The sequence below is a fragment of the Bacillus sp. UNC69MF genome (assembly GCF_000746035.1).
GTDB classification, from domain to species: domain Bacteria; phylum Bacillota; class Bacilli; order Bacillales; family Bacillaceae; genus Bacillus; species Bacillus velezensis.
Genome location: NZ_JQKM01000018.1, coordinates 1 through 45,631, shown reverse-complemented (window position 1 = coordinate 45,631; position 45,631 = coordinate 1). Strand labels below are relative to the sequence as shown.

Annotated in this window: 55 protein-coding genes, 2 rRNA genes and 2 other annotated features; all 57 genes read right to left on the bottom strand. The window is 44.6% G+C overall.

Annotated features, from left to right (window positions below; translation table 11 throughout):
• Positions 1 to 45: 45 nt before the first annotated feature.
• Positions 46 to 699 (bottom strand): adenylate kinase, encoded by a 654-nt coding sequence (locus tag BR62_RS0111760; RefSeq protein ID WP_007410407.1) that lies wholly within the window; start codon positions 697 to 699, stop codon positions 46 to 48.
• A 51-nt stretch (positions 700 to 750) separates the two neighbouring features.
• Entirely contained in the window at positions 751 to 2,046 is a 1,296-nt protein-coding gene (secY, locus tag BR62_RS0111755) for a preprotein translocase subunit SecY (protein ID WP_007615246.1), read from the bottom strand.
• Between the two features lies 1 nt (position 2,047).
• Positions 2,048 to 2,488: a 50S ribosomal protein L15 gene (gene rplO, locus BR62_RS0111750; RefSeq protein ID WP_007410405.1), complete on the bottom strand. Its 441-nt coding sequence runs from the start codon at positions 2,486 to 2,488 to the stop codon at positions 2,048 to 2,050.
• A gap of 30 nt (positions 2,489 to 2,518) precedes the next feature.
• Positions 2,519 to 2,698, bottom strand: coding sequence for a 50S ribosomal protein L30 (gene rpmD / locus BR62_RS0111745; RefSeq protein WP_003156497.1), 180 nt, complete (start codon positions 2,696 to 2,698; stop codon positions 2,519 to 2,521).
• Between the two features lie 13 nt (positions 2,699 to 2,711).
• On the bottom strand, positions 2,712 to 3,212 hold the full coding sequence (gene rpsE, locus BR62_RS0111740; protein ID WP_003156493.1) for a 30S ribosomal protein S5: 501 nt from the start codon (positions 3,210 to 3,212) through the stop codon (positions 2,712 to 2,714).
• A 24-nt stretch (positions 3,213 to 3,236) separates the two neighbouring features.
• Entirely contained in the window at positions 3,237 to 3,599 is a 363-nt protein-coding gene (rplR, locus tag BR62_RS0111735) for a 50S ribosomal protein L18 (RefSeq protein WP_003156492.1), read from the bottom strand.
• Positions 3,600 to 3,633: 34 nt separating this feature from the next.
• Positions 3,634 to 4,173: a 50S ribosomal protein L6 gene (gene rplF / locus BR62_RS0111730; protein ID WP_003156490.1), complete on the bottom strand. Its 540-nt coding sequence runs from the start codon at positions 4,171 to 4,173 to the stop codon at positions 3,634 to 3,636.
• Between the two features lie 30 nt (positions 4,174 to 4,203).
• Entirely contained in the window at positions 4,204 to 4,602 is a 399-nt protein-coding gene (gene rpsH / locus BR62_RS0111725; RefSeq protein ID WP_003156489.1) for a 30S ribosomal protein S8, read from the bottom strand.
• A 31-nt stretch (positions 4,603 to 4,633) separates the two neighbouring features.
• Positions 4,634 to 4,819 (bottom strand): 30S ribosomal protein S14, encoded by a 186-nt coding sequence (gene rpsN / locus BR62_RS19225; RefSeq protein ID WP_003156488.1) that lies wholly within the window; start codon positions 4,817 to 4,819, stop codon positions 4,634 to 4,636.
• 22 nt (positions 4,820 to 4,841) lie between these two features.
• The gene (gene rplE, locus BR62_RS0111720; RefSeq protein WP_003156487.1) at positions 4,842 to 5,381 is read right to left on the bottom strand and encodes a 50S ribosomal protein L5; all 540 of its coding nucleotides are present in this window, start codon (positions 5,379 to 5,381) and stop codon (positions 4,842 to 4,844) included.
• A gap of 26 nt (positions 5,382 to 5,407) precedes the next feature.
• Positions 5,408 to 5,719 (bottom strand): 50S ribosomal protein L24, encoded by a 312-nt coding sequence (rplX, locus tag BR62_RS0111715; protein WP_003156486.1) that lies wholly within the window; start codon positions 5,717 to 5,719, stop codon positions 5,408 to 5,410.
• Between the two features lie 36 nt (positions 5,720 to 5,755).
• Positions 5,756 to 6,124: a 50S ribosomal protein L14 gene (gene rplN, locus BR62_RS0111710; protein WP_007410404.1), complete on the bottom strand. Its 369-nt coding sequence runs from the start codon at positions 6,122 to 6,124 to the stop codon at positions 5,756 to 5,758.
• Between the two features lie 40 nt (positions 6,125 to 6,164).
• Positions 6,165 to 6,428 carry a 30S ribosomal protein S17 gene (gene rpsQ / locus BR62_RS0111705; RefSeq protein ID WP_003156484.1) on the bottom strand — a complete coding sequence of 88 codons (264 nt, stop codon included), beginning with the start codon at positions 6,426 to 6,428 and terminating at the stop codon, positions 6,165 to 6,167.
• Between the two features lie 22 nt (positions 6,429 to 6,450).
• Complete coding sequence (rpmC, locus tag BR62_RS0111700) at positions 6,451 to 6,651, bottom strand: 50S ribosomal protein L29 (protein ID WP_003156482.1); 201 nt, start codon at positions 6,649 to 6,651, stop codon at positions 6,451 to 6,453.
• Entirely contained in the window at positions 6,641 to 7,075 is a 435-nt protein-coding gene (gene rplP / locus BR62_RS0111695) for a 50S ribosomal protein L16 (RefSeq protein ID WP_003156478.1), read from the bottom strand. The genes rpmC and rplP overlap by 11 nt, the downstream gene beginning before the upstream one ends.
• 1 nt (position 7,076) lies before the next feature.
• Positions 7,077 to 7,733 carry a 30S ribosomal protein S3 gene (gene rpsC, locus BR62_RS0111690; protein WP_003156476.1) on the bottom strand — a complete coding sequence of 219 codons (657 nt, stop codon included), beginning with the start codon at positions 7,731 to 7,733 and terminating at the stop codon, positions 7,077 to 7,079.
• A 3-nt stretch (positions 7,734 to 7,736) separates the two neighbouring features.
• Positions 7,737 to 8,078 carry a 50S ribosomal protein L22 gene (gene rplV, locus BR62_RS0111685; protein ID WP_003156475.1) on the bottom strand — a complete coding sequence of 114 codons (342 nt, stop codon included), beginning with the start codon at positions 8,076 to 8,078 and terminating at the stop codon, positions 7,737 to 7,739.
• Between the two features lie 16 nt (positions 8,079 to 8,094).
• Entirely contained in the window at positions 8,095 to 8,373 is a 279-nt protein-coding gene (gene rpsS, locus BR62_RS0111680) for a 30S ribosomal protein S19 (RefSeq protein ID WP_003156472.1), read from the bottom strand.
• A 57-nt stretch (positions 8,374 to 8,430) separates the two neighbouring features.
• The gene (gene rplB, locus BR62_RS0111675; RefSeq protein ID WP_003156470.1) at positions 8,431 to 9,264 is read right to left on the bottom strand and encodes a 50S ribosomal protein L2; all 834 of its coding nucleotides are present in this window, start codon (positions 9,262 to 9,264) and stop codon (positions 8,431 to 8,433) included.
• 31 nt (positions 9,265 to 9,295) lie between these two features.
• On the bottom strand, positions 9,296 to 9,583 hold the full coding sequence (gene rplW, locus BR62_RS0111670; RefSeq protein WP_003156467.1) for a 50S ribosomal protein L23: 288 nt from the start codon (positions 9,581 to 9,583) through the stop codon (positions 9,296 to 9,298).
• Positions 9,583 to 10,206 carry a 50S ribosomal protein L4 gene (gene rplD, locus BR62_RS0111665; protein WP_007615239.1) on the bottom strand — a complete coding sequence of 208 codons (624 nt, stop codon included), beginning with the start codon at positions 10,204 to 10,206 and terminating at the stop codon, positions 9,583 to 9,585. The genes rplW and rplD overlap by 1 nt, the downstream gene beginning before the upstream one ends.
• Positions 10,207 to 10,233: 27 nt before the next feature.
• The gene (gene rplC / locus BR62_RS0111660; protein WP_007410402.1) at positions 10,234 to 10,863 is read right to left on the bottom strand and encodes a 50S ribosomal protein L3; all 630 of its coding nucleotides are present in this window, start codon (positions 10,861 to 10,863) and stop codon (positions 10,234 to 10,236) included.
• 39 nt (positions 10,864 to 10,902) lie between these two features.
• On the bottom strand, positions 10,903 to 11,211 hold the full coding sequence (gene rpsJ, locus BR62_RS0111655; RefSeq protein ID WP_003156464.1) for a 30S ribosomal protein S10: 309 nt from the start codon (positions 11,209 to 11,211) through the stop codon (positions 10,903 to 10,905).
• 248 nt (positions 11,212 to 11,459) lie between these two features.
• Positions 11,460 to 12,425: an alpha/beta fold hydrolase gene (locus BR62_RS0111650; RefSeq protein ID WP_032870905.1), complete on the bottom strand. Its 966-nt coding sequence runs from the start codon at positions 12,423 to 12,425 to the stop codon at positions 11,460 to 11,462.
• Between the two features lie 103 nt (positions 12,426 to 12,528).
• On the bottom strand, positions 12,529 to 13,719 hold the full coding sequence (tuf, locus tag BR62_RS0111645) for an elongation factor Tu (protein WP_007410400.1): 1,191 nt from the start codon (positions 13,717 to 13,719) through the stop codon (positions 12,529 to 12,531).
• Between the two features lie 119 nt (positions 13,720 to 13,838).
• Positions 13,839 to 15,917, bottom strand: a complete 2,079-nt coding sequence (gene fusA / locus BR62_RS0111640; protein ID WP_007410399.1) for an elongation factor G — start codon at positions 15,915 to 15,917, stop codon at positions 13,839 to 13,841.
• Positions 15,918 to 15,969: 52 nt separating this feature from the next.
• Entirely contained in the window at positions 15,970 to 16,440 is a 471-nt protein-coding gene (gene rpsG, locus BR62_RS0111635) for a 30S ribosomal protein S7 (protein WP_003156447.1), read from the bottom strand.
• Between the two features lie 39 nt (positions 16,441 to 16,479).
• Positions 16,480 to 16,896 (bottom strand): 30S ribosomal protein S12, encoded by a 417-nt coding sequence (gene rpsL / locus BR62_RS0111630; RefSeq protein WP_003156445.1) that lies wholly within the window; start codon positions 16,894 to 16,896, stop codon positions 16,480 to 16,482.
• A gap of 115 nt (positions 16,897 to 17,011) precedes the next feature.
• On the bottom strand, positions 17,012 to 17,260 hold the full coding sequence (locus BR62_RS0111625; protein WP_003156443.1) for a 50S ribosomal protein L7ae-like protein: 249 nt from the start codon (positions 17,258 to 17,260) through the stop codon (positions 17,012 to 17,014).
• A 168-nt stretch (positions 17,261 to 17,428) separates the two neighbouring features.
• Positions 17,429 to 21,028 carry a DNA-directed RNA polymerase subunit beta' gene (gene rpoC, locus BR62_RS0111620; RefSeq protein ID WP_007410398.1) on the bottom strand — a complete coding sequence of 1,200 codons (3,600 nt, stop codon included), beginning with the start codon at positions 21,026 to 21,028 and terminating at the stop codon, positions 17,429 to 17,431.
• A 62-nt stretch (positions 21,029 to 21,090) separates the two neighbouring features.
• Positions 21,091 to 24,672, bottom strand: a complete 3,582-nt coding sequence (gene rpoB / locus BR62_RS0111615; RefSeq protein WP_003156440.1) for a DNA-directed RNA polymerase subunit beta — start codon at positions 24,670 to 24,672, stop codon at positions 21,091 to 21,093.
• Positions 24,673 to 24,916: 244 nt separating this feature from the next.
• On the bottom strand, positions 24,917 to 25,522 hold the full coding sequence (locus BR62_RS0111610) for a class I SAM-dependent methyltransferase (RefSeq protein ID WP_007410397.1): 606 nt from the start codon (positions 25,520 to 25,522) through the stop codon (positions 24,917 to 24,919).
• Positions 25,523 to 25,613: 91 nt separating this feature from the next.
• Positions 25,614 to 25,985 (bottom strand): 50S ribosomal protein L7/L12, encoded by a 372-nt coding sequence (rplL, locus tag BR62_RS0111605; protein ID WP_003156436.1) that lies wholly within the window; start codon positions 25,983 to 25,985, stop codon positions 25,614 to 25,616.
• A gap of 41 nt (positions 25,986 to 26,026) precedes the next feature.
• Positions 26,027 to 26,527: a 50S ribosomal protein L10 gene (gene rplJ, locus BR62_RS0111600; RefSeq protein WP_007410396.1), complete on the bottom strand. Its 501-nt coding sequence runs from the start codon at positions 26,525 to 26,527 to the stop codon at positions 26,027 to 26,029.
• A 63-nt stretch (positions 26,528 to 26,590) separates the two neighbouring features.
• Positions 26,591 to 26,733 (bottom strand) — a sequence feature (ribosomal protein L10 leader region).
• Between the two features lie 48 nt (positions 26,734 to 26,781).
• Entirely contained in the window at positions 26,782 to 27,480 is a 699-nt protein-coding gene (rplA, locus tag BR62_RS0111595) for a 50S ribosomal protein L1 (RefSeq protein ID WP_003156431.1), read from the bottom strand.
• A 94-nt stretch (positions 27,481 to 27,574) separates the two neighbouring features.
• Complete coding sequence (gene rplK / locus BR62_RS0111590) at positions 27,575 to 28,000, bottom strand: 50S ribosomal protein L11 (RefSeq protein ID WP_003156430.1); 426 nt, start codon at positions 27,998 to 28,000, stop codon at positions 27,575 to 27,577.
• Positions 28,001 to 28,167: 167 nt separating this feature from the next.
• Positions 28,168 to 28,701 (bottom strand): transcription termination/antitermination protein NusG, encoded by a 534-nt coding sequence (gene nusG, locus BR62_RS0111585; RefSeq protein WP_003156423.1) that lies wholly within the window; start codon positions 28,699 to 28,701, stop codon positions 28,168 to 28,170.
• A gap of 167 nt (positions 28,702 to 28,868) precedes the next feature.
• Positions 28,869 to 29,048, bottom strand: coding sequence for a preprotein translocase subunit SecE (gene secE, locus BR62_RS0111580; protein ID WP_003156422.1), 180 nt, complete (start codon positions 29,046 to 29,048; stop codon positions 28,869 to 28,871).
• A gap of 32 nt (positions 29,049 to 29,080) precedes the next feature.
• Positions 29,081 to 29,230: a 50S ribosomal protein L33 gene (gene rpmG / locus BR62_RS19220; protein WP_003156421.1), complete on the bottom strand. Its 150-nt coding sequence runs from the start codon at positions 29,228 to 29,230 to the stop codon at positions 29,081 to 29,083.
• 85 nt (positions 29,231 to 29,315) lie between these two features.
• Positions 29,316 to 29,972 (bottom strand): RNA polymerase sporulation sigma factor SigH, encoded by a 657-nt coding sequence (gene sigH / locus BR62_RS0111575; RefSeq protein WP_003156415.1) that lies wholly within the window; start codon positions 29,970 to 29,972, stop codon positions 29,316 to 29,318.
• A gap of 62 nt (positions 29,973 to 30,034) precedes the next feature.
• Positions 30,035 to 30,547, bottom strand: a complete 513-nt coding sequence (rae1, locus tag BR62_RS0111570; protein ID WP_003156414.1) for a ribosome-dependent mRNA decay endonuclease Rae1/YacP — start codon at positions 30,545 to 30,547, stop codon at positions 30,035 to 30,037.
• A 6-nt stretch (positions 30,548 to 30,553) separates the two neighbouring features.
• Positions 30,554 to 31,303 (bottom strand): 23S rRNA (guanosine(2251)-2'-O)-methyltransferase RlmB, encoded by a 750-nt coding sequence (gene rlmB, locus BR62_RS0111565; RefSeq protein ID WP_003156413.1) that lies wholly within the window; start codon positions 31,301 to 31,303, stop codon positions 30,554 to 30,556.
• Entirely contained in the window at positions 31,287 to 31,718 is a 432-nt protein-coding gene (locus BR62_RS0111560) for a Mini-ribonuclease 3 (protein WP_003156412.1), read from the bottom strand. The genes rlmB and BR62_RS0111560 overlap by 17 nt, the downstream gene beginning before the upstream one ends.
• A 4-nt stretch (positions 31,719 to 31,722) precedes the next feature.
• Positions 31,723 to 33,123 (bottom strand): cysteine--tRNA ligase, encoded by a 1,401-nt coding sequence (gene cysS / locus BR62_RS0111555; protein ID WP_032870902.1) that lies wholly within the window; start codon positions 33,121 to 33,123, stop codon positions 31,723 to 31,725.
• Positions 33,120 to 33,773, bottom strand: coding sequence for a serine O-acetyltransferase (gene cysE / locus BR62_RS0111550; RefSeq protein WP_007410393.1), 654 nt, complete (start codon positions 33,771 to 33,773; stop codon positions 33,120 to 33,122). The genes cysS and cysE overlap by 4 nt, the downstream gene beginning before the upstream one ends.
• A gap of 74 nt (positions 33,774 to 33,847) precedes the next feature.
• Positions 33,848 to 34,081 (bottom strand) — a binding site (T-box leader).
• 2 nt (positions 34,082 to 34,083) lie between these two features.
• Positions 34,084 to 35,535, bottom strand: a complete 1,452-nt coding sequence (gltX, locus tag BR62_RS0111545; RefSeq protein WP_007410392.1) for a glutamate--tRNA ligase — start codon at positions 35,533 to 35,535, stop codon at positions 34,084 to 34,086.
• Positions 35,536 to 35,626: 91 nt separating this feature from the next.
• Positions 35,627 to 36,103 carry a 2-C-methyl-D-erythritol 2,4-cyclodiphosphate synthase gene (gene ispF, locus BR62_RS0111540; RefSeq protein ID WP_003156407.1) on the bottom strand — a complete coding sequence of 159 codons (477 nt, stop codon included), beginning with the start codon at positions 36,101 to 36,103 and terminating at the stop codon, positions 35,627 to 35,629.
• Positions 36,096 to 36,794: a 2-C-methyl-D-erythritol 4-phosphate cytidylyltransferase gene (gene ispD, locus BR62_RS0111535; RefSeq protein WP_015239038.1), complete on the bottom strand. Its 699-nt coding sequence runs from the start codon at positions 36,792 to 36,794 to the stop codon at positions 36,096 to 36,098. Before ispD ends, ispF begins: the two co-directional genes overlap by 8 nt.
• Positions 36,795 to 36,806: 12 nt before the next feature.
• Positions 36,807 to 37,907: a PIN/TRAM domain-containing protein gene (locus tag BR62_RS0111530; RefSeq protein ID WP_003156403.1), complete on the bottom strand. Its 1,101-nt coding sequence runs from the start codon at positions 37,905 to 37,907 to the stop codon at positions 36,807 to 36,809.
• Positions 37,908 to 38,022: 115 nt separating this feature from the next.
• Positions 38,023 to 39,105 carry a DNA integrity scanning diadenylate cyclase DisA gene (gene disA / locus BR62_RS0111525; protein ID WP_007410390.1) on the bottom strand — a complete coding sequence of 361 codons (1,083 nt, stop codon included), beginning with the start codon at positions 39,103 to 39,105 and terminating at the stop codon, positions 38,023 to 38,025.
• A gap of 3 nt (positions 39,106 to 39,108) precedes the next feature.
• Complete coding sequence (gene radA, locus BR62_RS0111520) at positions 39,109 to 40,488, bottom strand: DNA repair protein RadA (RefSeq protein ID WP_014416742.1); 1,380 nt, start codon at positions 40,486 to 40,488, stop codon at positions 39,109 to 39,111.
• Between the two features lie 94 nt (positions 40,489 to 40,582).
• Entirely contained in the window at positions 40,583 to 43,015 is a 2,433-nt protein-coding gene (gene clpC, locus BR62_RS0111515; RefSeq protein ID WP_007410388.1) for an ATP-dependent protease ATP-binding subunit ClpC, read from the bottom strand.
• On the bottom strand, positions 43,012 to 44,103 hold the full coding sequence (locus tag BR62_RS0111510) for a protein-arginine kinase McsB (protein WP_003156398.1): 1,092 nt from the start codon (positions 44,101 to 44,103) through the stop codon (positions 43,012 to 43,014). Before BR62_RS0111510 ends, clpC begins: the two co-directional genes overlap by 4 nt.
• Positions 44,103 to 44,660, bottom strand: coding sequence for a protein-arginine kinase activator protein McsA (locus tag BR62_RS0111505; RefSeq protein ID WP_007410387.1), 558 nt, complete (start codon positions 44,658 to 44,660; stop codon positions 44,103 to 44,105). Before BR62_RS0111505 ends, BR62_RS0111510 begins: the two co-directional genes overlap by 1 nt.
• Positions 44,661 to 44,673: 13 nt before the next feature.
• The gene (gene ctsR, locus BR62_RS0111500; protein ID WP_003156396.1) at positions 44,674 to 45,138 is read right to left on the bottom strand and encodes a transcriptional regulator CtsR; all 465 of its coding nucleotides are present in this window, start codon (positions 45,136 to 45,138) and stop codon (positions 44,674 to 44,676) included.
• Positions 45,139 to 45,365: 227 nt separating this feature from the next.
• Positions 45,366 to 45,481 (bottom strand): 5S ribosomal RNA (rrf, locus tag BR62_RS0111490).
• A gap of 50 nt (positions 45,482 to 45,531) precedes the next feature.
• Positions 45,532 to 45,631, bottom strand: a 23S ribosomal RNA gene (locus BR62_RS0111485); the annotation flags it as partial.

Below are 45,631 nucleotides of genomic sequence, written 5' to 3'. Positions count from 1 at the left end.
CTGCTTCCCGCATGATGCCAAGCTCACGAGGGGTCTTACAGATAATCATTTGCTCAATCCTCCAAGAAGCTCTTTCACATCTTTGTACACGTCGTTAATGTCCTGCTGGCCATTGACGTTGACAAGATACCCTTTCTCAGAATAAAAATCGAGTAAAGGCTGAGTCTGCTTCATGTTGACCTCAAGCCGTTTTGAGACGGTTTCCTCATTATCATCTGCCCGTTGATAAAGGTCTCCTCCGTCTTTATCACAAACACCCGGCGTTTTCGGCGGATTGAAAACCAAATGATAGGTTGTGCCGCAAACACTGCAAATTCTGCGTCCAGTCAAACGTTCCATTAAAGAGTCTTTGTCTACTTTAATGTTAATGACATAATCAATCGGCTTGCCGTATTCCTCAAGAATGTTTTCAAGAGCTTCAGCCTGAGCGACTGTTCGCGGAAATCCGTCCAGAAGAAAACCTCTTTCACAATCATCTTTGCCGAGTCTTTCTTTGACAATGCCGATTGTGACTTCGTCCGGTACGAGCTCGCCTTTATCAATATAAGACTTTGCTTCGAGTCCGAGTGGTGTTTCTTCTTTCATAGCAGCACGGAACATATCTCCCGTTGAGATATGAGGTATCCCATAATCCTCAACAATTCGTTCTCCCTGTGTGCCTTTACCGGCTCCAGGAAGTCCCATTAAGACTAAGTTCATTCGGATTTCCCCCGTCCTCTCTTATTTAGAGGAATGGTTAAAACCAGTCCTCTAATTTTTCATAAATCCTCGGTAATTACGTTTCACTAACTGGCTCTCCAGCTGCTTCATTGTCTCCAAGGCTACCCCGACGACAATTAACAATGATGTTCCGCCAATCTGTGCACTTTGAGGCAATCCAGCGAATTGAATGAAAAAGATAGGAAGAATGGAAATCACGGCTAAGAATATAGAACCCACAAACGTAAGTCGATACAAAATGCTCGTAATTCTATCTTGAGTCATTTTCCCTGGACGAACCCCCGGGATATAGCCACCCTGTTTTTTTAGGTTATCAGCCATTTGTTCAGGGTTTACCTGCACAAAAGCATAGAAGTACGTAAAGGCGATAATTAATGCGACATAAACCGCCATGCCCACCGGATGTGTATTGTCAAAGTTGGCTTGAATCCACTTTGTCACATTGTTTTCTCCGAAAAATGACGCGATAGTACGCGGCGTAATAAGAAACGCAACCGCAAAGATTACCGGAATAACCCCTGCCGGATTCACTTTAAGCGGAAGGTGAGTTGACTGGCCTCCGCCAACAGGTGAACGACCTTGCCCTTTTGCATATTGAATTGCGATTTTGCGTACGGCCTGCTGAATGAAAATAACACCAACAATAACGGCCAAAATCGCAATCACCAGTAAGGCGATTTTCACAATATGAATAAACAGCTGATCGCTGCTGCCGACAAATTGAGTCTCATAAATCTGCCCAACAGTTTTCGGAATACTAGCCACAATCCCCGCGAAGATGATGATCGAAATTCCGTTACCTACTCCATTGGAAGTAATTTGTTCTCCCAGCCACATTAAAAAAGCAGTTCCTCCAGTGAGTACTAAAGCAATAATCAGATATGTCGATATGCCGGATTTTTCAATCAGCATACCGTTTGCCAGGTTGTTAAACCCGTAAGACATACCTAATGCCTGGATAAAACCAAGCACAATCGTAAAATATCTCGTGAACTGAGCTAATTTACGGCGGCCGACTTCACCTTGCTTAGACCACTCGGTAAACTTCGGCACAACATCCATCTGAAGCAGCTGAATGATGATTGAAGCAGTGATGTAAGGCGTAATTCCCATCGCAAATATGGAGAACTGATAAAGCGCACCGCCGCCAAATGTATTAAGGAGATCAAAAACCCCCATCGAACTTTGTGTCTGCAACGCCTGAGCATTTACATATGGCACAGGGATAAACGCACCTATGCGAAAGACGATAAGCATGAGTAATGTAAAAATGATTTTATTCCGAATATCACTCACACGCATAAAGTTGGAGATTGTCTTAAACAAGTTAGATCACCTCAGCTGTACCGCCAGCAGCTTCAACAGCTTCTTTCGCAGAAGCAGAGAATTTATTGGCTTTTACAGTTAATTTTTTCTCTAATTTACCGTTGCCAAGAATCTTTACTCCTGCATTAAGTTTGCTAATAACACCAGTCTCAAGAAGAAGTTCAGGAGTGACTTCCGTTCCTTCCGCAAAACCGTTCAATTTGTCTACGTTCACAATAGCGTAATCCTTACGGTTGATGTTTGTAAAACCGCGTTTAGGAAGACGTTGGAATAAAGGCATTTGTCCCCCCTCGAATCCAGGACGTACACCGCCGCCAGAACGAGCGTTTTGACCTTTGTGACCTTTACCAGCTGTTTTACCGTTACCAGAACCAATACCACGACCTACGCGATTGCGTACTTTACGTGAACCTTCTGAAGGCTTTAATTCATGAAGTTTCATTAGGACACCTCCTTAGCCTATAATTTATTTTTATTGTTCTTTAACAGAAACTAGATGAGACACTTTATTAATCATACCGCGGATCGCAGCGTTATCTTCATGAACGACAGTTTGGTTTGTTTTCTTTAAACCAAGTGTTCTTACAGTAACGCGCTGATCTTCCGGGCGACCGATTACACTGCGTTTGAGGGTAATTTCTAATTTAGCCATTAATGTTCCCTCCTTATCCTAACAGTTCTTCTACAGATTTTCCACGAAGCTTCGCAACCTCTTCGGCACGTTTAAGCTCACTTAAACCTTGAAGTGTTGCACGGATCATGTTGATCGGTGTGTTAGAACCTAAAGACTTAGAAAGGATATCAGCAACGCCAGCAAGCTCAAGTACCGCACGTACAGGGCCTCCAGCGATAACTCCAGTACCTTCAGAAGCAGGTTTCAACAAGATATTGCCTGCACCGAAACGTCCGATGATTTCGTGTGGAATCGTAGTTCCAACCATTGGTACTTCAATCAAATTCTTTTTCGCATCTTCAACAGCTTTGCGGATTGCTTCAGGTACTTCTTGTGCTTTACCAGTACCGAAACCTACGTGACCGTTTTTGTCACCGACAACGACTAGAGCTGCGAAACGGAAACGACGACCACCTTTAACAACTTTCGCTACGCGGTTAACCGTAACTAAGCGTTCTTCTAACTCTAATTTGCTTGGGTCAATACGACGCATAATCATGTGTCCCTCCTTTTTTTATTAAAATTTCAGTCCGGCTTCACGAGCTGCATCGGCCAGAGCTTTTACACGTCCATGGTATAAGTATCCGCCGCGGTCAAATACTACGTCAGAAACACCTTTCTCAGAAGCGCGTTTCGCAACGAGTTCACCGACTTTAGCAGCAGCAGCGCTGTCACCAGTGCTTTCCACGTTCAAATCTTTATCGAGAGTAGAAGCACTAGCAAGTGTAACGCCATTTACATCATCGATGATTTGAGCATAAATGTGTTTGTTTGAACGGAACACATTCAGACGAGGTCTTTCAGCTGTGCCTGAAAGTTTAGCACGAACACGGGCATGTCTTTTTTGACGAGCAGCATTTTTGCTAGTTTTCGTAATCATCCTTAGGTCACTCCTTTCTTCACTTTAAGCGGTCTTACTTAGCAGATTTACCTTCTTTACGGCGAACAACTTCACCTTCGTAGCGGATTCCTTTACCTTTGTAAGGCTCTGGAGAACGTACAGCGCGAATGTTAGCAGCGATAGCTCCTACACGCTCTTTGTCTGTACCTTTTACAACTACTTTAGTTTGAGAAGGAACTTCGATTTCGATGCCCTCTTCAGGAACGATCTCAACAGGATGAGAGTATCCAACGTTTAAAACAAGTTTGTTTCCGGATTTAGCCGCACGATAACCGACACCGACTAATTCCAAACCTCTTTCAAATCCTTTAGATACGCCTTCAACCATGTTTCCAAGCAGACTGCGAGTCGTACCATGCAGCGCACGGTGCTCTTTGTGATCAGAAGGACGAGTAACTGTAAGCACGTTGTCCTCAATTTTGATTTCCATATCAGGATGGAAAGTACGAGTTAATTCTCCTTTTGGTCCTTTTACAGCTACAGTGTTGCCTTCGTTCAGCGTTACTGTAACTCCAGAAGGGATCTCAAGCAGTTTTTTACCTACACGAGACATACTAAAACACCTCCATTCTTGTTAAACTTCTTACCAAACGTATGCTAGAACTTCTCCACCAGCTTGTTTTGCACGGGCTTCTTTGTCCGTTAAAACACCTTGTGATGTAGAAATAATCGCGATTCCAAGACCGTTAAGTACGCGAGGTACTTCATTTGATTTAGCGTATACACGCAAACCTGGTTTGCTGATTCTTTTAAGACCAGTGATAACGCGCTCGTTGTTTTGTCCGTATTTCAAGAAAACGCGGATGATACCTTGTTTGCTGTCTTCTACGAACTCAACGTCACGAATGAAACCTTCACGCTTTAAAATGTCAGCAATTTCTCTTTTCAATTTAGAAGCAGGAATTTCAAGCTTCTCATGACGTACCATGTTTGCATTGCGAATACGAGTCAGCATATCTGCAATTGGATCTGTCATAACCATTATATAATTACCTCCTTCCCATTCTTGGGGATTACCAGCTGGCTTTTTTCACGCCAGGAATTTGTCCTTTATATGCAAGCTCACGGAAACAAATACGGCAAAGTTTAAATTTACGAATGACTGAGTGCGGACGTCCGCAGCGTTCACAGCGAGTGTACTCTTGCACTTTAAACTTTGGTGTACGTTGTTGTTTCGCAATCATTGACTTTTTAGCCACGATTTCGCCTCCCTTTCATTGATTATTTCTGGAACGGCATACCTACTTGAGTTAATAGCTCACGAGCCTCTTCGTCAGAGTTAGCAGTCGTTACGATAACGATGTCCATTCCGCGAACCTTTGTTACTTTATCGTAGTCAATTTCAGGGAAGATTAACTGTTCTTTGATACCAAGAGTGTAGTTTCCGCGACCGTCGAAAGATTTCTTAGAAATCCCGCGGAAGTCACGTACACGCGGTAAAGATACAGAAATAAGTTTATCAAGGAAATCATACATGCGCTCTCCGCGAAGAGTTACTTTCGCACCGATAGGCATTCCCTCACGAAGACGGAATCCAGCAATTGATTTCTTCGCACGAGTAACGACAGGTTTTTGACCTGCGATAAACGTTAATTCTTCAACAGCACTGTCGATTGCTTTTGCGTTTTGAACAGCATCACCGACACCCATGTTGATTACGATTTTTTCGATTTTTGGCACCTGCATAACAGAGTCGTAGTTGAACTTCGTCATTAAAGCAGGTGAAATTTCTTTATTGTACTTTTCTTTAAGGCGGTTCATGAGATAGACCTCCCTTCCTTTAAATACTATTTATCTAAGACTTGCCCAGATTTTTTTGCAACACGAACTTTTTTGCCATCTTCCACTTTGTATCCTACGCGAGTCACTTCACCTGTTTTAGGATCGAGCGGCATAACGTTTGATACATGAATTGGCGCCTCTTGATTAGAAATACCGCCTTGAGGGTTTGCTTGAGTTGGTTTAGAGTGCTTCTTCACCATGTTTACGCCCTCAACTAGAACGCGGTCCTTTTTAGGGAAAGCAGCAAGGATCGTACCTTGTTTGCCTTTATCTTTACCAGAGATAACCATTACTTTATCGCCTTTTTTCACATGCATCCTGATCGCACCTCCTTGAGTAAGGCATTTATTTCATTAGATAACTTCTGGAGCCAGAGAAACAATTTTCATGAAGTTGTTTTCACGTAATTCACGGGCAACCGGTCCGAAGATACGAGTTCCACGCGGGCTCTTGTCGTCACGGATGATAACACATGCATTCTCATCGAAGCTGATGTATGATCCGTCAGTTCTGCGTGCTCCGCTTTTTGTGCGAACGATAACAGCTCTTACGACTTCACCTTTTTTGACAACGCCTCCTGGTGTTGCTTGTTTAACCGTGCAAACAATTACATCACCAATGTTAGCCGTTTTACGTCCAGAACCGCCAAGAACTTTAATAGTAAGTACCTCACGCGCACCGGAGTTGTCAGCAACTTTTAAACGAGTCTCTTGTTGAATCATTATTTGTTACCTCCCTTCGGAAAAAGAATTCCGAACTTTATTAGATAATAACAGCTTCTTCGACAACTTCTACTAGACGAAAACGCTTAGTTGCAGATAATGGACGAGTTTCCATGATCTTTACGATGTCTCCGATTTTAGCTTGGTTATTTTCATCATGTGCTTTGAATTTCTTTGAGTATTTTACGCGTTTACCGTAAATAGGATCCTTTTTGTATGTTTCAACAACAACAGTGATGGTTTTATCCATTTTGTCAGAAACAACACGGCCTTGGTAAACTTTGCGTTGGTTACGTTCGCTCATGCTCACGACCTCCCCTCAGTGATTATTTGTTGGCAGCAATTTCTCTTTCACGAATCACAGTTTTCATGCGCGCGATAGCTTTGCGCACTTCACGAATGCGAGCAGTATTTTCAAGTTGTCCTGTCGCTAATTGAAAGCGAAGATTGAAAAGTTCTTCTTTAAGAGACTTTACTTTTTGTTCAATTTCAGCAGTGGTAAGGTCACGAATTTCATTAGCTTTCATTTGATTCACCACCAATTTCTTCACGTTTTACGAACTTCGTTTTAATTGGCAATTTGTGAGATGCAAGACGAAGAGCTTCACGAGCTACCTCTTCAGACACACCAGAAATTTCAAATAAAACTTTGCCCGGTTTTACAACAGCTACCCAGCCTTCAGGAGCCCCTTTACCGGAACCCATCCGTACCTCAAGCGGTTTAGCAGTGTAAGGTTTTGAAGGGAAAATTTTAATCCAAACTTTACCGCCACGTTTCATGTAACGAGTCATCGCAATACGTGCAGCTTCGATTTGGCGGTTTGTGATCCAAGAAGCTTCAAGAGCCTGGATACCGTACTCACCAAAATGTACTTCAGTACCGCCTTTAGCGCGACCGCGCATTTTTCCGCGATGCTCTCTGCGATATTTAACGCGTTTTGGTAATAACATATTATTTTCCTCCTTCCTCAGTTTTCTTCTTAGTAGGAAGAACCTCTCCACGATAGATCCAGACTTTTACACCAAGCTTACCGTAAGTTGTGTCAGCTTCAGATGTTGCATAGTCGATGTCAGCACGTAAAGTGTGCAATGGAACAGTTCCTTCACTGTAGTATTCAGAACGAGCAATGTCAGCTCCGCCAAGACGGCCGGAAACCATTGTTTTCACACCTTGTGCTCCAGCACGCATAGTGCGTTGGATTTGTTGTTTCTGCGCACGGCGGAAAGAAATACGGTTTTCTAGTTGACGAGCGATGTTGTCAGCTACAAGCTGAGCATCAAGATCTGCTCTTTTGATTTCAAGAATGTTAATGTGTACACGCTTGCCAGTAAGGCTGTTAAGGGCTTTACGAAGTGCTTCAACTTCAGATCCGCCTTTACCGATTACCATACCAGGCTTAGCAGTGTGGATCGTAATGTTAACGCGGTTTGCTGCGCGCTCGATTTCTACTTTAGAAACAGAAGCGTCAGAAAGGCGTTTGCTAATGAATTCACGAATTTTTAAATCTTCGTGCAGGAAGTCAGCGTAATCTTTACCAGCGTACCACTTAGATTCCCAATCACGAATGACTCCGATACGAAGACCGACTGGATTTACCTTTTGACCCACTACTTATCCCTCCTTCTTTTCTGATACAACGATTGTAATGTGGCTCGTACGTTTGTTGATTTGGCTCGCACGTCCCATAGCACGCGGGCGGAATCTTTTTAACGTTGGGCCTTCGTCAACAAATGCCTGAGAAATAACCAGATTGTTAGCGTCCATCTCGTAGTTGTGCTCAGCATTTGCGATAGCAGATTTTAAAACTTTTTCGATGATCGGAGAAGCAGCTCTCGGAGTTAAGTTCAGGATAGATACTGCTTCGCCTACTTGCTTACCTCGAATCAGGTCCATTACTAGACGTGCTTTACGAGGAGCAATACGGACTGTTCTTGCAACAGCTTTAGCTTGCATTTAAAAGCCTCCTCTCTTAGCGTCTTGTTTTTTTATCGTCACTGGCGTGGCCTTTGTAAGTACGAGTCGGTGCGAATTCGCCCAACTTGTGGCCTACCATGTCTTCAGAAATGAATACAGGCACGTGTTTACGTCCGTCATATACTGCGATAGTGTGACCGATAAATTGTGGGAAAATAGTTGAACGGCGAGACCAAGTTTTTACAACTTGTTTCTTGTCCGTTTCATTTAATTTCTCGATTTTTGTCATCAAGTGTCCATCGACAAATGGTCCTTTTTTCAAGCTGCGAGCCATTTTGGAACCTCCCTTCGTGATTGCACTACGGTCCGAAATGAACCGTAGACAACCCCGTTATTTATTTTTACGACGACGTACGATAAATTTATCAGATTTGTTCTTTTTCTTACGTGTCTTGAATCCAAGAGTCGGTTTGCCCCAAGGAGACATTGGTGATTTACGTCCGATTGGCGCGCGACCTTCACCACCACCGTGCGGGTGATCGTTAGGGTTCATTACAGAACCGCGGACTGTAGGGCGGATGCCTTTCCAGCGAGAGCGTCCTGCTTTACCAACGTTGATAAGTTCGTGCTGCTCGTTACCTACTTGACCGATAGAAGCGCGGCAAGCAGAAAGGATCATGCGAACTTCACCAGAGTTAAGACGTACAAGAACGTATTTGCCTTCTTTACCAAGAACCTGAGCAGATGTACCAGCTGAACGTACAAGCTGTCCGCCTTTACCAGGTTTTAATTCAATGTTATGCACAACTGTACCAACAGGGATGTTGATAAGCGGAAGTGCGTTACCTACTTTGATGTCAGCTTCAGGGCCGGACATGATTTCAGTACCTACTTGAATTCCTTTTGGTGCAAGAATGTAACGTTTTTCTCCGTCTACATAGTTGATTAGTGCAATGTTAGCTGAACGGTTTGGATCGTACTCAACTGTAGCAACGCGTCCAGGTATACCATCTTTATCGCGTTTGAAGTCGATAACACGGTATTGGCGTTTGTGTCCGCCACCTTGGTGACGTACAGTCAATTTACCTTGGTTGTTACGTCCGCCTTTTTTGTGAAGGGGCGCAAGCAAGGATTTTTCCGGCTGGTCAGTCGTGATTTCAGCAAAATCTGAAGTTGTCATGCCACGACGTCCGTTAGAGGTCGGTTTATACTTTTTAATCGCCATTTTGAATTTCCCTCCTTCTTTTTACAGATAATTAAGCTTCAAAAATTTCGATTTCTTTGCTGTCTGCAGTAAGTTTTACGATCGCTTTTCTGCGACGGCTAGTCATACCAGTGTAGCGGCCGACACGTTTTGATTTCCCTTTGTAGTTCATGATGTTGACTTTGTCAACTTTCACTCCAAAGATACTTTCAACTGCATCTTTCACTTCTGTTTTATTAGCTCTTACATCAACTTCAAAAGTATATTTTTTTTCAGTCATTAAATCAGCAGAACGTTCAGTAATGACGGGGCGCTTAAGAACATCACGAGGATCTTTCATTATGCAAGCACCTCCTCTACTTTTTCAACCGCAGCTTTTGTAATCAGAAGCTTCTCGTGGTTGACAACGTCTAACACGTTGATTCCGTTAGCTTGAACAACTGTAACTCCAGGGATGTTGCGTGCAGAAAGAGATACTGCTTCGTTTGCATCCGCAGTTACGATTAAAGCTTTTTTCTCAACAGATAATCCTTTAAGGATAGCTGCCATTTCTTTTGTTTTAACCGTATCAAGAGTAAGATCTTCAAGAACAATAATGTTGTTGTCGTTCACTTTAGAAGACAATACTGATTTGATTGCCAAGCGGCGAACTTTTTTAGGTAATTTGTAAGAATAGCTGCGTGGTGTTGGGCCGAATACGACACCACCTCCGCGCCATTGCGGTGAACGGATTGAACCTTGACGGGCACGACCTGTACCTTTTTGACGCCATGGTTTGCGACCTCCGCCGCGTACTTCAGAACGATTTTTTACTTTGTGAGATCCTTGACGTAAGGAAGCTCTTTGCATAAGAATAGCGTCGAATACTACGCTCTCATTTGGCTCAATTCCAAATACAGACGCGTTTAATTCGATATCACCAGCAGTAGAACCGTTTTGGTTGTATAATGCTACTTTTGGCATGATCAATTTCCTCCTTTCCTAAGAGACTTATTTAGATTTAACAGCACTTTTAACAGTGATTAAAGTTTTTCTCGCACCAGGTACGTTACCTTTAATCAAAAGAAGATTGCGCTCAGCATCTACTTTTACGATTTCAAGGTTTTGGACAGTGATTTGATCTCCGCCCATGCGTCCAGGTAATAGTTTACCTTTGAATACACGGTTAGGATCTACAGGTCCCATTGAACCAGGACGACGGTGGTAGCGTGAACCGTGAGACATAGGTCCGCGAGATTGTCCGTGGCGCTTGATTGCACCTTGGAAACCTTTACCTTTAGATACTCCTGTTACATCTACGATTTCTCCTGCAGAGAAAATTTCAACCTTGACTTCCTGACCAATTTCATACGCATCCATATCCACGCCGCGTAATTCTTTAACGAAGCGCTTAGGAGCAGTTTCCGCTTTTGCAACGTGTCCTTTTTCCGGTTTGTTTGAAAGCTTTTCACGCTTATCGTCAAAACCAAGCTGGATCGCTTCATAGCCATCGTTTTCAGCTGTTTTCTTTTGAAGAACAACGTTTGGAGCTGCTTCAATAACAGTTACCGGGATAAGATCACCGTTCTCTGCGAATACTTGCGTCATACCAATTTTTCTTCCTAAGATTCCTTTGGTCATTCGTCACACCTCCTATTAAGATCATTCTATATTTTAGAATTAAAGTTTGATTTCGATATCGACACCAGATGGTAAGTCTAATCGCATGAGAGCATCAACAGTTTGTGGTGTTGGGTTCACAATGTCGATTAAACGTTTATGTGTACGCATTTCAAATTGCTCACGAGAATCTTTGTATTTGTGCACCGCACGAAGGATTGTGTAAACTGATTTTTCAGTTGGCAACGGAATCGGACCAGATACGCTGGCACCAGAACGTTTTGCCGTTTCAACAATCTTCTCTGCAGATTGATCAAGGATTCTATGATCATATGCTTTTAAACGAATACGAATTTTTTGTTTTGCCATTATTTTCCCTCCTTTTCGCCTACATCACGTTAGACAGTTCTCCGTGAGAAAAACCTGATCACCTTGCCATGGCAAAGCGGCCGGGTGTGTCAGCAACCTCTCACTTCATCGCAGTCAAAGACCAACATACACTATTATACAGAAAATAGACGCATGTTGCAAGGTTTATTTAAAGAACCTTGTGGTTTTCACACTTTGATTATTATACAGGTGATACCATGATTAATCAAGGATATGCCTGTTTTCTTTCAGAGATGGAACGATGCGAACCGGCTGACAACTTCGGCAAAGCGATCCGGTTCCTCCAAGTGAGGCGAATGGGCTGAGTTCTCAAACCAATGCCATTCTTTATACGGCGCATCAACCTTCTGATAATATTCATAAGACGTCGTCCCCGGGACCGTCAAATCGTATCTCCCTGACATAAAACAGCACGGTATTATAATAGAAGAAACTGATTCTCCGGCATCAAAGAAAATGAGATCCTCCCACAGGTGTTTCAGGCTGAACATTTGCCCCCGCGCGGCTAAGAAGCTCCCCCTCACACCGTACGGTTCACCAAACAGCATTCGCCCCCCTGCTTTAAGAGCACCGATCGGATGATGGGTAAAGCCCCCTCCCCTCATCTCGATACAAAGCAAAAATAACGATCGCTGCAGCTGTTTCTCCCATGGAGGCGCTCCGATAAAGCGCAGCGTCTTTTCCAGCAGGAAATGTTTGCGTTGCCTGCTCCATTCCATCATCAGCCGGTAAGCTTCCATTTCTTCCTTTTGAATATTAACCACCTGACTGATACCGATATACCCATAATACAAATCAGGTCTCTCTTGAAGAACATGAAGCGCCAGAACTGAACCCCACGAATAGCCGGCGATATATATTTTTTGCCTGCTGAATTGCTTGCATAAGTGTTCGGTCAAATGAATGGTATCGGCTGTCAGCTGATTTAAAGTCATAGATGAACCCGGAATTTCCTTTGAATAAGAGAGACCCGCCCCTCTCTGATCCCAGTTCACAACGGTGAAATGCTTTTCCAGCTTATTCTGGTATTTTCTCGCATAGCCGATTTGAGGCGTGCCGGGACCGCCGTGCAAAAATAAAAGCAGCGGATTACTCCTGTCATCACCATTAATCATAATGGTTTGTTCACTGCCATTAATCAGCAATTGCTGAAGCATTGAAATACGATTGGTTTTCTTGAAGTTATCGTTCATCGGTCTGCTCCTAAAATTTGTATACGTTCTATTATACATGGAATCAGCGGGGAAACAAAAAAACGAGGCCCCATAAGGGACCCCGCATTAATGAACGAGTCGATTACTCAGTGATTGTAGAAACAACGCCTGAACCAACTGTACGTCCGCCTTCACGAATAGAGAAACGAGTTCCTTCTTCGATAGCGATTGTAGAGATAAGTTCAACGATCATTTCAGTGTTATCTCCAGGCATAACCATTTCTACGCCTTCTGGAAGATTGATGATACCAGTTACGTCAGTTGTACGGAAGTAGAACTGAGGACGGTAGTTAGAGAAGAATGGAGTATGACGTCCACCCTCTTCTTTAGAAAGAACGTAAACTTCAGCTTTGAATTTGCTGTGTGGAGTGATTGTACCTGGTTTAGCAAGTACTTGTCCACGTTGGATATCTTCACGAGCTACACCGCGAAGAAGTGCACCGATGTTGTCTCCAGCTTCAGCGTAGTCAAGAAGCTTACGGAACATTTCAACACCTGTAACAGTTGTTTTGCTGTTTTCTTCTTGAAGACCGATGATTTCAACTTCGTCACCGACTTTAACTTGTCCGCGTTCTACACGGCCAGTAGCAACTGTACCACGACCAGTGATTGAGAATACGTCCTCAACTGGCATCATGAATGGTTTGTCAGTGTCGCGTTCTGGAGTTGGGATGTACTCATCAACTGCAGCCATAAGTTCAAGAATTTTTTCTTCGTACTCAGCGTCACCTTCAAGAGCTTTAAGAGCAGAACCTTTAACAACTGGTACATCATCACCAGGGAAGTCGTATTCGCTAAGAAGATCGCGAACTTCCATTTCAACAAGCTCAAGAAGCTCTTCGTCGTCTACCATGTCGCATTTGTTAAGGAATACTACGATGTATGGTACACCAACGTTTTTAGAAAGAAGGATGTGCTCACGAGTTTGTGGCATTGGGCCATCAGCAGCAGATACTACAAGGATAGCTCCGTCCATTTGCGCAGCACCAGTGATCATGTTTTTAACATAGTCAGCGTGTCCTGGGCAGTCAACGTGTGCATAGTGACGAGTGTCAGTTTCGTACTCAACGTGTGCAGTAGAGATTGTGATACCGCGCTCACGTTCTTCTGGAGCACCATCAATTTGATCGTACGCCATAGCTGTACCTTTACCAGATTTCTTATGAAGTACTGTTGAGATAGCAGCAGTTAATGTTGTTTTACCATGGTCAACGTGTCCAATTGTACCGATATTGGCATGTGATTTGGAACGGTCGAATTTTTCTTTAGCCATTCTAAAATCCTCCTTAAGAGCTTTTAATTAGTAATGTATAGAGTGATAGAAAGTGAAAGCAAGCTTTCACTTCCTCATCTTACAATAGTAGTTATACTTGAGTTAAGTGGTAAAATCAATTATTCGCCTTTATTTTTTTTGATAATTTCTTCAGCGATGCTCTTCGGCACTTCTTCGTAGTGATCCATGAACATTGTGAACGTACCGCGTCCTTGCGTGTTAGAACGAAGGGCAGTAGCGTAACCGAACATTTCAGCAAGAGGTACCATCGCACGCACAACTTGAGCGTTACCGCGAGCTTCCATACCTTCTACGCGTCCGCGACGAGAAGTAACATCACCCATGATGTCTCCCATGTATTCTTCAGGAATAACAACTTCAACTTTCATGATTGGTTCAAGAAGAACTGGGTTACATTTGCTGACTGCATTTTTCAATGCCATAGAAGCAGCGACTTTAAACGCCATTTCGTTTGAGTCAACATCATGGTAAGATCCATCAAAAAGTTTCGCCTTGATGTCGATTAGCGGGAATCCGGCTAGGACACCATTTTCAAGAGAGTCTTCAAGACCTGCTTGTACGGCTGGGATGTATTCACGAGGAACAACACCACCGACGATTGCGTTTTCGAATTCAAAGCCAGCGCCTTCTTCGTTCGGTTCAAATTCGATCCAAACGTGACCGAACTGACCGCGTCCGCCTGATTGACGTACGAATTTACCTTCAACTTTTGCACCGGTACGGAATGTCTCACGGTACGCAACTTGAGGAGCACCAACGTTAGCTTCAACTTTGAACTCACGCTTCATACGATCAACAATGATATCAAGGTGAAGCTCACCCATACCAGAGATGATTGTTTGACCCGTTTCAGGGTTTGTTTGTGTACGGAATGTAGGATCTTCTTCAGCAAGTTTCGCTAAAGCGATACCCATTTTATCTTGGTCAGCTTTTGATTTAGGCTCAATCGCTACGTCGATAACAGGCTCTGGGAATTCCATTGATTCAAGGATTACAAGATCCTTCTCATCACATAGAGTATCTCCAGTAGAAGTATCTTTTAGACCTACAGCAGCTGCGATGTCTCCAGCGTAAACAGTAGAGATCTCTTCACGGCTGTTAGCGTGCATTTGAAGGATACGTCCTACGCGCTCACGCTTGCCTTTTGTAGAGTTCTTTACATATGAACCGGAATCAAGTGTACCGGAATATACGCGGAAGAATGTCAGCTTACCGACATAAGGGTCAGTCATAACTTTAAATGCAAGTGCAGAGAACGGCTCTTCATCAGAAGAATGACGAACGATCTCTTCATCTGTGTCAGGACGTACACCTTTGATTGCAGCAACATCAGTTGGCGCAGGAAGGTAGTCAAGAACAGCATCAAGTACAAGCTGAACACCTTTGTTTTTGAAAGCAGAACCAACAAGTACAGGGTAGAATTCAACATTCAGTGTACCTTTACGGATAGCAGCTTTCAGTTCAGGGATAGTGATTTCTTCACCTTCAAGGTACTTTTCCATAAGCTCTTCATCAAGCTCAGCTACAGCTTCAATCAGGCTGCTGCGAAGCTCTTCAGCTTGCTCTTTGTACTCTTCAGGGATTTCTTTCGCATCTGAACGAGTTCCAAGGTCATCTTCGTAGAAATACGCAACGTTTTCTACTAAGTCAATGATACCTTCGAAGTTGTCTTCAGCGCCGATCGGCAATTGAATTGCGTGAGCGTTAGCTTGAAGACGGTCTCTTAAAGTGCCTACAGAGTAAAGGAAGTCTGCGCCGATTTTGTCCATTTTGTTGACAAATACAACGCGCGGTACTCCGTAAGTTGTTGCTTGGCGCCATACTGTTTCTGTCTGAGGCTCAACACCTGATTGAGCATCAAGTACGGCAACCGCACCATCAAGTACACGGAGTGAACGTTCAACTTCAACTGTGAAGTCTACGTGTCCCGGTGTATCGATGATGTTTACACGGTAACCTTTCCACTGTGCAGTCGTTGCTGCAGAAGTGATTGTGATACCGCGTTCTTGTTCCTGCTCCATCCAGTCCATTTGCGAAGCACCTTCGTGAGTTTCGCCAATTTTGTGGATACGGCCTGTGTAGAACAAGATCCGTTCTGTAGTAGTCGTTTTACCGGCATCGATGTGAGCCATGATCCCGATATTACGAGTTTTTTCTAAGGAGAACTCTCTTGCCATTGGGTAATTTCTCCTTCCTTATTAGGGAATTATTATTTTGATTATATGAATCCTACCAGCGGTAGTGAGCAAATGCTTTGTTCGCTTCTGCCATCTTGTGAGTGTCTTCACGTTTCTTAACGGCAGCACCAGTGTTGTTAGCTGCATCAAGAATTTCGTTAGCCAGGCGCTCTTCCATTGTTTTTTCTCCGCGAAGACGCGCATAGTTAACCAACCAGCGAAGACCAAGAGTTGTACGGCGTTCAGGACGAACTTCTACAGGCACTTGGTAGTTAGCTCCACCTACACGGCGTGCTTTTACTTCAAGTACAGGCATGATGTTTTTCAATGCTTGTTCGAAAACCTCCATTGCATCATTGCCAGTGCGTTCTTTAATGATATCGAATGACTTGTATAGGATTGTTTGAGATTTACCTTTTTTACCGTCGATCATCATTTTGTTGATCAGGCGGGATACCAGCTTAGAGTTGTAAAGCGGATCAGGTAAAACATCTCTTTTTGCTACAGGACCTTTACGTGGCATCTGAATATCCTCCCTTCATAGTTTTAATGATTTATTTGATTACTTTGCTTTAGGACGTTTCGTACCGTATTTAGAACGGCCTTGTGCACGGTTTTCAACTCCGGCAGTATCAAGCGCGCCACGAACGATGTGGTAGCGTACCCCCGGTAAGTCTTTTACACGTCCGCCGCGGATCAGTACAACGCTGTGCTCTTGCAGGTTGTGACCGATACCAGGAATGTAGGCAGTAACCTCGATTCCGTTAGTCAAACGAACACGAGCATATTTACGAAGTGCTGAGTTCGGTTTTTTCGGTGTCATTGTACCCACACGAGTACATACCCCGCGTTTTTGTGGAGAAGATACGTTAGTGTGCTCTTTTTTAAAGCTGTTGTATCCTTTGTTTAGTGCAGGTGACTTAGAGTTTTCAACTTTGCTCACGCGTCCCTTGCGAATTAGCTGATTAATTGTAGGCATGTTGTGTTCCTCCCTTCATTACGTTTTATAACCCACATACCCAGGTGGTTCATCATTAGGCAAAAAACAATGTCTTTACACAAGATTGATATCTTATATAAAAACAAAAAGTACGCTATAACATAATGGCAACAGCTGCTGCTCCCACTTCAATTCCGCAGGCTTTGCCGAGCTTTTTCATGGAATCCACCATACAGACAGCGGTATTTTGGTTCTTTGCAAGCTGGATAACGCCAGCTGTAAGAACTGAATCCGCGTCTTTTGCCACGACGACTTCCTTCACTGAACCTCGTTTTAGAGCTTTCACTGTTTGCTTCGTACCAATAATAATTGATTTGGCCTGTGATACTTTATCATAAGACATAAACATATCCTCCAAAGTAACAGGTTTTATTTCGAGCACCTTGGTTATATTATCACTCTGCGGGACGGATGTCAACAACGTATGACATTTTTTAGTGCAGTCCACCGCCAGAATAATTGTAATACTGAGGAAAAGCTGTCGAAACAGCCTTTCCTGCAGCAGTTTCTATTATTCAGCCGGAACCATATCTTCCGAAGGCTGAACGTTTGAAACAGGTTTTACTTTTCTGTAATTCATCATACCGGTACCGGCCGGAACCAGTTTACCGATGATAACATTCTCTTTCAGGCCGAGAAGTTCATCGCGCTTGCCTTTAATCGCAGCATCTGTAAGAACGCGTGTTGTTTCTTGGAATGATGCGGCAGACAAGAATGAATCCGTCTCGAGTGAAGCTTTTGTGATACCGAGAAGGACAGGACGGCCTGTAGCAGGTCGATTGCCTTCAAGCAGCACTTTTTTGTTCGCTTCTGTGAATTGGTGAATATCTAGCAATGTGCCAGGGAGAACATCAGTATCTCCGGCATCGATCACACGGACTTTGCGAAGCATCTGGCGAACCATTACTTCTACGTGTTTATCGCCGATTTCAACCCCCTGCATACGGTAAACCTTCTGAACCTCATGCAGAAGATATTCCTGAACCGTTGTCAGGTCAGTGACTTTAAGAAGTTCTTTCGGATCGATAGAACCTTCTGTCAGCACTTGACCGCGGGTAATCTGATCACCCTCAGCCACTTTCAGGCGTGAGTTGTAAGGTGCCGTGTATGAACGTGTCTCAACAGCGCCCTGAACTACAATCTCCTGCTGTTTGTCGCGGACTTCATTGATTTCGGCAATTGTACCGTCAATCTCAGAAATCGTCGCTTGACCTTTCGGATTACGCGCTTCGAAAAGCTCTTGGATACGCGGAAGACCTTGTGTGATATCGTCTCCGGCAACCCCGCCTGTGTGGAACGTACGCATTGTTAACTGTGTTCCAGGCTCACCGATAGATTGAGCGGCGATAATACCTACTGCTTCGCCGACTTCAACATCAGTTCCGGTTGCAAGGTTACGTCCGTAGCATCGTTTACATACACCATGAGGAGTGTTACATGTGAACGCAGAACGGATCCACACTTCTTCGATTCCGGCTTCAACGATTTCCAGCGCTTTATCTTCATCGATCAATTCATTTTCGTTAATGAGTACAGCACCCGTTTCAGGATGTTTGATCTGTTTTCTGGCGAAACGTCCGATCAGACGCTCTTCCAGACGCTCGATGATTTCCGTGCCTTCTTTGAGCGGTTTTGCAAGAATACCGCGGTCTGTTCCGCAATCAGTTTCACGAATGATAACATCCTGCGCAACATCAACAAGACGGCGTGTAAGGTAACCTGAGTCAGCTGTTTTCAGGGCGGTATCGGCAAGACCTTTACGCGCACCGTGAGTGGAGATAAAGTACTCCAATACTGTCAGACCTTCACGGAAACTTGATTTAATCGGCAATTCAATGATTCGTCCAGCCGGGTTGGCCATCAGACCGCGCATACCCGCAAGCTGTGTAAAGTTAGATGCGTTACCACGGGCTCCTGAGTCACTCATCATGTAGATCGGGTTGACTTCGTCTAATGATTTCATCAGTTTGCCTTGGATAACATCTTTCGCTGAACTCCAAATTGAAATGACTCTTTCATAACGTTCTTCTTCGGTGATTAAACCGCGTCTGAACTGTTTCAGGACATTATCAACTTTGCTTTGTGCTTCTTCAAGGATTTCCTGTTTGTCATCGAGAACGACGATATCAGAAACCCCTACTGTGATGCCGGCTTTCGTTGAATATCTGAAACCGAGGTTTTTCATGCGGTCAAGCATTTTAGACGTTTCCGTGATATGGAATCGTTTAAAGATTTCCGCGATGATTTTACCGAGAATGCCTTTTTTAAACGGTGCGTTGATCGGCTGCTCAGCAATCACAGCTTTTACGTCAGCACCTTTATCTAAGAAGAAACGGTCAGGTGTCTTCTCTTCAATGTTGCTCTTCGTTGGTTCATTCATGTAAGGGAATGATTCCGGAAGAATTTCATTGAAGACGAGCTTACCGACAGTTGTAATTAACAATTTTGAACGCTGTTCTTCAGTAAATGTCACATTCTTAAGGGAGTTCGCTGCAACAGCAACTCTCGTATGAAGGTGAACATAACCGTTTTGATAAGCAAGAAGCGCTTCGTCCGTATTTTTGAAAACCATACCCTCGCCGACTGCTCCGGCGCGCTCAAGCGTCAGGTAGTAGTTTCCTAATACCATATCCTGAGACGGCGTAACAACCGGTTTACCATCTTTAGGGTTCAAGATGTTTTGGGCCGCAAGCATCAGAATGCGCGCCTCAGCTTGAGCCTCAGCTGATAAAGGTACGTGAACCGCCATTTGGTCACCGTCAAAGTCAGCGTTATAAGCTGTACATACTAACGGGTGAAGACGGATGGCGCGTCCTTCAACAAGCGTCGGTTCGAAAGCCTGGATACCTAATCTGTGAAGAGTAGGGGCACGGTTCAGTAAGACCGGATGCTCCTTAATGACAGATTCAAGCACATCCCATACTTCAGGCTGCACGCGTTCGATTTTGCGTTTTGCGCTCTTGATATTGTGAGCAAGGCCTTTTTCAACAAGCTCTTTCATGACGAAAGGCTTGAAGAGCTCAAGCGCCATTTCCTTCGGCAAACCGCACTGATACATTTTCAGATGCGGACCTACGACGATAACGGAACGTCCTGAGTAGTCTACACGTTTACCGAGAAGGTTCTGACGGAAGCGCCCTTGTTTCCCTTTCAGCATGTGAGAAAGAGATTTAAGCGGACGGTTACCCGGTCCGGTAACCGGACGGCCGCGGCGTCCGTTGTCAATCAGAGCATCGACTGCTTCCTGAAGCATACGTTTTTCGTTCTGAACGATGATGCTTGGCGCGCCGAGGTCTAACAGACGTTTTAAACGGTTATTACGGTTGATGACACGACGGTAAAGGTCGTTCAGGTCAGACGTTGCGAAACGTCCGCCGTCAAGCTGAACCATCGGTCTTAATTCAGGCGGAATAACCGGAAGCACGTCGAGGATCATCCAAGACGGCTTGTTTCCTGAATTACGGAAGGCTTCAAGCACTTCAAGGCGTTTGATCGCACGTGTACGGCGCTGTCCTTGAGAAGTCTTCAGCTCTTCTTTTAACATATCAACTTCTTTGACAAGGTCGATGTCCTGCAGAAGTTTATTAATGGCTTCCGCACCCATAGAGGCTTGGAATTTGTTTCCGTACTTATCCAGATACGCACGGTATTCCTTTTCAGATAAAAGCTGTTTCTTTTCGAGCGGTGTATTGGCCGGGTCAGTTACGACGTAAGAAGCAAAGTAAATAACTTCTTCCAGCGCACGCGGTGACATATCCAATACAAGACCCATACGGCTCGGAATACCTTTGAAATACCAAATGTGAGAAACCGGGGCAGCCAGTTCAATATGCCCCATTCTCTCACGACGGACCTTAGCCCGCGTTACTTCAACTCCGCAACGGTCACAAACTACGCCTTTATAACGAACCCGCTTGTACTTGCCGCAATGACATTCCCAGTCCTTAGTCGGTCCGAAAATGCGTTCGCAGAACAGGCCGTCCTTTTCAGGTTTCAATGTACGATAGTTTATCGTTTCAGGCTTTTTCACTTCACCAAAAGACCATGAACGGATTTTATCCGGTGAAGCAAGACCGATGTTCATATACTCAAAATTGTTCACATCTAGCAAGGGGCCTACCTCCCTTTTTATCTTCGGATTAACCGATGTCACTTGCCTTTATCAATCAGAGACTATTCTTTCGTTACTGCGTCACGTTCAACGTCTGGAGATGCTGTTTCTTCCGGCGCTTCATCACCTGATAATGCAAGGCCGTCAGCCTGTTTCGCATCTTCCTCGTCTTCTAGATCTCTCATTTCTATTTCTTCTTCATCGCCTGAAAGGATTTTTACGTCCATACCTAAGCTTTGAAGCTCTTTGATCAATACTTTGAATGATTCCGGAACACCAGGCTCTGGAACATTGTCGCCTTTGACGATGGCTTCATATGTTTTCACACGTCCGACCACGTCATCGGACTTCACAGTCAGGATTTCTTGAAGCGTGTAAGCTGCGCCGTAAGCTTCAAGCGCCCAAACCTCCATCTCACCGAAACGCTGTCCGCCGAATTGGGCTTTACCGCCGAGAGGCTGCTGCGTAACAAGTGAGTATGGACCTGTAGAACGGGCATGAAGTTTATCATCAACCATGTGTGCCAGTTTGATCATGTACATGATTCCGACAGATACACGGTTGTCAAACGGTTCTCCCGTACGGCCGTCATAAAGAACTGTTTTAGCGTCTCTTGACATGCCTGCTTCTTCAAGTGTTTCCCACACATCTTCTTCACGCGCGCCGTCAAATACAGGTGACGCGATGTGAATGCCGAGGTAGCGGGCAGCCATACCCATGTGAAGTTCTAATACCTGACCGATATTCATACGTGATGGTACACCCAGCGGGTTAAGCATGATATCGATCGGCGTGCCGTCAGGAAGGTAAGGCATATCTTCTTCAGGAAGAATCTTCGAGATAACCCCTTTGTTTCCGTGACGTCCGGCCATTTTATCACCTTCAGAAATCTTACGTTTCTGAACGATATATACGCGTACAAGCTGGTTCACTCCCGGAGGAAGTTCGTCGCCGTCTTCACGGTTGAAGACTTTTACGTCGTGGATAATTCCGCCGCCGCCGTGAGGCACACGGAGAGAAGTATCACGGACTTCACGCGCTTTTTCTCCAAAGATCGCATGCAGAAGGCGTTCTTCAGCCGTAAGCTCAGTTACACCTTTAGGCGTTACTTTACCTACGAGAAGGTCTCCGTCGTTGACTTCCGCACCGATACGGATAATTCCGCGGTCATCAAGATTGCGAAGCGCGTCTTCCCCTACGTTTGGAATATCGCGGGTGATCTCTTCCGGCCCAAGCTTTGTATCACGTGCTTCTGATTCATATTCTTCAATGTGAATAGATGTGTATACATCATCTTTCACAAGGCGTTCACTCATGATGATGGCATCCTCATAGTTGTAACCATCCCATGTCATGAAGCCGACCATTACGTTGCGGCCGAGAGCAAGTTCACCAAGCTCCATTGAAGGTCCGTCAGCAAGGATTTCTCCTTTGACTACTTCATCGCCGACACTGACGATCGGACGCTGGTTGTAGCACGTACCTTGGTTGGAGCGGACAAATTTCAGCAAGCTGTACTTATCCAGGTTGCCTTTTACTTTTTGGCCGTCAATTTCTTCATAGCGGCGCACCCATACGTTTTTCGCTTCCACCCGTTCAACGATACCAGGGTGTTTACAAATAACGGCTGCACCGGAGTCTTTACCGGATACGTATTCCATACCCGTTCCGACGATCGGAGCTTCCGGCTGCATCAAAGGCACAGCCTGACGCTGCATGTTCGCTCCCATGAGGGCACGGTTCGAGTCATCGTTTTCCAAGAACGGAATACATGCTGTCGCAGCAGATACAACCTGTTTAGGAGATACGTCCATGTAATCCACGCGGTTGCGGGCTACAACGGTGTTTTCCCCTCTGAAACGCGCTACGATGCTGTCATCCAAGAAAGAACCGTCATCGCTCAGCTTAGCATTCGCTTGGGCTACGACATAGTTATCCTCTTCATCAGCAGTCAGGTAGTCGATTCTAGGCGTTACTTTTCCTGTTTCAGGATCAACGCGGCGGTATGGCGTCTCAATGAAACCAAAGCGGTTTACTTTCGCAAATGATGACAATGAGTTGATCAAACCGATGTTCGGGCCCTCAGGCGTTTCAATCGGACACATACGGCCATAGTGAGAGTAGTGAACGTCACGTACTTCCATACCTGCGCGCTCACGTGTCAAACCGCCCGGTCCGAGAGCTGACAGACGGCGTTTGTGCGTCAATTCAGCAAGCGGGTTCGTCTGATCCATGAATTGAGAAAGCTGTGAGCTTCCGAAGAACTCTTTAATAGACGCAATAACAGGTCTGATGTTAATCAGCTGCTGCGGCGTAATTGTATTCGTGTCTTGAATAGACATTCTTTCACGTACGACACGTTCCATCCGGCTTAAACCGATACGGAATTGGTTTTGCAGGAGCTCACCTACAGAACGCAGACGGCGGTTTCCGAGATGGTCGATATCATCAGTGTCGCCCACTCCGTGCAGGAGGTTGAAGAAGTAGCTGATAGAAGAAATAATATCAGCAGGCGTAATGTTTTTAATCGCCTCTTCGATGTAAGCATTGCCGATCACATTGATCGTCTGCTCTCCTTCTGCATCGGTAGGAGCATAGATTTTAATGGATTGAAGCATCACTTCATCCTCGACAACGCCGCCGTTAGGATAAAGCTTTCTGAAGCCGATTCCATTTTCTAAGTATGGCAGTACTTTATCAAGTGTTCTTCTGTCAAGAATCTGCCCTTTTTCAGCGAGAATTTCACCGGTTTCCGGATCCACCAGTGTTTCTGCAAGGCGCTGGTTAAACAGGCGGTTCTTGATATGAAGCTTTTTATTAATTTTATAGCGTCCTACATTCGCAAGGTCGTATCGCTTCGGATCGAAGAAACGGGAATCCAGCAAGCTTTTTGCGTTTTCTACTGTAGGCGGCTCTCCGGGACGAAGGCGCTCATAGATTTCAAGAAGCGCTTTGTCACTGTTTTCAGTGTTGTCCTTATCCAGTGTATTGCGGAGATATTCGTTCTCACCAATGAGATCGAGAATCTCTTGGTCGGAACCGAAGCCGAGAGCACGCAAAAGAACCGTAACCGGCAACTTACGTGTGCGATCAATGCGGACATACACAACATCTTTCGCATCAGTTTCGTATTCTAACCATGCGCCACGGTTTGGAATGACAGTCGCGGTAAAACCTTTTTTACCGTTCTTGTCTACTTTACCACTGAAATATACACTTGGAGACCGAACAAGCTGAGATACGATAACACGTTCTGCACCGTTGATGATAAAAGTACCGGTATCTGTCATAATAGGGAAATCACCCATGAAGACATCCTGGTCTTTTACCTCTCCAGTTTCTTTGTTAATTAAACGAACCTTCACTCTCAGCGGAGCTGAGTAAGTCACATCACGTTCTTTTGACTCTTCAACGGGATACTTAGGATCTCCTAAACTGTAGTCAATGAACTCTAGAGAGAGGTTACCAGTGAAATCCTCAATTGGTGATATGTCTTGAAACATCTCTCTAAGACCCTCATCAAGAAACCACTGATAAGAAGAGGTTTGAATTTCAATGAGATTTGGTAATTCTAACACTTCGCTAATGCGAGCATAGCTTCTGCGCTGGCGGTGTCGTCCATACTGAACTAGTTGACCTGTCAACTGATTCACCCCTCAAATCATGCGTATTATATGTGTAATAAGCATCTCTTACGATAAAGAAATACTTTTACAAGACAAAAGAAAAAAGGGTTTCTAATTAAGAAAACCACATCCAAAAACAAATACCGATTTTATTAGCATTTCCATGTTTGTATAATTTATACATGCACTATGATTATTTCAGCATATCATGCAAAATATATACATTGGCATTTTACAATATTAACATAGCTGAAAATTCAAGTCAAACTTTTTTTGCTTTTATGATATAATAGCCTTTCTTTTTTTGAACCACAGAAACTTCGTCAAAAAGCTCCTTCAGTTTTTCAATGGCAGAAGGCCCGCCCTGTTTTTTCTGTATAACGATCCACAATTCACCTGAAGCCCTTAAATGCTCAGCGCTTTTTTCAAAAATGGCATGGACAACTTTTTTTCCGGCGCGGATTGGGGGGTTTGTAATAATAGAAGCAAATGTTTGAGCAGAATCAATATTTGAAAATAAATCACTCTGATAAATTCGAACGTTTTTTATTCCGTTTTTTTCTGCATTTTCATTTGACAGCTCTACGGCTCTTTCATTCACGTCAATCATGTGCACGGTCCGGTCTGTAAATTCACCGGCGAGTGACAGACCAATCGGGCCGTAACCGCAGCCTGCATCCAGGAAGTCGCCATCGATCTCCGGCTCTTCAAACGCTTCAATTAAGACACGCGAACCGAAATCAACTTCCTTTTTCGAGAAAACGCCGCTGTCACTTGTGAATGTATAAGATCTGTTCCGCAGTGTAAATGACCATGTCTGTTTATCGCTTTTAACTGAAGGTTTTTCTGAATAATAGTGATCACTCATTATTAGAACCTCCTTTTATAATGGCACTTAAAGAAAAGCAAAGAAAAAGCCCGCCTCATAAAAGCGAGCTTCCCCTACAGGCAAGTGAAGATTACTTAACTTCTACAGAAGCGCCAACTTCTTCAAGTTTAGCTTTAAGCTCTTCAGCTTCTTCTTTCGCAATACCTTCTTTAAGTGGTTTTGGAGTGTTGTCAACAAGTTCTTTAGCTTCTTTCAAGCCAAGACCAGTGATTTCACGAACAACTTTGATAACTTTGATTTTCTGAGAACCTGCACCAGCAAGGATAAGGTCGAATTCGCTTTGCTCTTCAGCAGCTCCGCCAGCAGCAGCTCCGCCAGCTACAGCTACAGGAGCAGCAGCAGTTACGCCAAATTCTTCTTCGATTGCTTTTACTAGGTCGTTCAATTCAAGTACAGTTGCTTCTTTAACGGAAGCAATGATTTCTTCGATATTTAAAGCCATTTGAAATTCCTCCATTTGTTTTATTTTAGGGTAAAATCAGATTAAGCGCCTTGTTCTTCCTTTTGGTCTGCAACTGCTTTAGCTGCAAGTGCAAGGTTGCGAACTGGAGCTTGAAGTACGCTAAGCAACATAGAAAGTAAGCCATCGCGTGAAGGAAGTTCAGCAAGAGCTTTCACTTCTTCAACAGAAGATACTTTTCCTTCGATAACGCCCGCTTTGATTTCCAGAGCTTCGTGATTTTTCGCGAACTCGTTAAGAACTTTTGCCGGAGCGATAACATCTTCAGTACTGAATGCGATCGCATTCGGTCCAGTTAAGACATCATTCAAACCATCAAGTTCAGCTTGTTCAACCGCACGGCGAGTCATTGTGTTTTTGTACACTTTGAACTCTACGTTAGCTTCGCGAAGCTGTTTACGGAGTTCAGTTACTTCAGAAACGTTAAGTCCGCGGTAGTCAACGATGATCGTTGATTTGCTTTCTTTCAGTTTAGAAGCAATCTCTTCAACAACAACTTTTTTTGTATCAATTGCGCTGCTCATGGTTACACCTCCTGTAGATTTTGTGTAACACTTATACCGCTAGGTGATCACGACTGTGACGACGATTTCATATAAAAAGCCTCCATGTGGACATGGAGGCTGTATATACAAGCATACGTAACGTAATAGCTGTGATATATATACACCTCGGCAGGATATTAAGCCTCAACGGCCCCTGCTGTCTACGGTATAAATGACATATTATATTTTACAACATTTTGAATCATATCAGAATGCTGATCTAAAGTCAAATATTATTTTACGTTGAAAGTAGAAGCGTCTACTTTGACACCAGGGCCCATAGTAGAAGTAACGGCAACGTTTTTCACGTAAACACCTTTAGCCGCAGCCGGTTTTGCTTTCAGGATTGTATCATACATTGTTGTGAAGTTCTCAACAAGTTTTTCATCCTCGAAAGAAACTTTTCCGATCGGAACATGGATGTTACCAGCTTTGTCAACGCGGTATTCTACTTTACCAGCTTTGATTTCGCCGATTGCTTTTTCTACTTCGAATGTAACAGTTCCTGTTTTAGGGTTTGGCATAAGACCTTTTGGTCCAAGCACACGGCCGATTTTACCGACTTCACCCATCATGTCAGGAGTCGCAACGATTACATCGAATTCGAACCAGCCTTGCTGGATTTTCGCGATGTAATCAGAATCGCCAACGTAGTCTGCACCGGCAGCTTCAGCTTCTTTTGCTTTTTCGCCTTTAGCGAATACTAGCACGCGCTGAGTTTTACCAGTTCCGTTAGGAAGTACAACTGCACCGCGGATTTGCTGATCGTTTTTACGAGGGTCAACCCCTAAACGAAAAGCAACTTCAACTGTAGCGTCGAATTTAGCTGTGTTTGTTTTTTTAGTAAGCGCCACTGCTTCAGCGACGTCGTAAGCTTTCGCACGGTCTACAAGCTTCGCAGCTTCAACGTACTTTTTACCTTTTTTAGCCATTTTAAAATTTCCTCCTTATGTGGTTATAGCGGAATAACCTCCCACGAATAAGGGTTGCGAACTTGTGAAAACTCGCAACCCGACAAGAAACAAATTAATCCTCGATAACGATACCCATACTGCGGGCAGTACCTTCAACCATGCGCATTGCCGCTTCAACGTCTGCTGCGTTTAAGTCAGGCATTTTCGTTTCAGCGATTTCGCGAACCTTATCGCGCTTAACGGTTGCCACTTTATTACGGTTTGGTTCACCAGAACCAGACTCAATTCCAGCTGCTTTTTTAAGCAATACTGCAGCAGGCGGAGTTTTTGTAATAAATGTAAATGAACGGTCTTCGTAAACCGAAATTTCAACAGGAATGATTAAACCAGCTTGGTCAGCTGTACGAGCGTTAAACTCCTTACAGAATCCCATGATATTTACACCGGCTTGACCTAGTGCAGGTCCAACTGGCGGCGCTGGGTTAGCTTTTCCAGCAGGAATTTGCAATTTTACAACTTTTACTACTTTTTTAGCCACGAGACACACCTCCTTAAGTCCGTGATGTGGTAATAGGGTAAACCCTCCCACTCAAGGTTTCATTCTTTATATGAATGACGAAATATCAAGCTAGCTGCCTTGGATTAGTCCAAGACGTACCTTTGCTATATTATCATTAATATATAGCAATTTCAAGTTTTTTCACATTACAATTTGTCGATCTGGGTAAATTCCAGTTCAACCGGCGTTTCACGGCCGAACATGTTAACGAATACTTTCACTTTGCTCTTATCATAATCAATCTCTTCAATTGATCCTGTAAAGTTGGCGAAAGGTCCGTCTATGACTTTGACTGTCTCATTCAATTCAAAATCAATGTCGGTTTTCCGCTCATCCATGCCCATGCGTTTTAAGATGGTTTCCGCTTCGCCAGGAAGAAGCGGAGTAGGCTTTGAGCCTGAACCGGCTGATCCGACGAATCCGGTAACGCCCGGCGTGTTGCGGACCACATACCAGGAATCATCAGTCATGACGATTTCAACAAGCACATAACCCGGGAACACTTTCTTTTTGACTACTTTTTTCTTGCCGTTCTTAATATCAGTCTCTTCTTCTTCAGGGACGACAACGCGGAAAATTTTATCCTGCATTCCCATTGATTCCACACGTTTTTCAAGGTTCGCTTTTACTTTGTTTTCATAACCGGAATACGTATGAACAACATACCAATTCTTTTCCATTCTATCAGGACTCTGCAGTCCTTCCCTCCCCGCATTTAAAAATGAAGTGTAAAACAAAAAATAGGCTCAGGGCCTATGAATCCTTTTTTCAACAACACAATAAAAAACCCGCTGAACGGGTTTTGGCAAACGATATTATGATCTATTATAGCACGTATTGCTGATCATTATTCAACTATTAAACGAATTAATTGAGAAATTCCTGTATCAAGGAGGGCAAAAAAGATAACAAAAAAGATAACCGTTGAAATCACCGTGATCGTATAGCGCGTTAACTCTTTGCCTTTAGGCCAGCTAACCTTTTTCATTTCTTTCCCAACATCTTTAAAGAAACTCATCATGCGCATGTAAAAGACCTCCACAATTTAAAAAGCGAACACTATTTTGTTTCTAAATGAGCTGTATGTGAATTGCAAGTGCTGCAGTACTTCTTAACTTCTAACCGCTCAGCCGCTGATGCAGAGCTTTTCATTGTCGTATAATTACGATTTCCGCAAGTTTTGCATGCCAGCGTAATCTTTTTTCTCATGTCGTTACACCTTTTCCTAAACATTCATTTATCTTAATAAAATAGCACAGTCAGAAAAATTCTGTCAATATGACACAGAAACCTGCTACAGGCTGATCTCTCTTATTTCTAAATATTTTTCAAGCTTGCGCTTCACGCGCTGCAGGGCATTATCGATTGATTTTACGTGTCGGTTTAAGTCATCTGAAATCTCTTGGTAACTTCTTCCGTCCAAGTACAAAACAAGCACCTTTCTCTCCAGATCGCTCAGCAGTTCTCCCATTTTCATTTCGATATCATCAAATTCTTCCTGATTAATAATCATCTCTTCAGGATTTAACGTTTTAGCGCCTGAAATGACATCAAGCAGTGTTCTGTCAGATTCTTCATCAAAAATAGGTTTGTCTAAAGAAACATAGGAATTTAAAGGAATGTGTTTCTGACGGGTAGCTGTCTTTATTGCGGTAATAATCTGGCGGGTAATGCATAATTCTGCAAAAGCTTTAAATGAAGTAAGCTTGTCCTCTCTAAAGTCTCGGATAGACTTATATAAGCCTATCATCCCTTCCTGTACAATATCTTCTCTGTCGGCCCCTATTAAAAAATAAGACCTTGCTTTCGCCCGTACAAAATTACGGTACTTCGTAATCAAGTAATCTAACGCATCACTATCCCCAACATGAACCTTTTCAATGACCTGCTCGTCCTCCAACTGGCAAAATTGCACTTTGTTGAACTTTCCCTTGCTGTTCTGTAGATTCACTGCGATCCCCCCGGCGCACGTAGATAGAAATATTATACATTAATGGGCGAAAAAGCGTCAACCTAATCCAGACCGCCTCGGCGCCACTTTTCAAACGTTTTCAAAACCTCTTCGGACAGCTCGATTTTACCCGGTGGTTTTTCAGAAGTGATCTTTGAAACCCGCCTTTGAATCCGGCGTTCTATCGTATCCACTTCCCTCAGGAGCTCCCGGGCGGATTTACGGAGAGCCCCTTGTCCGAAAATCGCCCACTGCTCCGTATAATCGGAGGTTGCGACATGAATCTGTGTTGCAATATTATTCAGCGCCTGGGCAAGCTTCTCGATCCGCTCATCCGCCGTTTCATTCTCCCGTGTGAAAATCACTTCGACTCTGTGATTCGTTTGTTTTTTCTCTATGCCTTTTACCAGGTGTGCGTCAAACACCACAATGACTCTGATTCCTGTGTAGGACTGATATTCCGCCATCTTCTGGATCAGTACATCTCTCGCTTCTTCAAAACTGTTCGCTTTTAAATCCTTTAGCTGCGGCCAAGCTCCAATCATGTTGTATCCGTCTACTAACAGGATGTCCATCTGTCTTCATTCCCCTAAAGGATTGCGCTTCCGGTAGACTTCATACATGAGAAGGCCGGCCGCTACCGACGCATTCAGAGACGTGACTTTTCCGGCCATCGGAAGCTTAATGAGAAAATCACATTTCTCTTTCACAAGCCGGCCCATTCCTCTGCCTTCGCTTCCGATAACGAGCGCCAAAGGCATCTTGCCGTCCATAGAGCGGTAGTCTTCCCGGGCGGATGCATCCGTTCCGACGACCCAAATCCCCCGCTCCTTCATTTCATCAAGTGTCCGGGCAAGGTTGGTCACCTTCACGACGGGAATGTGTTCAATCGCACCGGTCGAAGCTTTTGCGACCGTCGAAGTCAGTCCGACCGCTCTGCGTTTCGGAATCACGATGCCGTGTGCACCGACAGCGTCAGCCGTTCTCATGATGGAACCGAGATTATGAGGGTCTTCCAGCTCGTCCAGTATGAGAAAGAAAGGCTGTTCGTTTCTCTCTTCCGCTCTTTTATATAATTCGTCTAATTGTGCATATTCATATGCCGCCACCTGGGCGACAACACCCTGATGCTGCCCCTCCACCATCTGATCGAGTTTTTTCCTCGGTACAAATTGAATGGTGACGCCGCGCTTTTTAGCAAGCTCCATAACTTGCTGGGCCTGTCCTTTTACTGTGTTTTCCGCCATCCATAACTTATACAGCTTGCGATCTGACTTCAACGTCTCAATCACCGCGTTTTTTCCTATGACGTAATCATGTTGCTGACTCATTTGTTTTCCTCCCTGACGTCCCGACTTGTATAGCCTCAGCAATCAGCTGATTCAGTCTTTCTTCTCTTTTCTCAAGAAAAAGGTATCCGAGTAAAGCCTCAAAAGCTGTACTATGGCGGTACGTCTGTACATCTGTGTTTTTAGGCGTCGTCCCTGATTTCGCGTTTCTGCCTCTTCTCAGCACGGCTTCCTCTTCCTCCGTGAAAAAGGATTCGTCCTGAAGGCGGAACAATATGTCTGCCTGTGATTTTGCCGATACAATCCGGCTCGCCTTCTTATGAAGGTCATTCGGTTTCGTAAAGCCCTGCTTAAGCAGGTGATGCCGGACGTATATTTCAAAAATGGCATCACCCATATAAGCAAGCGCAAGACCGTTTAACTGCTTTGAATCTTTGATTTGTTCAAATTGAAGCATCCGCTTACTCTCCCCGCTTCCAGCGAGTTCCCTGGGCCGTATCTTCAAGAATGATATTCATGCTTTTCAGCTGATCGCGAATCTGGTCTGACAAAGCAAAATCGCGATTGCGGCGGGCTTCATTTCTCTTCTCAATCAACTCTTCAATCTGTTCGTCGACAAGCTCTTCTTCGCCGAGAGTAAGTCCGAGAACAGATCCGATTCTGTCAAACATGCTGATAAAGGCTTTAATGACGTGATCCGCCGTATTGTCTTCCTGCATGTAGTAATTGGCGAGCTTCGCCAGATCAAACCAAACGGAAATTGCATTCGCCGTATTAAAATCATCATCCATTGCTTCTTCAAACGCAGTGCGGTGCTCTTCGATTTTAGCGAGCCATTCCTCATCATTGTCAGTCAGATTCGTGCTGCTAATCAAACGATGGTTTAAATTACTGTAGGCCGTCTTCAGGCGGTTAAACGCGTTTTTTGTTTTCTCAAGCAGCTCTTCCGAATAGTTGATCGGGTGGCGGTAATGAACGGACAGCATGAAAAATCTCAAAAGCTGCGGGTCATGTTGCTTAATGATATCGTGCACCAAAACAAAGTTGCCGAGCGATTTTGACATTTTCTCATTATCGATATTGATATATCCGTTGTGAAGCCAGTATTTTGCGAATGTCTTGCCTGTTAATGCTTCAGATTGGGCGATTTCGTTTTCATGGTGCGGGAATGTCAGGTCCTGACCGCCGGCATGAATATCGATTTCGTCACCCAAATACTTTTTCACCATTGCGGAGCATTCAATATGCCAGCCCGGGCGGCCTTTTCCCCAAGGGCTATCCCATGAAATTTCTCCGTCCTTAGCAGCTTTCCAAAGAGCAAAGTCCAGCGCATCCTCTTTCTTCTCGCCGACACGGATACGCGCGCCTGATCTGAGTTCATCAATTGATTGCTGAGATAGTTTGCCGTACCCTTCGAAGGCCCTTGTTTTGAAATAGACGTCGCCTTCTGATTCATAAGCGTAGCCTTTTTTAATCAGTTCGCTGACAAATTCAATAATGGCGTCCATATTTTCCATGACCCGGGGGTGAAGATCCGCTTTCCGGCATCCGAGGGCGCCCACGTCTTCAAAATACGCTTTAATGAACCGTTCAGAAACGGTCGGGACGTCCTCGCCGAGCTCGTTGGCCGCCTTAATCAGTTTGTCGTCAACATCGGTGAAATTCGATACGTATTGAACATCGTATCCTTTATACTCTAAATAGTTGCGTACGGTATCATACACAATCGCCGGACGGGCGTTTCCGATATGAATATAGTTGTATACAGTCGGTCCGCACACGTACATTTTTACTTTTCCTTCCTCAAGAGGAACGAATGTTTCCTTTTTCCGTGTCAATGTATTATAAAGTGTAATGGTCATTTTTGGTTGATCCTTTCTTTTTTATCTTCCAGTTCAGCCTGCAGCTCAAAAATCTGCTGCTCCAATGCTCTTAACCGGTCAGCAACCGGATCGGGCAAGTCTTGGTGATTGAGATCGCGTTTGATTTTTCTTCCGTTCTGAATGACGACTTTTCCAGGTATGCCGACAACGGTCGAGAAGTCGGGAACATCACGAAGCACAACGGAACCGGCCCCTACTTTAGAACCCTGCCCGACCGTAATAGAGCCGAGCACCTTCGCTCCGGTTGCAATTAAAGCATCATCTTTTATGGTCGGATGCCGCTTCCCCTTTTCTTTTCCCGTTCCCCCGAGAGTGACACCTTGGAATACCGTCACGTTATTGCCGATTTCACATGTTTCCCCTATGACGACCCCCATACCGTGGTCAATGAAAAACCTTCTCCCGATGGTCGCGCCGGGATGGATTTCAATTCCGGTAAAGAAACGGGCAATCTGTGATATCAGGCGCGCCAGGAAGAAAAATCTCCGTTTATATAAAGCATGTGCAATCCGATGCGCCCATATAGCATGTAAACCAGAATAAGTTAAAACAACTTCGAAATAGCTTCTTGCTGCCGGATCTTGATCGAACACTGTATCTATGTCTTCTTTTAGCATTTTAAAAAACACATGCTTCCCCCCATTCTCTCCCCGCTCCAGTCTGTTTTTCCGCCTATAAAAAAAGCGCCTCTGCATGTAAACATGACAGAGACGCTTTTACCGCGCGGTTCCACTCTGTTTGAAAAACAAGTCACTGTTTTCCCAACTTAAAAGCCGGTAACGGCGGCGGCCGCCTTTAAATACTGATTTCCGCAGAAATGTTCTTCAAAGGTCTTAAGGGCGCACTTCTAAAACATGACGCATGAATCTCTCTCAGCCGATGAAGATTCTTTCTGTAATGGTCATTGTTTTATACTCTTCCCTGTCAACAATCGTATATTTAAATGCTTTTCAGGCGTCTGACGGCTGTTTCTCTGCCGATCAGCTCAATGGCCTGCGGAAGCTCAGGACCGTGTGTCTGACCGGTAACCGCTACGCGAATCGGCATGAACAGCTTTTTGCCTTTATGACCTGTTTCTTTCTGAACAGCTTTGATTGAGGCTTTGATCAGCTCAGGCGTAAATTCTTCAAGCTCTTCAAGCTTCGCAGCAAATACGCTGAGCACTTCAGGCACCTGTTCCTCTTCCAGAACGGCTTTTGCCTCTTGATTATACTCGATCTCATCTTTAAAGAACAAATCAGTCAGCTCGACAATTTCAGCGCCGTAGCTCAATTGCTCATGGTAAAGAGAAATTAATTTACGAACCCATTCCTGCTCCTCGGCAGAAAGCTCAGTGCCGACTTTTCCTGCTTTTTGCAGGTGCGGCAGGGTCAGCTCAACCACTTGATCAAGATCCAGCGCTTTGACGTATTGGTTGTTGACCCATTTCAGTTTATGCATATCAAACAGAGCCGGTGACTTAGACAAACGATTTACATCAAAAATTTCAATGAATTGTTCTCTTGTGAAAAGCTCTTCTTCACCGACGGGAGACCAGCCGAGAAGTCCGATAAAGTTAAACAGCGCTTCAGGCAGGTAACCCAGCTCATCATACTGCTCAATAAACTGGATAATTGATTCATCACGTTTACTTAATTTTTTGCGGCTTTCGTTTACGATAAGCGTCATATGTCCGAAGACAGGAACATCCCAGCCGAATGCCTGGAAAATCATGATCTGTTTCGGTGTATTTGAAATGTGATCCTCACCGCGGAGCACGTGCGTCATTTTCATTAAGTAATCGTCAATCGCGACGGCAAAGTTATACGTCGGTGTTCCGTCTTTTTTGACGATGACAAAGTCGCCGATGCCGTCTGATTCAAAAGAAATCTCGCCTTTTACGATATCGTTAAATGCGATGATTTTCCCTTCCGGCACGCGGAAACGGATGCTCGGCTGTCTGCCTTCGGCTAAAAACTGCTCCTGCTCTTCCTGAGTCAGGTTTCTGTGTTTGCCGGAATAGCGCGGCATTTCCCCGCGGGCGATTTGCTCTTCACGTTCTTTCTCAAGTTCTTCTTCCGTACAGAAACATTTATAAGCAAGCCCTTTTTCAAGAAGCTCTTCATAGTACTTTTTGTAAATGTCGTTACGCTCAGACTGGCGGTACGGGCCGTATTCTCCGCCGATATCCACACTTTCATCCCAGTCCATGCCGAGCCATTTCAAATAGTTGAGCTGGCTTTGCTCTCCGCCTTCAATATTTCGCTTTTTGTCCGTATCCTCAATCCGGATAATAAACTTTCCGCCTTGGCTGCGGGCAAATAAATAGTTAAAAAGCGCCGTTCTGGCGTTACCGATATGCAAATGTCCGGTCGGACTCGGTGCATAACGAACGCGTACTTCATTTCCCATGTTCAAATACTTCCTTTCATCTCGTCTGTAGCCTCTAGCCGAATATATGTATCTATTCTACCACCAAATAGACCGGGCATCAAAACAATGATCAGGCTTTTTGGATCAGAACGGTCGCCTGAGCGGCAATTCCTTCGGCTCTTCCGGTAAACCCGAGCTTTTCTGTTGTCGTCGCTTTTACGTTTACTTGAGAGACGTCCGCCTCAAGGCCTTCCGCTATCCGTTTTCTCATAGCATCAATATGCGGCGCCATTTTCGGCTTTTGCGCAATAATCGTGCAGTCTATATTTCCGAGTACGTACCCTTTTTCTTTTACAATGTTCCAGACATGCTGAAGCAGCTTAAAAGAGTCCGCATCCTTGAATTCCGGATCAGTATCCGGGAAATGCTTGCCGATATCTCCTTCACCTGCCGCTCCGAGACACGCGTCTGCGACTGTATGCAGCAATACATCAGCATCTGAATGTCCGAGCAGCCCCTTTTCATAAGGAATTTCAATTCCGCCGATGATGAGAGGACGGCCTTCCGTTAATTGATGCACATCAAATCCTTGTCCGATTCTAAACATTATGATTCCCACTTTCCGCTTTCATGATTGCTTCCGCAAATATCAGGTCATCCGGCGTTGTCAGCTTAATATTGGTATAGCTGCCTTCAACGATACTCACCTGATATCCATCAAGACGCTCGACGAGGCTGGCGTCATCCGTCCCTAAGAAGCCTTTGTTTTCCGCTTCCATATGCGCCGTCTTCAATAAAGAAAGACGAAAAGCCTGCGGCGTTTGAACGGCCCACAAGCTTGAACGATCAAAGGTCTCCGCAACCCGGGAGCCTTCCGCCCGTTTTATCGTGTCTTTCACAGGAACAGCCAGGACAGCCGCTCCCGCCTCCTCTGCTGTTTCCACGAGCTTATCGATATGCTGATGTGTGACAAACGGGCGCGCTCCGTCATGAACAAGGACGACCGATTCCTTATCAATCACTTTCAGTCCTTCGTATACACTGTGCTGACGCTCCGCACCCCCGGTAACAAGCTCAATTTCCGTCTGAATCGGAAATTGGGCCAGCAGCTGTCGAAAATCTTCCCGTTCACTCTCGTTTATCACCAGGATTATTTTCTGACAGGGTGCGTGGCTTTCAAAAACCCGCAGTGTGTGTATAATAACAGGTGCACCTTTTAAGCTGATGAACAGCTTATTTTTCCCGGCCTTCATCCGTTTTCCTTGTCCGGCAGCCGGAATAACGACAACATACTCCATATGAACTCCCTCTTAAAGAGCTTTCTCAAGCAGCTTGGGCTTGGCAAAAATCATTCGTCCCGCCGCTGTCTGCAGTACGCTGGTTACGAGCACATCAATATGTTTCCCTATATAATTGCGGCCTTCTTCCACAACAATCATCGTCCCGTCATCCAAGTAAGCCACACCTTGATTATGCTCTTTCCCGTCCTTAATCACCTGCACATTCATCTCTTCGCCCGGAAGCACAACCGGCTTCACCGCGTTTGCAAGGTCATTAATATTCAGTACCGCAACCTTCTGAAGCTCACATACTTTATTTAAATTAAAATCATTCGTCACAACGACGCCGGATGTCAGCTTCGCAAGTTTGACAAGCTTGCTGTCAACCTCCTGAATGTCCTCGAAGTCGCCTTCATAAATTTCAACCGTAATATCCAGTTCCTTTTGAATGCGATTCAAGATATCCAGTCCGCGGCGTCCTCTGTTACGTTTTAAAACATCTGAAGAATCAGCGATATGCTGTAATTCCTCCAGCACAAATTGAGGAATGACAATGACGCCTTCTAAAAAGCCCGTCTGACAAATATCTGCAATTCTCCCATCAATAATAACACTTGTATCCAAGATTTTCAGCCTTTTATCCTGTTCCTCCTGCTCCTCATCAGCACTTCCCTTTTTCTTCTGCATTCTTGCAGAAATGGAGAAAAGACTGATCAGTTCATCCTTTTTCTTAAATCCGACTTGGAAGCCCAGGTAACCGAGAAAGAAAGCCAGAAAGACCGGAATGATAGTGCTGAATATACGGTACGGAATATTGTCCAGCGGAATCACGTTTACAATGAGATATGCGATGATAAGTCCAAAAACCAATCCGAGACTCCCGAATAACAGATCCGGCACCGGAGCTCTCAGCAAAGAATCTTCAATCCATTTTACCCAATTAATCACATATTCTGTCGTCCATATACTGATGAGAAAAAAGATAATAGCACCAATTGCAGCAGACGTATATGCGTTTGTTATTAAAGGTATGTCCTGTATATTTGACAGCACAAACAATTCAGGTATTAAAAAGATACCGACAACGCCGCCCACAATAATGAAGAACGCCTGAACTATTCGTTTTAACATACCTCCACCTCCTTTTAAGTAGCATTTTTTCAGCAGACTGGGTCAGAGCCTACAAATTCAGAATAAACAAAAACTAACAATAATATACCCGGATTCCGACAGGTTTAAGCGATTCTTAAAGCTGTCTATCTATATAGTGTTTTTCCTGAAGGCGTTTTAAGCCTTTTTTGATTTTTTTGGCGCGCACTTCGCCGATACCCTCAACATCATCAAGCTCTTCTACAGTGGCTTCCGTTATGCTTGGCAAAAATCCGAACGCCTCAACCACATTTTCAACAATCGGCATCGGCAGACGCGGAATTTTGTTCAGCAGCCTGTATCCTCTCGGGAGCACATAATCATCAAGATTGGTAGAAGCCGGATATCCAAGCAGCTTAAACAGAATGGAATCATCAAGCAGATCATAGCTGGACATATCCTGAAGCTCTTTTAACAGCACGAACGGATCTTTGATTTTTTCTTTGACATAGTCTTTGATGAAAAGTGCCGCCTCTTCTTCCATGTCCGTAATCAGTTCAATCACCTGCAGACGGATTAAGTGGCCTTCCGTTCCGAGTTCTTTAATATACATATTGATTTCATTTTTTATTCGGAGCACCATTTCATATCGATGCATGACGGACAGCACGTCACTGAATGTCACAAGCTCCTCAAACTCTAATGCGTTTAAAGCCGTAATCGTTTTGTCTAAAATGGTTTTATACTTCTCAAGCGTTTGAATGGCCTGATTTGCCTTTGTTAAAATAAATCCTATGTCCTTTAGTGTGTACTTCATGCTGTCCTGATATAACGTAATGACATTTCTGCGCTCTGAAATGGCGATGACGAGACAGCCGGTCTGCTTCGCCACCCGTTCCGCCGTACGGTGCCTCATTCCCGTTTCTGAAGAAGAAATGGTCGCCTCCGGCATAAGCTGCGTATTCGCATAAAGAATTTTCTGGCCGGAATCACTTAAAATAATGGCACCGTCCATTTTGGCCAGCTCGTATAAGTGAGCGGGCGCAAATGATGTATTAATATGAAAACCGCCATCCACGACTTGCTTTACCTTATCATTGTATCCGACAACAATCAGGCCGCCTGTATTTGCCCGAAGTACATTCTCTATCCCGGCTCTGAGCGGGGTGCCCGGTGCAACGAACTGCAGAATTGCAGACAGGTCAAGCTCTTGTTTCGCCCCTTTTTTCTCTTTTTCCATCTATTATGATCCTCCTAATGAAGTACGAAGCGCTTCTGCAACATTTGCTACTCCGACAACCTCAATCCCTTTTGGTATTGTCCACCCGTCTGCATTCGCCTCAGGTATAATCATGCGCTTGAAGCCGAGTTTTGCCGCTTCCTTTACGCGCTGTTCGATTCTTGACACCCTGCGGACTTCTCCTGTCAGACCCACTTCACCGATAAAGCAATCTGCGGGATTCGGCGGTGTATCTCTGAAGCTTGAGGCAATGCTGACGGCTACTGCCAAATCAATCGCCGGTTCATCCAGTTTGACCCCGCCGGCGACCTTTAAATACGCATCTTGATTTTGAAGCAAAAGACCCACCCGCTTCTCAAGCACAGCCATAATTAACGATACCCTGTTGTGGTCAATGCCTGTAGCCATGCGGCGCGGGTTTCCAAAACTGGTCGGTGAAATGAGCGCCTGGATTTCAACCAGAATCGGTCTCGTTCCTTCCATTGACGCAACGATACTCGAACCCGATGCCCCGGCAGAACGCTCTTCCAAGAAAATTTCAGAAGGGTTCAGCACTTCCGTAAGCCCCTCTTCCCGCATTTCAAAGATGCCCATTTCATTTGTGGAGCCGAAACGGTTTTTTACGGCCCGCAAAATACGGAATGTATGGTGCCGCTCTCCTTCAAAGTATAGAACGGTATCGACCATGTGCTCAAGCAATCTCGGCCCCGCGATCGATCCTTCTTTTGTGACGTGCCCGACGATAAAAATAGGTATGCCGTTTGTTTTCGCAATTTTCATCAATTCGGCCGTACACTCTCTTACTTGTGATACACTGCCGGGAGCTGAGGTGATATCACTTTGGTAAACGGTCTGAATGGAGTCTACGACAACAAATGCGGGTTTCATCTCTTGTATAGCAGACGAAATATACTCCATATCGGTTTCAGATAAAACATGTAACATTTGGCTGTTGATTCCAAGTCTGTCGGCGCGCAGCTTCGTTTGCTTCACGGATTCTTCCCCTGAAATGTAAAGCACGCTGCCGGCCGTATCAGCTAATTGTGCGGATACTTGGAGAAGGAGCGTTGATTTTCCGATCCCGGGATCGCCGCCGATTAATACTAACGAGCCTTTCACAACGCCGCCGCCAAGCACTCTGTTGAATTCTTCAAGCTTTGTGTGAACGCGGGGTTCTTCCGATGTTTCAATTGATGTAATGGGTGATGGTTTCTGGACGGTTTGAACGGAGTGGGAGAAAGCCGCCCGCCGATTCGCCGGCGCTTTTTTTATGGTTTCTTCCACCATTGTATTCCAAGCCCCGCAGCCCGGGCACTTTCCCATCCACTTTGCGGATTCATAACCGCATGAGTGGCAGATGAATTTTGTTTTTGATTTAGCCATATATGTTGTAAGACCTCTTCCTTATCGAATATTTCTCTATATAACAAAGTGAGGCATACACTCGCTTACGTATGCCTCATGTTTGTCACTTATATTAGTTCGTTTTAGCAGTTGTTTTTACGACAAATTCGCCGTCCTCAACATCAAGAACAATGTGCTGGCCTTTATCAATATTGCCTCTGAGGAGTTCTTCTGATAACCGGTCCTCCACATGCTTTTGAATCGCTCTTCTTAACGGACGTGCGCCGTATTCCAAATCGACGCCCTCTTCTGCCACTTTTGCTTTTGCAGCATCCGTCAGCTCGATAGAGAGATCTTGTTCTTTCAGACGTTTTGTTAACTGATCAGACATAAGCGACACGATGTCTGTAAGATGTTTTTTCTCAAGGGAGTGGAAGACGATAATTTCGTCAATCCGGTTGATAAACTCAGGTCTGAAGGCACGCTTCAGCTCTCCCATGACTTTGTCTTTCATGTCTTTATGGTTTTGTGATTCATCCTGCACATTGAAGCCCACATATTTGTTACGTTTCAGCTCGCTCGCTCCGACGTTTGACGTCATAATCAGGATCGTGTTGCGGAAATCCACAGTGCGTCCTTTTGAATCAGTCAAGCGTCCGTCTTCAAGCACTTGCAGGAGAATGTTAAACACATCAGGATGCGCTTTTTCAATTTCATCAAGCAGTACGACAGAGTAAGGTTTTCTTCTCACTTTTTCTGTCAGCTGGCCGCCTTCATCATAGCCGACATATCCCGGAGGAGAACCGACAAGACGTGAAGTTGAGTGTTTCTCCATGTATTCGGACATATCCACTCTGATCATCGCTTCCTCATCACCGAAAATGGATTCCGCCAGCGCTCGTGCCAGCTCTGTCTTCCCAACGCCTGTAGGGCCTAGGAAGATGAATGAACCAATCGGGCGTTTCGGGTCCTTCAGACCGGCTCTTGCACGTCTGACAGCCTTTGCAACAGCTACAACAGCTTCATCCTGGCCGATGACGCGGGAGTGCAGAATGCTTTCCATATTGAGAAGCTTATCTGTTTCCGTTTGAGCAATTTTAGATACAGGCACCCCGGTCCAGCTGGATACAACCATTGCGATATCCTCTACAGAAACTTCGGAGTTCTCCTGGCCTTGTTTTTCTTTCCACGTTTTTTTCGTGTCTTCCACCTGTTCTCTCAGGCGCTGCTCCGTATCACGAAGGGAAGCCGCTTTTTCAAACTCCTGGCTCTGAACGGCAGCGTCTTTTTCCTTGCGAACTTCATCGAGTTTCTGCTCAAGCTCTTTTAAGTTCGGAGGCGTTGTGAACGAACGGAGACGCACTTTTGAACCGGCTTCATCAATTAAATCGATCGCTTTATCCGGAAGGAAGCGGTCAGAAATATAACGGTCGGACAATTTTACCGCCGCTTCAATCGCTTCATCGGTAATGGATACGCGGTGATGCGCTTCATAGCGGTCACGGAGTCCTTTTAAAATTTGAATGCTTTCATCGGCTGAGGGCTGATCGACCTGAATCGGCTGGAAACGGCGCTCGAGAGCGGCGTCTTTTTCGATATATTTACGGTATTCATCAAGCGTTGTCGCACCGATGCATTGAAGCTCTCCGCGGGCCAGTGAAGGTTTTAAGATATTCGACGCGTCAATCGCACCTTCTGCTCCCCCCGCTCCGATCAGTGTATGCAGTTCGTCAATGAATAAAATAATATTGCCGGCCTGACGTATTTCATCCATTACTTTTTTCAAGCGGTCTTCAAATTCTCCGCGGTATTTCGTCCCGGCTACAACCGTACCCATGTCTAATGTCATTACGCGTTTATCACGTAAAATTTCCGGCACTTCATTATTGATGATCTGCTGTGCGAGGCCTTCAGCAATCGCGGTTTTACCTACACCCGGTTCTCCGATAAGAACGGGGTTATTCTTCGTTCTGCGGCTTAATACCTCAATAACACGCTGAATTTCTTTGCTTCGGCCGATAACCGGATCAAGACTGTCTTCCTTCGCAATCGCAGTTAAATCACGCGCCAGACTGTCCAGCGTCGGCGTGTTTGCATTGCTGTTCGTACCGGATGCAGAAGATCCCGTCTCATTGCTTCCCAGAAGCTGCAGCACTTGCTGTCTCGCCTTATTCAAGCTGACACCGAGATTATTCAGAACTCTCGCCGCTACGCCTTCTCCTTCACGAATCAGTCCGAGAAGTATGTGTTCTGTTCCCACATAAGAATGTCCTAGCTTTCTGGCTTCATCCATGCTGAGCTCAATGACTTTTTTTGCTCTTGGCGTATAATGAATCGTTTGAGACATTTCCTGTCCCCGTCCGATTAAGCTCTCCACTTCTTTCTGAATTTTATCCGAACCGAGTCCGAGTGCTTGGAGTGCTTTAGCCGCAATCCCTTCTCCTTCACGAACCAGACCTAATAAGATATGTTCAGTTCCAATATTGTTATGGCCTAAGCGCAGTGCTTCTTCCTGTGCCAGTGCCAATACCTTTTGAGCTCGCTCTGTAAACCTTCCAAACATCATATCGAATCATCCTCCTGTCTATTTGCACTCATTTCTAAATGCAGCCTTTCCCTGATAAGAGCCGCTCTTCTCGCGTCTCTTTCGTTCGGCCGTAATGCACCGCCCGAATATTGCTGGAGAAAACCCGGCTGTGTCAAAATCATCAGTTCATTAAGTATATTGCTTGATAGCCCTTTAATGATCCCCAGGTCTATCCCCAGCCGAACGTCAGAAAGGCATTTCGCCGTTTCCTTTGATTCAATCATACGGCAGTTGGATAAAACACCGTAAGACCTGAATACCCGGTCCTCCAATTCAATTTTCGAGGTTTGGTAAAGCGCTTCTCGGGCTGAACGTTCCTGCTCAATCAGCTGGGCAGCCACACTGTTTAAATCATCTACAATGTCCTGTTCTGATTTTCCGAGTGTGATTTGATTTGAAATTTGAAAGATATTTCCTAATGCTTCGCTGCCTTCACCGTAAATTCCTCTAACAACTAAACCTAATTGGTTAATTGCCGGTATAATTCGATTCATTTGCCTAGTTAATACAAGGCCCGGCAAATGCATCATGACTGAAGCCCTTAGTCCCGTCCCTACATTTGTAGGACAGCTTGTTAAGTACCCTCTCTTCTCTCCAAAGGCGTAATCCACTTTCTCCTCAATCCAGTCATCAACCTGGTTTGCCGCTTTTATGGCATTGAGAAGCTGGAAGCCGGGGAAGAGGCATTGAATTCTGATATGATCTTCTTCATTTAACATAATGCTGACTTCTTCATTTTCAGAAAGCAGACAGCCGCCAAAAGGGGATTCCGTTAAATTCGGGCTGATCAGATGTTTCTCCATCAGCACCCGTTTTTCCAAAGGCTGAGCTTCACTCATTCTGATTAAATGAAATTGACCGATATCAGGCAGTTCTTTTCCTGAAAAGTGATCTTCGAATTGCTGAATGATGGATGAGGCTTCTTCATTCGTATACCGGGCGGGAAACTTTATATTTTCAAAGTTTCGGGCCAACCGTATACGGCTGCTGAGTACAATGTCACTTTCAGGTCCCTTTTGCTTCATCCAATTGCTTAGTGCGTCCTGAATAAAATGCTTGAGCGACATTACCCTTGTTCCCCCTCACTGTCTTTACTTTTTAACTTCTGCTCTAACGATCGGATCTGATCCCTGACCTCCGCTGCTCTTTCAAACTCTTCGTGGTGTATTAAAGATTCAAGTTCTTTTTTTAACATTTCCATTTGCCGTCTTACATGCAGGTTTCCGCCTATTCGTTTTGGAATTTTCCCGGCATGCACCGTATTCCCGCTGTGAACTTTTCGCAAGATCGGCGTAATTTGGCTGTAGAACGTATCGTAACATTCCGCACAGCCGAAACGCCCTGTTTTTCTCAGCTGCTGAAACGTCATACCGCATTTCTTACAAGCTGTCCCTTGCTCTGAATAGCCGAACATTTGAGAACCGGTGTTTTGAAATGAAGACTCCATATTCAGCAGTCCTGATAATAAATTATGGATCGAGAACCCTTGGTTTCCACTTATACTGTATGAATCGCTATTTTCTTTTGCACATTGTTCACAAATATGAACTTCTTGTTTTTCTCCATTAACAACTTTCGTAAAGTGAAAAGTGGCCGGTCTCTCATTGCATTCTTGACAAATCAATCTTTTCACCCGCTTACTTTAGTTTTAAAGATGTGAGCATTGCTTTCATCATTCTGGCTCTTAGTTCATCCCGTTCGGGCAAATCAATATATAGAACTGAACGATCCATTACACTCACCATCATTTTAGCTTCTCTTTCCGAAATAACTCCGTCCTCTAACAGTCTGAGAATAATGTCATCAGAGGCTGCCTGGGACAAGTGGGTATGAATCTGCGAAATAATATTATTGATGAGGACGACTTCGTTATTCATTTTAATTTTGATAATACGAATATAACCGCCGCCTCCCCGTTTACTTTCAACAATATATCCTCTTTCACTTGTAAATCTGGTGTTGATGACATAATTTATTTGGGAAGGAACACATTGAAATTTATCAGCGATTTCACTGCGTTTGATCTCTAAAATTTCTTTGCCATTTTGATCTAATACTTGTTTCAAGTACTGTTCAATGATGTCAGAAATATTATGTCCCACTCAACCCCCTCCTTCATTGACTTTGACTATATTTGACTTTAACCTTACTATAAGGTGTTTCGCAAAATTTTTCAACTGTATCGCTCTATCTCTATTATTTCCACTTTGCACAAGCATAAAACCTGCTTTTGCAAAAAGGCATATCGTTACGTTTCTCATATTATATAATGTATGCAGAAAAACACAAAAAAGGCAGCTCATAATGAGCTGCCTTTACCGTAATGATAGCTTGGCGGCGTCCTACTCTCACAGGGGGAAACCCCCGACTACCATCGGCGCTGAAGAGCTTAACTTCCGTGTTCGGCATGGGAACGGGTGTGACCTCTTCGCTATCGCCACCAAACCATTGAGAGTGTTCTCTCAAAACTAGATAACAGTAAGCATACATTCAAATTGGTTAAGTCCTCGATCGATTAGTATCTGTCAGCTCCATGTGTCGCCACACTTCCACCTCAGACCTATCAACCTGATCATCTTTCAGGGATCTTACTTC

Bases quoted from the DNA above. Each gene is read 5' to 3' on its own strand.
- ispD (WP_015239038.1), bottom strand. From the start codon at position 36,794: ATGGAGTATGTTGTCGTTATTCCGGCTGCCGGACAAGGAAAACGGATG.
- rplA (WP_003156431.1), bottom strand. From the start codon at position 27,480: ATGGCTAAAAAAGGTAAAAAGTACGTTGAAGCTGCGAAGCTTGTAGAC.
- rpsS (WP_003156472.1), bottom strand. From the start codon at position 8,373: ATGGCTCGCAGCTTGAAAAAAGGACCATTTGTCGATGGACACTTGATG.
- rplE (WP_003156487.1), bottom strand. From the start codon at position 5,381: ATGAACCGCCTTAAAGAAAAGTACAATAAAGAAATTTCACCTGCTTTA.
- rplD (WP_007615239.1), bottom strand. From the start codon at position 10,206: ATGCCAAAAGTAGCATTATACAACCAAAACGGTTCTACTGCTGGTGAT.
- fusA (WP_007410399.1), bottom strand. From the start codon at position 15,917: ATGGCAAGAGAGTTCTCCTTAGAAAAAACTCGTAATATCGGGATCATG.
- rpsG (WP_003156447.1), bottom strand. From the start codon at position 16,440: ATGCCACGTAAAGGTCCTGTAGCAAAAAGAGATGTTTTACCTGATCCG.
- tuf (WP_007410400.1), bottom strand. From the start codon at position 13,719: ATGGCTAAAGAAAAATTCGACCGTTCCAAATCACATGCCAATATCGGT.
- rpsL (WP_003156445.1), bottom strand. From the start codon at position 16,896: ATGCCTACAATTAATCAGCTAATTCGCAAGGGACGCGTGAGCAAAGTT.
- rplX (WP_003156486.1), bottom strand. From the start codon at position 5,719: ATGCATGTGAAAAAAGGCGATAAAGTAATGGTTATCTCTGGTAAAGAT.
- cysS (WP_032870902.1), bottom strand. From the start codon at position 33,123: ATGACCATTACACTTTATAATACATTGACACGGAAAAAGGAAACATTC.
- rpsQ (WP_003156484.1), bottom strand. From the start codon at position 6,428: ATGAGCGAACGTAACCAACGCAAAGTTTACCAAGGCCGTGTTGTTTCT.
- rplL (WP_003156436.1), bottom strand. From the start codon at position 25,985: ATGGCTTTAAATATCGAAGAAATCATTGCTTCCGTTAAAGAAGCAACT.
- rpsH (WP_003156489.1), bottom strand. From the start codon at position 4,602: ATGGTTATGACAGATCCAATTGCAGATATGCTGACTCGTATTCGCAAT.
- BR62_RS0111510 (WP_003156398.1), bottom strand. From the start codon at position 44,103: ATGTCGCTCAAGCATTTTATTCAGGACGCACTAAGCAATTGGATGAAG.
- rplF (WP_003156490.1), bottom strand. From the start codon at position 4,173: ATGTCTCGTGTAGGTAAAAAACTGCTTGAGATCCCTTCTGGAGTTACA.
- BR62_RS0111610 (WP_007410397.1), bottom strand. From the start codon at position 25,522: ATGAGTGATCACTATTATTCAGAAAAACCTTCAGTTAAAAGCGATAAA.
- disA (WP_007410390.1), bottom strand. From the start codon at position 39,105: ATGGAAAAAGAGAAAAAAGGGGCGAAACAAGAGCTTGACCTGTCTGCA.
- gltX (WP_007410392.1), bottom strand. From the start codon at position 35,535: ATGGGAAATGAAGTACGCGTTCGTTATGCACCGAGTCCGACCGGACAT.
- ispF (WP_003156407.1), bottom strand. From the start codon at position 36,103: ATGTTTAGAATCGGACAAGGATTTGATGTGCATCAATTAACGGAAGGC.
- BR62_RS0111560 (WP_003156412.1), bottom strand. From the start codon at position 31,718: ATGCTTCAATTTGAACAAATCAAAGATTCAAAGCAGTTAAACGGTCTT.
- rplJ (WP_007410396.1), bottom strand. From the start codon at position 26,527: ATGAGCAGCGCAATTGATACAAAAAAAGTTGTTGTTGAAGAGATTGCT.
- BR62_RS0111650 (WP_032870905.1), bottom strand. From the start codon at position 12,425: ATGAACGATAACTTCAAGAAAACCAATCGTATTTCAATGCTTCAGCAA.
- rplV (WP_003156475.1), bottom strand. From the start codon at position 8,078: ATGCAAGCTAAAGCTGTTGCAAGAACAGTCCGTATTGCTCCTCGTAAA.
- rpmD (WP_003156497.1), bottom strand. From the start codon at position 2,698: ATGGCTAAATTAGAAATTACCCTCAAACGCAGTGTAATCGGTCGCCCG.
- rpsJ (WP_003156464.1), bottom strand. From the start codon at position 11,211: ATGGCAAAACAAAAAATTCGTATTCGTTTAAAAGCATATGATCATAGA.
- rplN (WP_007410404.1), bottom strand. From the start codon at position 6,124: ATGATTCAACAAGAGACTCGTTTAAAAGTTGCTGACAACTCCGGTGCG.
- rplB (WP_003156470.1), bottom strand. From the start codon at position 9,264: ATGGCGATTAAAAAGTATAAACCGACCTCTAACGGACGTCGTGGCATG.
- rlmB (WP_003156413.1), bottom strand. From the start codon at position 31,303: ATGAGTCAGCAACATGATTACGTCATAGGAAAAAACGCGGTGATTGAG.
- rplR (WP_003156492.1), bottom strand. From the start codon at position 3,599: ATGATTACGAAAACTAGCAAAAATGCTGCTCGTCAAAAAAGACATGCC.
- rpmC (WP_003156482.1), bottom strand. From the start codon at position 6,651: ATGAAAGCTAATGAAATTCGTGACCTTACCACTGCTGAAATTGAACAA.
- rplW (WP_003156467.1), bottom strand. From the start codon at position 9,583: ATGAAAGATCCTCGTGATGTTCTTAAGCGCCCCGTCATTACTGAACGT.
- BR62_RS0111530 (WP_003156403.1), bottom strand. From the start codon at position 37,907: ATGTTAAAACGAATAGTTCAGGCGTTCTTCATTATTGTGGGCGGCGTT.
- rpsE (WP_003156493.1), bottom strand. From the start codon at position 3,212: ATGCGTCGTATTGACCCAAGCAAATTAGAGTTAGAAGAACGCTTAGTT.
- clpC (WP_007410388.1), bottom strand. From the start codon at position 43,015: ATGATGTTTGGAAGGTTTACAGAGCGAGCTCAAAAGGTATTGGCACTG.
- rae1 (WP_003156414.1), bottom strand. From the start codon at position 30,547: ATGGACATCCTGTTAGTAGACGGATACAACATGATTGGAGCTTGGCCG.
- rpmG (WP_003156421.1), bottom strand. From the start codon at position 29,230: ATGAGAAAAAAGATTACGCTGGCATGCAAAACTTGCGGAAATCGTAAT.
- BR62_RS0111760 (WP_007410407.1), bottom strand. From the start codon at position 699: ATGAACTTAGTCTTAATGGGACTTCCTGGAGCCGGTAAAGGCACACAG.
- rplP (WP_003156478.1), bottom strand. From the start codon at position 7,075: ATGTTATTACCAAAACGCGTTAAATATCGCAGAGAGCATCGCGGAAAA.
- nusG (WP_003156423.1), bottom strand. From the start codon at position 28,701: ATGGAAAAGAATTGGTATGTTGTTCATACGTATTCCGGTTATGAAAAC.
- rplO (WP_007410405.1), bottom strand. From the start codon at position 2,488: ATGAAACTTCATGAATTAAAGCCTTCAGAAGGTTCACGTAAAGTACGC.
- secE (WP_003156422.1), bottom strand. From the start codon at position 29,048: ATGCGCATGATGAGTTTCTTTAAAGATGTTGGGAAAGAAATGAAAAAG.
- rplC (WP_007410402.1), bottom strand. From the start codon at position 10,863: ATGACCAAAGGAATCTTAGGAAGAAAAATTGGTATGACGCAAGTATTC.
- BR62_RS0111625 (WP_003156443.1), bottom strand. From the start codon at position 17,260: ATGTCTTATGATAAAGTATCACAGGCCAAATCAATTATTATTGGTACG.
- radA (WP_014416742.1), bottom strand. From the start codon at position 40,488: ATGGCTAAATCAAAAACAAAATTCATCTGCCACTCATGCGGTTATGAA.